General features: G+C 63.6%; 44 protein-coding genes. 24 read left to right on the forward strand and 20 right to left on the reverse strand.

What is annotated here, in order from left to right; translation table 11 throughout:
* From HMPREF3157_RS10250 to HMPREF3157_RS04925, 7 genes are all read left to right on the forward strand, one after another.
* Positions 1-308 (forward strand): RHS repeat-associated core domain-containing protein (locus HMPREF3157_RS10250; protein ID WP_141740631.1); only part of this gene is annotated, 308 nt, incomplete at its 5' end.
* 413 nt (positions 309-721) lie between these two features.
* Positions 722-1,159 carry a hypothetical protein gene (locus tag HMPREF3157_RS04895; RefSeq protein ID WP_070435690.1) on the forward strand — a complete coding sequence of 146 codons (438 nt, stop codon included), beginning with the start codon at positions 722-724 and terminating at the stop codon, positions 1,157-1,159.
* Between the two features lie 717 nt (positions 1,160-1,876).
* Positions 1,877-2,473, forward strand: a complete 597-nt coding sequence (locus tag HMPREF3157_RS04905; protein ID WP_070435692.1) for a hypothetical protein — start codon at positions 1,877-1,879, stop codon at positions 2,471-2,473.
* A 2,144-nt stretch (positions 2,474-4,617) separates the two neighbouring features.
* Entirely contained in the window at positions 4,618-5,055 is a 438-nt protein-coding gene (locus tag HMPREF3157_RS04910) for a hypothetical protein (protein ID WP_070435693.1), read from the forward strand.
* Between the two features lie 565 nt (positions 5,056-5,620).
* The gene (locus tag HMPREF3157_RS04915) at positions 5,621-9,493 is read left to right on the forward strand and encodes a phosphodiester glycosidase family protein (protein ID WP_070435694.1); all 3,873 of its coding nucleotides are present in this window, start codon (positions 5,621-5,623) and stop codon (positions 9,491-9,493) included.
* 151 nt (positions 9,494-9,644) lie between these two features.
* Positions 9,645-11,447 (forward strand): ABC transporter ATP-binding protein, encoded by a 1,803-nt coding sequence (locus HMPREF3157_RS04920; RefSeq protein WP_070435695.1) that lies wholly within the window; start codon positions 9,645-9,647, stop codon positions 11,445-11,447.
* 51 nt (positions 11,448-11,498) lie between these two features.
* Positions 11,499-12,863: a carboxylesterase family protein gene (locus HMPREF3157_RS04925; RefSeq protein WP_083288061.1), complete on the forward strand. Its 1,365-nt coding sequence runs from the start codon at positions 11,499-11,501 to the stop codon at positions 12,861-12,863.
* A gap of 100 nt (positions 12,864-12,963) precedes the next feature.
* Here the strand turns inward: HMPREF3157_RS04925 and HMPREF3157_RS04930 are convergent, their stop codons facing one another.
* From HMPREF3157_RS04930 to hutG, 8 genes are all read right to left on the reverse strand, one after another.
* A complete protein-coding gene (locus HMPREF3157_RS04930; RefSeq protein WP_070435696.1) occupies positions 12,964-13,863 on the reverse strand; it encodes an anchored repeat-type ABC transporter permease subunit in 900 nt (299 codons plus the stop codon).
* Positions 13,863-14,675: an anchored repeat-type ABC transporter ATP-binding subunit gene (locus tag HMPREF3157_RS04935; RefSeq protein WP_083288062.1), complete on the reverse strand. Its 813-nt coding sequence runs from the start codon at positions 14,673-14,675 to the stop codon at positions 13,863-13,865. Before HMPREF3157_RS04935 ends, HMPREF3157_RS04930 begins: the two co-directional genes overlap by 1 nt.
* Positions 14,672-15,808 (reverse strand): choice-of-anchor M domain-containing protein, encoded by a 1,137-nt coding sequence (locus HMPREF3157_RS04940; RefSeq protein ID WP_070435697.1) that lies wholly within the window; start codon positions 15,806-15,808, stop codon positions 14,672-14,674. Before HMPREF3157_RS04940 ends, HMPREF3157_RS04935 begins: the two co-directional genes overlap by 4 nt.
* Before the next feature lie 28 nt (positions 15,809-15,836).
* Entirely contained in the window at positions 15,837-17,447 is a 1,611-nt protein-coding gene (locus HMPREF3157_RS04945) for an anchored repeat ABC transporter, substrate-binding protein (protein WP_210386272.1), read from the reverse strand.
* Positions 17,444-19,459: a choice-of-anchor M domain-containing protein gene (locus HMPREF3157_RS04950; RefSeq protein WP_070435698.1), complete on the reverse strand. Its 2,016-nt coding sequence runs from the start codon at positions 19,457-19,459 to the stop codon at positions 17,444-17,446. Before HMPREF3157_RS04950 ends, HMPREF3157_RS04945 begins: the two co-directional genes overlap by 4 nt.
* A 92-nt stretch (positions 19,460-19,551) precedes the next feature.
* Positions 19,552-20,169, reverse strand: a complete 618-nt coding sequence (locus HMPREF3157_RS04955) for a cysteine hydrolase family protein (RefSeq protein ID WP_083288064.1) — start codon at positions 20,167-20,169, stop codon at positions 19,552-19,554.
* A complete protein-coding gene (locus HMPREF3157_RS04960) occupies positions 20,166-21,632 on the reverse strand; it encodes a purine-cytosine permease family protein (protein WP_070435699.1) in 1,467 nt (488 codons plus the stop codon). The genes HMPREF3157_RS04955 and HMPREF3157_RS04960 overlap by 4 nt, the downstream gene beginning before the upstream one ends.
* A gap of 48 nt (positions 21,633-21,680) precedes the next feature.
* A complete protein-coding gene (gene hutG, locus HMPREF3157_RS04965) occupies positions 21,681-22,685 on the reverse strand; it encodes a formimidoylglutamase (RefSeq protein WP_070435700.1) in 1,005 nt (334 codons plus the stop codon).
* Between the two features lie 62 nt (positions 22,686-22,747).
* On the opposite strand from hutG, the gene HMPREF3157_RS04970 reads away from it, so the two are divergent.
* Entirely contained in the window at positions 22,748-23,506 is a 759-nt protein-coding gene (locus HMPREF3157_RS04970; protein ID WP_061211406.1) for an IclR family transcriptional regulator, read from the forward strand.
* 38 nt (positions 23,507-23,544) lie between these two features.
* Here the strand turns inward: HMPREF3157_RS04970 and HMPREF3157_RS04975 are convergent, their stop codons facing one another.
* Together HMPREF3157_RS04975 and HMPREF3157_RS04980 are read right to left on the reverse strand one after the other, a co-directional pair.
* Positions 23,545-25,302: a pyruvate dehydrogenase gene (locus HMPREF3157_RS04975; RefSeq protein WP_070435701.1), complete on the reverse strand. Its 1,758-nt coding sequence runs from the start codon at positions 25,300-25,302 to the stop codon at positions 23,545-23,547.
* A 611-nt stretch (positions 25,303-25,913) separates the two neighbouring features.
* Positions 25,914-26,759: an MBL fold metallo-hydrolase gene (locus HMPREF3157_RS04980; protein ID WP_070435702.1), complete on the reverse strand. Its 846-nt coding sequence runs from the start codon at positions 26,757-26,759 to the stop codon at positions 25,914-25,916.
* Positions 26,760-26,983: 224 nt separating this feature from the next.
* On the opposite strand from HMPREF3157_RS04980, the gene HMPREF3157_RS04985 reads away from it, so the two are divergent.
* Genes HMPREF3157_RS04985 through HMPREF3157_RS04995 form a run of 3 tightly spaced genes read left to right on the forward strand, consistent with a single transcriptional unit; the run spans position 26,984 to position 30,125 of the window.
* On the forward strand, positions 26,984-28,309 hold the full coding sequence (locus HMPREF3157_RS04985) for an ABC transporter substrate-binding protein (RefSeq protein WP_034371197.1): 1,326 nt from the start codon (positions 26,984-26,986) through the stop codon (positions 28,307-28,309).
* Positions 28,306-29,190: a carbohydrate ABC transporter permease gene (locus tag HMPREF3157_RS04990; RefSeq protein WP_016663458.1), complete on the forward strand. Its 885-nt coding sequence runs from the start codon at positions 28,306-28,308 to the stop codon at positions 29,188-29,190. The genes HMPREF3157_RS04985 and HMPREF3157_RS04990 overlap by 4 nt, the downstream gene beginning before the upstream one ends.
* The gene (locus tag HMPREF3157_RS04995; protein ID WP_034371194.1) at positions 29,187-30,125 is read left to right on the forward strand and encodes a carbohydrate ABC transporter permease; all 939 of its coding nucleotides are present in this window, start codon (positions 29,187-29,189) and stop codon (positions 30,123-30,125) included. Before HMPREF3157_RS04990 ends, HMPREF3157_RS04995 begins: the two co-directional genes overlap by 4 nt.
* Before the next feature lie 132 nt (positions 30,126-30,257).
* Here HMPREF3157_RS04995 and HMPREF3157_RS05000 read toward each other — a convergent pair whose 3' ends face one another.
* The gene (locus tag HMPREF3157_RS05000) at positions 30,258-31,574 is read right to left on the reverse strand and encodes an ABC transporter substrate-binding protein (protein ID WP_070435703.1); all 1,317 of its coding nucleotides are present in this window, start codon (positions 31,572-31,574) and stop codon (positions 30,258-30,260) included.
* A 232-nt stretch (positions 31,575-31,806) separates the two neighbouring features.
* Here HMPREF3157_RS05000 and HMPREF3157_RS05005 point away from each other — a divergent pair, with 232 nt between their 5' ends.
* From HMPREF3157_RS05005 to HMPREF3157_RS05020, 4 genes are all read left to right on the forward strand, one after another.
* Positions 31,807-32,166, forward strand: a complete 360-nt coding sequence (locus HMPREF3157_RS05005; protein WP_201771309.1) for a FeoA family protein — start codon at positions 31,807-31,809, stop codon at positions 32,164-32,166.
* Complete coding sequence (locus HMPREF3157_RS05010; RefSeq protein WP_070435704.1) at positions 32,163-34,106, forward strand: ferrous iron transporter B; 1,944 nt, start codon at positions 32,163-32,165, stop codon at positions 34,104-34,106. Before HMPREF3157_RS05005 ends, HMPREF3157_RS05010 begins: the two co-directional genes overlap by 4 nt.
* Before the next feature lie 143 nt (positions 34,107-34,249).
* A complete protein-coding gene (locus HMPREF3157_RS05015) occupies positions 34,250-34,777 on the forward strand; it encodes a NifU family protein (protein ID WP_168161692.1) in 528 nt (175 codons plus the stop codon).
* Positions 34,778-34,947: 170 nt separating this feature from the next.
* On the forward strand, positions 34,948-37,386 hold the full coding sequence (locus HMPREF3157_RS05020) for a PhoX family protein (protein ID WP_070435706.1): 2,439 nt from the start codon (positions 34,948-34,950) through the stop codon (positions 37,384-37,386).
* Positions 37,387-37,570: 184 nt separating this feature from the next.
* Here the strand turns inward: HMPREF3157_RS05020 and HMPREF3157_RS05025 are convergent, their stop codons facing one another.
* The 4 genes from HMPREF3157_RS05025 to HMPREF3157_RS05040 all read right to left on the reverse strand — a co-directional run bounded on the left by HMPREF3157_RS05025 (position 37,571) and on the right by HMPREF3157_RS05040 (position 41,304).
* The gene (locus HMPREF3157_RS05025) at positions 37,571-38,188 is read right to left on the reverse strand and encodes a response regulator transcription factor (protein ID WP_016663451.1); all 618 of its coding nucleotides are present in this window, start codon (positions 38,186-38,188) and stop codon (positions 37,571-37,573) included.
* Positions 38,185-39,405 carry a sensor histidine kinase gene (locus tag HMPREF3157_RS05030; RefSeq protein ID WP_070435707.1) on the reverse strand — a complete coding sequence of 407 codons (1,221 nt, stop codon included), beginning with the start codon at positions 39,403-39,405 and terminating at the stop codon, positions 38,185-38,187. Before HMPREF3157_RS05030 ends, HMPREF3157_RS05025 begins: the two co-directional genes overlap by 4 nt.
* 88 nt (positions 39,406-39,493) lie before the next feature.
* Positions 39,494-40,312 (reverse strand): ABC transporter permease, encoded by an 819-nt coding sequence (locus tag HMPREF3157_RS05035; RefSeq protein WP_070435708.1) that lies wholly within the window; start codon positions 40,310-40,312, stop codon positions 39,494-39,496.
* 44 nt (positions 40,313-40,356) lie between these two features.
* On the reverse strand, positions 40,357-41,304 hold the full coding sequence (locus HMPREF3157_RS05040; RefSeq protein WP_070435709.1) for an ABC transporter ATP-binding protein: 948 nt from the start codon (positions 41,302-41,304) through the stop codon (positions 40,357-40,359).
* 202 nt (positions 41,305-41,506) lie between these two features.
* Between HMPREF3157_RS05040 and HMPREF3157_RS05045 the strand changes: the two genes are divergently transcribed.
* The 6 genes from HMPREF3157_RS05045 to HMPREF3157_RS05070 all read left to right on the forward strand — a co-directional run bounded on the left by HMPREF3157_RS05045 (position 41,507) and on the right by HMPREF3157_RS05070 (position 46,940).
* The gene (locus HMPREF3157_RS05045; protein WP_070435710.1) at positions 41,507-42,349 is read left to right on the forward strand and encodes an SAM hydrolase/SAM-dependent halogenase family protein; all 843 of its coding nucleotides are present in this window, start codon (positions 41,507-41,509) and stop codon (positions 42,347-42,349) included.
* An 11-nt stretch (positions 42,350-42,360) separates the two neighbouring features.
* Complete coding sequence (locus HMPREF3157_RS05050; protein ID WP_070435711.1) at positions 42,361-42,957, forward strand: ECF-type riboflavin transporter substrate-binding protein; 597 nt, start codon at positions 42,361-42,363, stop codon at positions 42,955-42,957.
* Positions 42,958-42,966: 9 nt separating this feature from the next.
* Positions 42,967-44,802 (forward strand): ABC transporter ATP-binding protein, encoded by a 1,836-nt coding sequence (locus tag HMPREF3157_RS05055; RefSeq protein WP_070435712.1) that lies wholly within the window; start codon positions 42,967-42,969, stop codon positions 44,800-44,802.
* Positions 44,792-45,625 (forward strand): energy-coupling factor transporter transmembrane component T family protein, encoded by an 834-nt coding sequence (locus tag HMPREF3157_RS05060; protein ID WP_070435713.1) that lies wholly within the window; start codon positions 44,792-44,794, stop codon positions 45,623-45,625. The genes HMPREF3157_RS05055 and HMPREF3157_RS05060 overlap by 11 nt, the downstream gene beginning before the upstream one ends.
* A 137-nt stretch (positions 45,626-45,762) precedes the next feature.
* Positions 45,763-46,194 (forward strand): Arc family DNA-binding protein, encoded by a 432-nt coding sequence (locus HMPREF3157_RS05065; protein WP_070435714.1) that lies wholly within the window; start codon positions 45,763-45,765, stop codon positions 46,192-46,194.
* Positions 46,195-46,208: 14 nt separating this feature from the next.
* Complete coding sequence (locus HMPREF3157_RS05070) at positions 46,209-46,940, forward strand: hypothetical protein (protein WP_070435715.1); 732 nt, start codon at positions 46,209-46,211, stop codon at positions 46,938-46,940.
* Between the two features lie 63 nt (positions 46,941-47,003).
* Here HMPREF3157_RS05070 and pdxH read toward each other — a convergent pair whose 3' ends face one another.
* On the reverse strand, positions 47,004-47,687 hold the full coding sequence (pdxH, locus tag HMPREF3157_RS05075) for a pyridoxamine 5'-phosphate oxidase (protein WP_016663441.1): 684 nt from the start codon (positions 47,685-47,687) through the stop codon (positions 47,004-47,006).
* 94 nt (positions 47,688-47,781) lie between these two features.
* The gene (locus HMPREF3157_RS05080; RefSeq protein WP_070435716.1) at positions 47,782-49,182 is read right to left on the reverse strand and encodes a glycoside hydrolase family 15 protein; all 1,401 of its coding nucleotides are present in this window, start codon (positions 49,180-49,182) and stop codon (positions 47,782-47,784) included.
* 624 nt (positions 49,183-49,806) lie between these two features.
* On the opposite strand from HMPREF3157_RS05080, the gene HMPREF3157_RS05085 reads away from it, so the two are divergent.
* Positions 49,807-51,255: a multidrug effflux MFS transporter gene (locus tag HMPREF3157_RS05085; protein WP_083288066.1), complete on the forward strand. Its 1,449-nt coding sequence runs from the start codon at positions 49,807-49,809 to the stop codon at positions 51,253-51,255.
* 113 nt (positions 51,256-51,368) lie between these two features.
* Here HMPREF3157_RS05085 and HMPREF3157_RS05090 read toward each other — a convergent pair whose 3' ends face one another.
* Positions 51,369-52,361, reverse strand: a complete 993-nt coding sequence (locus tag HMPREF3157_RS05090) for an asparaginase (protein WP_070435717.1) — start codon at positions 52,359-52,361, stop codon at positions 51,369-51,371.
* A gap of 154 nt (positions 52,362-52,515) precedes the next feature.
* On the opposite strand from HMPREF3157_RS05090, the gene HMPREF3157_RS05095 reads away from it, so the two are divergent.
* Both HMPREF3157_RS05095 and glpK read left to right on the forward strand, forming a co-directional pair.
* Positions 52,516-54,243, forward strand: a complete 1,728-nt coding sequence (locus tag HMPREF3157_RS05095) for a glycerol-3-phosphate dehydrogenase/oxidase (RefSeq protein WP_070435718.1) — start codon at positions 52,516-52,518, stop codon at positions 54,241-54,243.
* Between the two features lie 69 nt (positions 54,244-54,312).
* On the forward strand, positions 54,313-55,863 hold the full coding sequence (glpK, locus tag HMPREF3157_RS05100; protein ID WP_070435719.1) for a glycerol kinase GlpK: 1,551 nt from the start codon (positions 54,313-54,315) through the stop codon (positions 55,861-55,863).
* Here the strand turns inward: glpK and HMPREF3157_RS05105 are convergent.
* The gene (locus HMPREF3157_RS05105) at positions 55,860-56,999 is read right to left on the reverse strand and encodes a methyltransferase domain-containing protein (protein WP_246816524.1); all 1,140 of its coding nucleotides are present in this window, start codon (positions 56,997-56,999) and stop codon (positions 55,860-55,862) included. The two genes, glpK and HMPREF3157_RS05105, sit on opposite strands and share 4 nt — an antisense overlap.
* Positions 57,000-57,089: 90 nt before the next feature.
* Positions 57,090-57,584 carry a hypothetical protein gene (locus HMPREF3157_RS05110; RefSeq protein WP_070435721.1) on the reverse strand — a complete coding sequence of 165 codons (495 nt, stop codon included), beginning with the start codon at positions 57,582-57,584 and terminating at the stop codon, positions 57,090-57,092.
* Positions 57,585-57,671 lie beyond the last annotated feature (87 nt).

Here is a 57,671-nt window from a genome sequence, read left to right on the forward strand (position 1 = left end):
ATACTCCTGCGGAGACGATCGCTGGTTGGGCTGGGTACAAGGAATACGGCGAGGCCATTGACCCCACGCAAGCAGGCACGGTTGGGGGCCCGATTGGGTATGGGTGGCTAGGGGCGAAAGAACGCTCAACAACCGACGCCACCGCCGGTCTCACCCCAATGGGCGTACGCTTGTATAACCAAGCGACAGGAAACTTCACCTCGCCAGACCCCGTCCCCGGCGGAAACTCCACGGCATACAACTATCCCACAGACCCCATCAACCAGCACGACCTCGACGGCAAAAAAGTCTGGTGGAAGCGCAATTGAAGGAAAGTAGTAGGGGGTGGCGCAACCGTACTCGCGATCGGGGGTATGTTTGCATGCGGAGTTAGTGTTGTATGTGGCGCTATCGTCGGAGGAGTGGCTGCCGGAGCTGGATATCTGTCGAAGCACTATGGACAAAAGTCATTTTCAAAATGGGGATTGGCTAGTTCCGTAGTAGGAGGCGGGGCTTTTGGCTTTTTCCCTTTCACAAAGTTTGTGCGGAATGGGAATAATCTGTTGCGAGTTGGTCGCACCTCCAAGGGTGCGCCGTGGCGTATATCGGGTGGACCGTCGTTAAAGCACTACAAGCGTCTTTCAACCTCCGCAAAGAAGAAATTGCGCAACCGTGGCTCTTTCCACTTTGAGCGCAAATGGGGCGGTTGGCGAAACCATCGTACAGGCAAGGAAGTGGAGAAGTGGAATTTTCGAAAGAAGGGCTAAGTGGATTGTCGGACCTGGTGCGCTCAATTATTGAGCCTGCTACGAAGCGCTTAAGTTCGTCGCTCGGAGTTAATGCGTCAGTAAACGGCGAGTTCGTTGTCTGGAACGTGGACAACGAATATGGACCGCAATTCTCGGTGAGGTACAACGAAAACCTTTTCCGGCTCTCGTTTCTTGAGTTTGGTCTTGTTTATCCGGTGCCGTCGCCTTGGAGCGAGGAGATGTTTATTGAGGCAGTGGAAGATATTCTCGCGATTGCAGAAATGTGCACCAAAGGCGAGTACCTCGTTGGTCGGCGCAAGCGCTGGTTCTTTCCATCGTACAACTTTCTTATTCTGGATTTCTTGGATGGCAGATATGTGGAGATTCCGGAAGTAGATGCATTATTTCCCACCTCTATTGTGCGCCTCTAGTCTTTCTGTTAATATCAAAAGTTGTTACACGGGTGTTGTAGCCTTTCATGCAGGTAGGGCGGCGAGTCTGCCTTAAAGCGAACTGCATTTTGCAGATTAGCGGAAGCGTTGAAAAAGGTGGACATTTCGTAGTGGCGTGTGCGGTAAGAAATGTTCTTTTTGGTAGACATTTAGTGCGAGTGCGTTGGTTGGGAGTCGCTAAGTTAGAAGCGGAGGGGGCAAATCGTTAGTAGGAAAGGTGCGGTCGAGAATTACCGCGCGCCACTGTCTGAGCCGCTCATGTCGGCCTAGGACCGGCCGCGCACGAGGGACTTGTAGTTTCGGTACTGCAGCGAGAGCCCGCTTGGGAAGAGTAGGAAGCAGATACCGCAGAGAGTATGCGCACCGGGGGCATTTAAGACTGCGGGTATTGTTAGACTCCAGTCGTTCTCGCTGTGGAGAATGACCCGCTAAATTGGGTGAATGTGTTGAATTCTTGACGCTCGTCACGGTTTGTATCTCGCTCGCACTATTTGTTGCTGAGACTGTTGTCGACATGTTCAATGCCCCCAAGGAGCTTGGGTTGTTCGCCAAATTCGTACATTGTAAAGCGCATTGGGTCGACCGAGATAGCGACAAGATTTCTCTTGACAGAAAGCTTTTATATGGGACAGTTTTCTTTGGAGTTGTTGGGTGGGTGCTGTTGAAAGTTTCGGAGCTCCTGTAGCGAGCGGGGTCATGGATCTATCGTTGTTTGCGTCTGCGATAGCGACGACGGCGGGACTTACGCCGGATGTGGATGTGACGGAGGTGCTTGATGCGAACCCGCTTGATTTCGATCACCGTTACACCTACGACAAGGCAGGCAATCTCGCGAAGGTTGAGAACTTGACTGGTCCGCCGGTGGGCGAGGCAACGGTTTCGCCGTATGTGGTGCGTGAGTACACGTTCACTGCGAAGGGCGCTCGTGCTGGGCTGAGTGAAACAATCCACGGGGACGACACTCTGACCGGGACTGCCACGACGGGGAAGACGCTAACACTTACCTATGACTCTGCTGATCGTCCGACGGACGGGTATGTGTATGACGTGTTTGGGCGCCAGACCACGGTCCCGGCAGCAGACGCCCCGGACCCAGGCAAGGGGAACATTAGCCTCGCGTATTTCGATATTGACCTGCCGCAAGAGATCACCCAAGGTGACACCACCACGACGTTCGCGCTCGACGTGTCTGCCCGTCGGCTTACTCAAACCACCACTACTCCTACCGGAACCATGACCACGACGCAGCATTACGCCGACGGTAGTGACAATCCGGCATGGGTGGAGCTCTAGCGGCCAAATGGTCAATCTAATGTGGGGCCCGAGATATTTCGAGAATCGATGGACGGGCTTCGGCTAAAGACACGTTTCATGGACCTACCGTCCTCTAATCACGAACTACAATAGTGGTGTAGTCGCACTTGTAGAACTGCCAACAGAGAGCGGACAACTGGCGTCAGCGATTGAAGACTGGAGGAGCTACGCAGAGTACGGAGAGAACCAGCGAACCATAAATCAAGTATCTGAGCTTCGGCCACCCTCCTCCCTGGGTTGGGTTGGTGGAAAGTGGTGTGAAAACTCAGATGAGTATGCCTCGCTGTACCTAAGGGGGCCGCAGCCTGCAACAGGCGAGCGGTCAGCAAAAAGTATGCATATGGGAAGGAAATCACCACCACTTTCTGGACGCATCCGCCATACAAAACGGTGCCTCTAAGCAAATATGCGCGATAGATTGAAGATACGATCAATTGGGCTCGTGGGTTCGTTTATCACGTGACTACAATCAAGGTGCAGCGCCGTTTGCGGTGGAAAAAGACGATCTACGCAAGCTGCAACAAAGCTGGGCGCAGAGAATGACATTACTACGCTTATGAATATGAACAATTTCGCGTAACATATGATAGGTATATTGATCCGGTTGCGATCAAGTGCGTATACAACCAGGAAGGGGCGCCAGCCTTGACGGGACGGATAGATCATGGGTGAGAGGGGTTTGTGGCAGATGCTTTACAGGGCTTTCCTTGCCACACGGTCTTGGCATTGGAACCTCGCAGCTCTGTTAGTACTCTCTGGCTGGCACCTTGTCGCGTTGCTACCCCTACCTCGTTTCATAGATCAACAATCCGTATGGATTGTGCCGCCAATAGTTATTGGCTGCCTTATAGTGAGCGGGGTGCGAGGAAGCGATCGCTTTCAAACTGAGTCACAGCCTCCGCGGGACCCCAAAGCTCGATAATTGCGACGGTCTAGCTGTTTTACTAAATCGAAGGGTTATATACTGCTTAAGTTAGCACCGGTCCGACTGTCGCTAAGCCTTCTTAATCAAACATCGGACACATTTGCAACTGCAAGGATATCGTTCAGGACGACTGTCGTCGTGCTGCCGTTGTAGTCAGTACTCGCGAACCACTGGGAGCGCGTGTAGTTTCTAGCGTTTCCGTCGTGCCAGCGAGTGTTGGCTAAGAAGTCCGGCGCGCATTCCCACAAACGCGTTGCGGTTGCATTTTTCTACGTGCCCGGTCTTGACCGCCGACGCCGCCAAGTATCATCTCTCGCGCTGTCGCGGATATCTGTGAAATCCTTGCCTTCGATTTTTGCTGGGCGCGTGATTGGGTGGTCGGTCATATCGGTGCGGGAGCTAGCTGCGTAGGTCGCTTAGCGCTCCGGTGAGGTTGGTCTGCTCTCGTACTCCACGGACTGCCGACGTTGCTTTTTGATGGTGATGCCGAGCTTTCGTCACGGATACTCCTGCGGAGACGATCGCTGGTTGGGTTGGGTACAAGGAGTACGGCGAGCCCGCGGATTCCGTCCAGGCGAGTACCGTTGCGGGTCCGGTTGGGTGTGGGTGGCTTGGTGCGAAAGGACGCGCGATGCGTGATGCGACCGTGGGTCTCACCCTCATGGGCGTGCGCCTCTACAACCAGGCGACAGGAAACTTCGCCGCCACAGACCCAGTACCAGGCGGCAACGCCACGGCATACAACTACCCGACCGACCCTATTTCAATATTCGACCTCACAGGCCGCTGCGGCTCTACAAGCACGGTAATGTGCCGCGAGGAAGCACCGGGAGGTACTCGAAGTACGATAGCAATGGGTGGGCGCGCATCTGCAGCCGGGTCGGGACAGCGTAGTTCAGGTATGTCGACTAAGAGAGGCGCAGCAGGTTCACGCAAGCCCAACAGTCCCAGCGCAAAAGGCAGATCTGTGGACAAGCACAACCATAGATCGGGGCGGAATCTAACGCGACGGCACAAGAGGCGGCGCGCATTCAAGAAGGCGGCAAACCACCAAGAACGAAGCTATAGACGCGCCGGGGAAGTGTGTAGATATGTGCTATGGAACCGGAAAATAAACGACGCAGTTTATGGTGGAAACAGGAAAGATAGGGAAATATGAACCTGTTACCGGATATATTAGCCGTTGAAGGAGGTGGCTGTGTCGCGAAAATTGCCAAATGGTGCCCGAACTGAAGCGGGACTCGCCAAGTATTCGACGATGGATTTCTTGGAAATTTGTGAGGATAATCTCGGCACGCTCTTAAAGGGCTTGGATGGTCATCTGTATTACCTGAAGGCCGATGACTTGAGCCGGAAATGCATCCTCAAAAATATGCGCGAAGGTGCTGCTCTATACGTCAATCCCGAGGGTTACTGGTCATCCTCTGAAGCGGAAGCGCACAGAGGGCGGATCGGAAAATGGTTTACGGGGCGCGAAGGTAGCGAAATTGCGCGGCGTTATGCCGACGATAAGGCTAAATACCCTCTAGTGTACTCTGCGCTATTTTGGAGCCACGTCGATTCGAAACGAGTCCTGTATCTCGAGGGGTATTCGCTGGAGCCGCTCCTCAGATTGGATCTAGAAGAGCGTAAGTGAGCTCCCTTCAGTGTGATTAGCGGCATCATCGAAATGGTCGCAGTGCTGCTTATCTAAATGTTGGGGTCTCTAAGACGAGACCTCATGATTCCTTGGTTTCGATTCTGACGGGCCCAGTGCGAGTGTTTGACCAGCCCGTGGTGACGATTCATTGTGCCGCGGCTTGCTCGCCATCCTTGCCTTCGATGCTCGCTGGGCGCGTGCTTAGTTGGTCGCCCCTGCCGGGTGTGGGTTAGCCGTGGAGGTCGCCTAACGCCACGGCGAGGTTGTTCCGCTCGCCTACGGTCTGCCGACGTTGCTTTCGTGATGGCGATGCTGATCCCCTGGGAGCGGAGCTGAGCACGAGCGCGCCCGCGCCGCATACGCGTCTCAACGCTCTCCCGACCGCGAAGCACAGGGCTCGTCGCCGCGGCCCTCGTTCTGCGCTCGCGCAGCCGCGGTGAACGATCCGTAAACTCCTGTGTTGCCGCTAGCGCAGCCTGAAATTCACCGACGGGCAAGGCCCCGTTAGGACTGGATTTCTAGCCTGAGGTCGACACTGTTTGTCGAGTTCAGGATAGAAATCATGCCCCGTATCCCCGCCTCGGGCGAGGTTGCCCCCGCCGGCGCTTCGCGCCCGCGCCGCACGCGCGGCGGCCTTCGCGCCCTCGCCGTTGCCGCGGCCCTTGCCATCGCCGTTCCCGGTAGCGTTGCCCTCCCCGCCGATTCCCCCTCCGTTCTCGCGCCGGCCACGGCCCAGGCCGCGCCAAGCGAAGACGACGTTGCAAAGGGCGGCGTGTTTGCGGATTCGCAAACGCGCCGCGTCGCACCCGGCCTCGACCTCACGACCTTCTCGCGGCTCGAGAGCGCGGGCTGGAACGAGGGCAGTGTTCTGACGGCCGATCTCACCGAGCAGACCCTCTCGATGGACATCGTCAACTCCGGAACGGTCGCGAGCCGCGCCCCGCTCGGTGAGCTCATGACATCCGGTGATCGCGGCAGCCAGGCTGTCGCCGCGATCAACTCGGCATTCTTCGACATCAATTTCAGCGATGCGCCGGTCTACAGCTCGGTCTCGAACGGGAAGCCCGTCGTTGCTTCGGATAGCAAGCGCCCGGCGTTCACGATCGCGGGCGGCAGGGCCGTGGTGCAGGCCCTCACGACGTCCGGCAAGGCCACGCTTGCCGACGGTTCGTCGTTTGAGCTTGCTACCCTCAACGACCCGAGCATCCCTGAGGGCAAGATCGGCGTGTACAACGCGCGCTGGGGCTCCTCCACGCTCGATCGTCCCATCGGCGGCCCCGACAAGGTGAGCACTCACGCTGCGTTCGCGCTCATCCAGGATGGCGAGGTCGTGAAGGTGAGCGGGAGCGTCGAGAAGGGCGTGGGCCCGCAGGAGATCCCCGAGGGTGCCCAGCTCCTCCTCGGCCGCGAGGCAGGTGCCGACAAGGTCGCGGCCCTCAAGGTCGGCGACAAGGTTGACGTTGCTATCGGCCCCGATCAGAAGGTCGACCTGGGTGTGCAGGGCAGCGACCAAATCCTCAAAAATGGCGAGGTCATGGCGATGAATGACGACTCCCTCGTCAAGACCGCGCATCCGCGAACCGCGATCGGCGTCAGCAAGGACGGCTCGAAGGTGTTTGCGGTCGTGCTCGATGGCCGCAGCGCCGACTCACGCGGTATGACCCTCCCCGAACTCGGCCAGCTCTTCAAGGATCTCGGCGCCTACAATGCCGTGAACCTCGACGGCGGTGGCTCCTCCGCGATGATCGCACGTGAGGCCGGCTCGGACGGCCCGACCGTGTGGAACACGCCTTCGGATGGCGAGGTGCGCAGCGTCGCCGATGCGCTCGTGTTCTACTCGAGCGCGCCGAAGGACGTTATCTCTGACGCCAAGCTCTCGACCTCCCTCGAGAACGAGAAGAGCGTGTTCCCCGGCCTTCACCGCACGCTCAACGGCACGGCCCTCGGGAAAAATCTTGCGCCGCTCGCGGCCGACGGCACCTACGCCGCCGAGGGCAACGCCACGGTCGACACGGTCGATTCGACTACCGCCGTCGTCGAGGGCGTCAAGCCGGGCGCCGCAACCGTCACGTACACGACCGGGGCCCACCAGGATTCACTCAACGTGCGAGTCCTCGGCGACATGCTCTCGATCCGCCCGAGCGCCCGTACCCTGAGCCTGCCCGATCCCGAGTCGGTTCGCAGCGTCACGCTCACGGGTGTAGATTCCGACGGTCGCCGCGCTCGCATCGAAACCCAGGACGTCAAGGTCGAGGCGAGCAAGGGCTTCACCGTGACCGATGACGGACTCGGCACGTGGACAGTCGCCGGAACCGGCGATGCCGAAGCCGGCACCGTGACGTTCAGCGTGGGAGATGTCGAGACGACGATCCCCGTGAGCTACGGAACCAAGGAAGAGCAGGTCTTCGACTTTTCCGATCTCGGCGCCTTCAAGGACGGCAATGCGCGTGCGACCGGCTTCCTTGAACCCGCGAAGGGTGAAGACGGTAAGAGTCCTGCCGTTCGCCTGCAGTACGACTTCACCCAGTCGACCGCGACCCGCGGCTACTACCTGATCGCGAACGAGCCCGTGAAGGTCGAGGGCAACGCGCTCGCGTTCACCGCGGATATGAAGGGCGATGCGACGGGCGTGTGGCCGCGCCTCCAGGTCGTTGACGCCAAGGGCACCCGCACGAACATCAATGGCGAGAACGTCACCGTCAATGGCTGGTCGCAGGTGGTCTTTAAAGTTCCCGAGGGCGTCGCCCAGCCGTTGACCGTCGAGGCGATTCGCCTCATGGAGACCCGCTCGGACGCCCAGTACAAGGGAGACGTCACGATTTCCGGGCTGCGCGCGCTCACCACAAGCCCGGCCTCGACGGAGGCGAACAGCGAGGCTGCAATTCACGACCCGGCACTGCTCGCGATGGGCACGGTCAATGATCGCCCGCAGCGCATCGCGGTCATGAGCGATGCCCAGTTCGTTGCCCGCGACCCCAACTCGCCCCTCGTTCAGGGCGCGCGCCGCACGCTTCGCGAGATCAAGGCCGAAAAGCCCGACCTGCTCGTGATCAACGGCGACTTCGTTGACGAAGCAAGCCCCGAGGATTTCGCGCTCGCGAAGACGATCCTCGACGAAGAGTGGGGAACAGAGATTCCCTACCTCTACGTTCCCGGCAACCACGAAGTCATGGGCGGAAAAATCGAGAACTTCGAGAAAGCTTTCGGCTCCGTGACGAACGAGCGCACGCTCGGCCGCACGAAGATCCTCACGCTCAACACCGCTGGCGGTAGCCTCCGCTCCGGCGGCATCGATCAGATTGCGCAGCTCGAAAAGGCCCTCGACGAGGTCGAGAACTCTGACGCCCTCACCGGCATCGTCGTGTTCTTCCACCACCCGCCGAGCGACCCGCTCCCCGCGAAAACGAGCCGGCTCTCTGACCAGCGCGAGGCCCGCGAACTCGAGCGCGTGCTCGGTGAGTTCCGCGAGCGCTCGGGTAAGTCGGCAGCCGTCGTCAACGGGCACGTGGGAGTGTTCAACGGTTCGGCCGTCGAAGGCGTCACCTACCTGATCAACGGCAACTCGGGCAAGAACCCGGACGGCACGCCGGAGACGGGCGGTTTCACCGGGTGGACGATGCTTGGCATCAACCCGGGCGCAGGCAAGGTCGGTAGGAATCCGACGACGGCGGATCGCGTCGCGTGGCTCGCGGCCGAAACCAAGCCGTGGGTCGATGACCTCACGCTCACGCTCCCCAAGGTCCTCGCCGAGGGTGAGAGTGCCGACTTCAGCGCCGTGTTCACGCAGGATGGCCGCACGGTTCCCGTCGCGTGGCCCGTCACCGCTCAGTACTCGGGTAGGGGAGTTCTCGTGGACGACGGTTCCGAGGCGGCCGAGGTTGCCGACGACAGCGCCGTGATCCGCGTGAACCCCCTGACCGGTGAGGTCACCGCCATCCGCCCCGGCGAAGCCGAACTCGTCGTGACGGTCAACGGGCGTAGCCACTCTCAGTGCATCACGGTCGAGGGTGCGAGTGCCCCGGCGAAGCCGGCCCCTGAGGAGGAACCGTCGGACTCCGGCGTGGCCCCGGCCGAGCCCGCCCCCAGCGAGGCAGATCCGGCGGGAGGAGCCGAGGACTCCGATGAAGCGGCGGGTACCGATGAGGACCCGGCGGCAGGAGCCGAGGGCCCCGATGAAGTGGCGGGTACCGATGAGGACGGTGCCGCTGAAGGGCCAGCCGGCCAGGCGGAGCCACCCGCGAAGGAGGATCCCCGGATGGGAAGCGCCGATTCCGGTACGGCATCACGCACCGCGCGAGCTACCGCTCCAGCGGCGAGCGGCCATGCGCCCCTCCCACGCACGGGCGTCGAGCTCGGCGGAGCGATCGCAAGCCTCATGTTCCTCGGCCTTGGCAGCGTGCTTCTTGCACGCTCGCGTAAGGCGGGCATGAAGTAACCAAAGAGCTCCCGATCGAGAGTTCAGGGGCGCCGGCGTCGCAGTTATCGCGAGCCGGCGCCCCACTCCATTATTGAAAGTGGGAGCAGTTCCTCACACTGCGGAAACGACGTGCGCTCGGCAACCGTCGGACCTCGCCTACCCTGGAAGGGTGAAGGCACTCTCGAGAATTTTCCGGTTTACGAGCGAGCTGTGGCCGCTCTATCTTGTGATCGTCGTGTCGGCGCTCCTGACGACCGCGATGACCCTCATCATTCCGTTCCTCATCGGCTCGGCAACCGACACCGCGACCGCCGCCGTGGCGGGGACGCTCACTCGCGACGAAGCCCTGCACGACATCATCATGACGGCCGTGTGGATTTTCGTCGCGTTCATGGCGAGTGCTCTCATTCAGAACATCGGCGGGTACTTCGGTGACGTCATGGGCAACCGCCTCCGTGCGATGCTCTCCGTTCGCTACTACGACAAGCTGCTCAACCTCCCGCAGCGCTGGTACGACGAAGAACTCACGGGAACGATTGTTTCGCGCCTGAACCGCTCGATCGCGGAAATTGGAACGTTCGCGAAGATCGCCTCAAACGCCTTCATCTCGATGATCATCACCGCGATCGCCGTGCTCGCGATCAGCGCGTGGTACTGGTGGCCGCTCGCCCTCATCCTGTTCATCATGTTCCCGCTGTACCTGTGGCTGACCTCCCTCACGAGCGTCAAGTGGCAGCGACTCGAAGGCGAGAAGAACGAGCAGATCGACATTGCCTCGGGCCGCTTTGCGGAGGTCGTGGGCCAGATCCGCGTCGTCAAGAGCTTCGTGCGAGAAAAGAGCGAACTTGCCTCGTTCACGAAGCGCTTCAACAGCACCGACGCGATCACAAAGGAGCAGTCGGTCCACTGGCACAAGATGGATGTCTACCGTCTCGCGGCCCTTAATCTCGCGTTCGCGGTGCTGTACCTCATCATCTTCATCCGCACGGTTCAGGGCGATTTCTCGGTCGGTGACATGGTCATCCTCATCCAGCTCATGAACCTCGTGCGCAACCCGATCGAGAACATGAGCTGGGTCGTGGACACGTCGCAGCGCGCGGTTGCCGGGTCGAAAGACTATTTCGCGGTCATGGACACGAAGGTCGAGGTATGGCCGACGCTTGCCGACGGACGATCGTTCCCGGAGGCGGTGGAGGGTGCCCCGCGCATCGTTTTCGACCACGTGAACTTCGCCTACGAAGAAAACCACGACGTCCTGCACGACATGAGCTTCCACGTGGACTCGGGGGAGAAGGTCGCGCTCGTCGGCGAGTCCGGCGGCGGTAAATCCACGATCGTGAACCTGATCCTCGGCCTGTACCGCACGCGCACCGGAGAGGTGCGCCTTCGCGGCCACAACGTCAACGAGCTTCCGATCGACGTGGTGCGCTCACGCGTGGGCGTGGTGTTCCAGGACGCGGCGCTGTTCAGCGGCACGATCCGCGAAAACATCGCCTACGGTCGACCTGACGCAACAGACGAAGAGGTGCGCGAAGCCGCTCGGCGCGCGAACGCGAACCAGTTCATCGAGCGGTTCAACGACGGCTACGACACCCTGATTGGGGAGCGCGGCCTCAAACTTTCGGGCGGGCAGCGCCAGCGCATCGCGGTTGCGCGCGCGATGCTCAAGGACGCCCCGATCCTCGTGCTCGACGAGGCGACCTCCGCGCTCGATACGAAAGCCGAGCGGCAGGTCCAGGCGGGCCTCGATGCGCTCATGGAGAACCGCACGTCGATCATCATCGCGCACCGCCTCTCGACGATCGCGGGTGTTGACCGGATCATCACGCTGCGCGATGGTCGCATCGACGAGATCGGCACGCCCGCCGAGCTCGCGGCTTCGGGTGGCATCTACGCCGAGCTGCTCGCCCTGCAGAACGCGGGAGGTTCGGAAGCGAAGAAGCTGCTCGAGAGGTTCGGGATCACCGGCTGAGTTCCCCAGGTTAGTCTCGAGGAAGCCGAGGGGCGTTCGTACGATGGTGTCGTGACTTCCGAGCGTTTTTCACGAGAGCAGAGCATTGTGGTTGACGCGCCGGCCGGGCGCATCACCGGGTGGCGCGACGGCGAGGTGATCCGCGCGACGGGGATTCCGTACGCGCGTGCGGGTCGCTTTGAGAAGCCGGTGCCCATGCTGGACCTGGGGGAATTCGAGGCGCGCGAGTGGAGCTCGTCGGCGCCGCAGAACACCGTGGAGGAGCCGCCGCTTTTCGGCCCGGAGCTTCGCGACCTGCCGGCGAGCGAGGACTGCCACAACCTCTCGATTACCGTCCCCGGTGATATTCGCGAGCGTGAGAAGCTTCCCGTGATCGTGTGGATCCACGGAGGTTCGTATGTCGTGGGTGCGGGCGATTCGTCGTTCACCGATCCCGCACGGTGGGTGGCGGAGCGCCGTGTGGTCGTCGTGACCGTTTCATATCGCCTCGGGGTGCTTGGCTTCCTCGGCTCCTCACTCGGCCCCGCGAACCTCGGCCTGCTCGACCAGGCGGAGGCATTTCGGTGGGTACGCCGCAACATTTCGTCGTTTGGCGGGGACGCTGCGCGAGTGACGGCACTCGGGGAGTCGGCGGGGGCCGACGCCATCCTGCACCACGCCGCCGCCATGGGGCACGCGATCTTCGAAGGCCGCGACGAGGAGCTGCTGTTCGACCGCGCGATTGCACTCAGTCCACCGCTCGGGATCCGCGAGGGGCGCAGCCGCATGAACGCGCTCAGCGCGAGGATTCTTGAGAAGCGCGTGAAGCGCGAGTCGCCCATCGAGGATCTGCTCGAGGCCCAAAAAGCGATTGAAACGGCAGCGGCGCCCTTCGGCTACGCGGGGTCGATGCCGTTCGGCGTCCAATACGGCCACGACCCACTTCCGCCGGAGGAGGACGTGCTCGCGGCGTGGCACGCGATCGCGCCCAAGGTGCCCCTCCTCATCAGTTCGGTGGGAACCGAAAGCAGCTTCTTCGCGCATTCGATGCCCTTCGCGCGATTCTTGCGGGGGCTTCCGCGCGTGGGGGAGAGGGCGTACTGGATGTTCGTGGATTCGTCGAGCAGAGCGGTGTTTACGAAAGGCATCGACTTTCTTGCGCACGAGTGGGCGGCTGCAGGCGGCATGTCGCACCGCGCCGTGGTTCCGTGGAGCGTGCCCGGCAACCCGTTTGGCTCCCCGCACGTCATGGACATCGCGCTGCTGTTTTCTCGCGAGGACTCGTGGCGTAGTGCGCTCCCGTTCGAGGGGGCGACGTGGGACGAGGTCGATCGCGCCGGTGCCGAACTTCGCCGGTATTTTGCGGAGTTTGCGAGCGGTGCGAGCGACCACCCCCTCACGAAGGAGCCGCGTGTGATCCGAGGCTTCGCAGCATAGGCGGGGCCTGCGGCTCCCCTCCTCACCAACCTAGGAACCTAAACCCTACGTTTGTGGCGTAATGGCTTCGAGTTGCGCCGCAAACGTTGGGGTTAGTTTCCTAGACGGTCGCCTCGAGCTCCGTTCCCTCGGCGCCGTTATCGAGTTCGCCCCGGCGCTTGTTGCGCAGCACCCCGTGGCGGGGGCTCAGCGCCCACGACAGCACGAAGATCGCCGTCGCGACGAGCACGATCGTGCCACCCGTCGGGAGATCGAGCGCCCACGAGAAGTACACGCCGAGCAGGGCGCTGCCCATGCCGATGCCCGCAGCGCACGCCATCATCGGCACGATCCGATCGGTGAGCATCCGCGCCGAAGCTGCCGGCGTGACGAGTAGGGCGAGGACGAGGATGTTGCCGATCGTGTGGATGCTCATGACAACCGCGAGAGTCACGAGCACCGAGAGGGCGATATCGAGGAGCATCACGGGCAGGCCGAGTGCCGCAGCGTAGCCGCGGTCCATCCCGACGACAACGAGGTCTCGATGCAGGATGACGAGGAGGGCGAGCACGATCGCCGTGAACACCGCTGAGGTGATGAGCGCCGAATCCTCGATGCCCGTGATGGCCCCGAACAAGAAGCTCGAAAGTGAACCGCCGTAGCCGGGGGCGCGGCTCATGACCACGATGCCGAGTGCAAACGCCGCGACGAAGAACACGCCGATCACGGCGTCGCTTCGCAACCGGTGATGGTTACCGAAAACGGCGATGAGGATCGCCGTGATGACGCCCGCGACGATTCCGCCCACGAGGAACGAGCCCTGAAGCACGAATGCCACCGCAATTCCGGGGAACACCGCGTGCGCGACAGCGTCGCCAATGAACGTCATGCCGCGCAGCACCACGTGCGTGCCCACAACGGCGCACACGAGCGCCGCGAGCATCGACACGACGAGAGCTTTCGGCAGGAACGTCAGCTGCGGGTTCGTGAGGTCGGTGAGGAAGTCGAGAGGAGTCAGCATCAATGGTCTTTCGATTCGGCGTCGACCGCGGAGGCGACGTGCGTAAGAAGAGGTGAGTGCTCGGAAACGCGGAAGGTCTCCCGCCACGGCTCGGGGTCGCGCAGTTCGCGTGGCGGGGCATCCGCGATCACTCGGCGATTGAGCAGCACCACGCGATCGGCGACGTGCAGCGCATGCGTGAGGTCGTGCGTCGACATGACCACGGCGCAGCCCTCGCGCGCGAGCGACACGAACAGGTCACTCAGGAGTTCCTGCGAGGGCATATCGAGCCCCGTGAACGGCTCGTCGAGCAAAAGAACAGAGGGCTCGAGCACAAGTGCGCGAGCGATCATGACGCGTTGGCGCTGACCGCCCGACATCTCACCGATCGGGCGATCCTTCATGGCGTCCATGCGGACCTTTGAAAGGGCGTGCGCGACGGCCTTGTAGTGCTCCTTGCCGGGGGAGCGCCAGCGGCTGAGCTTGCGAATAAGCCCGAGCATGACCACGTCGTGCGCGGTCGCGGGGAAATCCCACTCCATTTCGCTGCGCTGCGGAACGTACGCACGTTCCCCACGCGCCTCGACGGATCCCGAAGCGAGGGGGAGCACCCCGAGAAGGCTCTTCACGAGGGTGGTTTTACCGGCGCCATTCGGCCCGAGCAGCACCGTGACGCTTCCAGCCTCGATATCGAGGCTGATGTCATCAAGGACCGTGCGCCCACCGAGATTCACGCGTAGCTGCGAGCACGAGAGCGGAAGCGCGGCGTCGGTGTGGCCCGCCGCGGTCGCGCCAGCCGCCTCACGCGGGTGTGCGCTGAGAGCGGAGGTCACTTCCTGCCACCTTCGCCCGGCTGGTTCGCGGCCGAGGATCCGGTGCCTGCGGCTTCGCTTTCGGCTTCGGCTCGCGCGCGCTCATTCTTCTTCTTGTTGAGCGCGTAGGCTCCGCCGCCCGCGGCAGCAACCACGGCGGCGCCGCCGCCCACGATCCACGGAAGAGAGTTCGAGCTCGTCTTTTCGCTCGCGCCGTCATCGGCAGCGCCCTTCGAGGGCTTAGCCTTCGCGTCATCCTTCGCGGCGCCGGGAGCCGAGGAGGCGTCGGACCCGCCATCGCTCGCACTTCCCGCGGCCGGTGCACCGTCGTTGCCCCACGCGGGCGTCGCCTGCATCGCTTCATCCGGCGCGGTCGCATCGCCGACCGCGAAACGCAGGGTGCCGCCAGCGGAGTACTTCGTGCCGTCCTCGCCCTCGGCCACCGCTTCCACGGCGAGGAGATACACGCCGGGCTTCGTGAACACCCAGTTCGCGTGCGTGTGCGTGTTGATGTCCACGAACACGTCGGCGGGGGTCTGCTCGAGCGTGTCGCCATCGGCGAGCTGCTCCGGCGGCGCGAAGTTGCCCGGCTGGAGGAACAGGCTGAAGTGGCCGGGACCGGACACGTGCGTGAAGCGCAGCGTGACGCCGCGCGGGCATGCTTTGACGACTGCGGGATCCTGCGTATTCCACCCGAGCCACACGACGCCCGACACTTCGGTCTGGGGCACGACGTACACCTCAGAGCCAGATTCGGCCTTGATGAACGAGTACGCTTCATCGTCCGGAACGGGAAGAATTCCCTGGTCATGGACCTGGAAAACGATGTCCTCGAGCATGCGCCACGTGGGGGTTTCCCCCGTGTCGTCACGCGCGGCGAAGATCCACTCACCGTCGATGAGGCGCGGGCCGAGATCGACGTGATGCGCATCGATCACGACCTTCTCGCCCTCGACGATCTTCTCGTCATCGCTCACCTTCTGCTTGAGAGCCGGGTCGTCGGCACCGTCGGTCGCACCGTCGGTCGGATCGAGCGGGAGGGGCCGTGCGGGGGCCGCGAGGGCAGCGGGGGCGCAGGCCAGGGCGCCGAGTGCGCCGGCGCCGAGAGCCGCAAAGTGGCGCCGCGTGAGGGCGCGAGAAGAACGGGAAGTCATGAGCTCATCTTTCGTTGGTAGGAGGGTTTTATTCCGACGCTTGCCGGTCGCCATCGCCCAGGGGTTTTCCACCGAGCCCCCTCGCGAGGGAGTCGGCGTTGGCCCTCATCATCGCGGCGTAGGTATTGACCTCGCGCGTGAAGGAGTCGCCCCAGATGGGCTGGACGGGAATCTTTTCCATGCGGGCGGCATCAACGAGGCTCGTCGATACCGGTCCCGCTGTGGCTTCAAGGAAGACCGCTTTCGGGGCGAGGTCGCGCAGAGTCGCGGCGAGGCGGCGGCGATCCGCGATGGAAGGCTCTTGCCCCGGGGAAGGGGAGACGACGGCGGCGATACGAAGCCCGTAGCGGTTCGCGAGGTAGCCGTAGGCGTCGTGGGTCGTCACGAGTTCGCGGCCGGCCTTCGGGATTGAATCGATCGAACGCTGGAGGTAGGAGTCGACGTCGTCGAGTTCGCGCAAGTATGTGGCCGCCCGCGAGCGGTATCCGCCCGCGTGGTCCGGGTCGAGGCCGCACAGGTGGTCGCGGATGACCTCGACGTAGGCCTGGGCGTTCGTGACGTCTTGCCACAGGTGCGGGTCGATCTCGCCGTGCACGTGCTTGCCGAGGACGGCCTGCGGCAGTTGGTAGACGTCTGTTCCGCCGCGGGCGATGAATCGGAAGGCGGGATCGGCGGGGACCGGAAGTAACGCTTTCGGGGGCACGTGGATCACCATGTCGTCGAGCGCGATGTCGCGCGTACCGCCGTTGGCTTCGGGGTCGTCGATGCGCATCACGAGCGCGCCAGAGGGAACGTCGACCGTGATGTCGGCGTGGCCCGCGGAAATCACTTGTCGCTTCGCAAGGGAGGCGTGGGCGCCTTTTTTCGCCGCTTCCTCGGGGGAGATGCCGACGCAGATCCAGACGTCGCCCTCGGCGGAGGATTCGGCTCCAAGCGCACCACCGCTCCACGTTCCCCTAAAGCGCGCGCGATACACGCCTGCCTTAGTAAAGGCCCAGCTCATATGCGTGTGGGCATCCATGGGAAGGTCGATGGCATCGGTGCGGGCTGAGACGCCGTCGGACGAATCAAAGACGCGCTGGGGCTCCCCGAATGTTCCGGTCACGTACCCGTGCAGGGCGCCGGGTCCGTCGCTCTCGGCGAGGGCGAGACGCACTTGCGTGAGGCGCCCGGCGCCACGTTCGCGGCCCGCGACGCGAAGGCCGAGCCACACCGTGTCAAGAGAGCGGTTCTCGACGAGCGGGATGATTGTGGCGCCGCGCGTCGAGGCTTCCTCGGCGAGCGCGAGGTGCGTCGAGCCTGCGGGAAGGTTCGCGTCGATCGTGCGGATCAGCGCCTGTTCCTCGAGCATGAGGTAGTTCGACAGCGCGAGATCGGCGTAGGCGATGTCGCGGACGTTGCGGGGGAGAGGCTCGAACGAGTGCGGGTCGCCACCCTCGGGGATGAGGGACGTGACGAGTGCATCGGGACCCGCGACGTTCTTTGCGAGATCGGCGAGAATGCCGGTCGTTGCCACGACGCGCGGGCGAGGATCTTCGCTCGAGCGCGCGGTGCGGCCAGGCAGAATGATCGCGCCGAGAGAGCAGGCGGCGGCGCCCAGGAGCACGGAGCGCCGCCGCAGTTTAGGGGTGGAGGTCACTGGAAGCGGCGCCTCGCCACTGCCGTGCCAGCGCCCACGATGATGAGCGCTGCGGCGGTGCCGGCGAGGCCGGTCACCTCAGCGCCCGTGCGCGGAAGATCCGAAGCGGAGCCACCCGCGGGAGCGTCGCCCGTCACGGACTTGGCGTAGTCGGCGGAGCCGCCCGCCTCCACGATCTGGTCGGCGCTGAGGTCACAGTCGGCGCCGTCCTCGGTCTTGCCCTTGAGGTCGACGATCTTGTAGCCCTTGCCGTCCTTGAAGATCTGGCCGATCTTCGCGCTCTTGCGGTCCTTTGCGGCGCTCACGCTCGAGCCCGAGCCGGCGGTCGAGGAGTACCACTTCTGGCCAACGATCTGGCCGAAGTTGCCCGAGGTGAACACGCCCACGTTGCCCGGGCCGCTCGCGGACACGAGGGTCTGAGTGATTTCGCCGGTCGTGTTCTGGATGATCGAGGGGTGCATCGAGTTCGCGCCGACCCACGGAACGCTCGGGGCCTGAGTCGAGCCGATCATCCACACGTCCGAGCCTGCGGGGGCGATGAACTCGATGCCCGCGGGTGCCTTTGCCTTTGCGGCGTTGCCGAGGCCGAACGAGATGGAGGAGGGGTCAACCCACTGCGCGGGTGACTTGCGGTCGTCCTTGATCGACGAGATGAGCTTGCCGTTCTCGAAGCGTGAACCAAAGTCGAAGTGGCCGCTCGTTGCGCCGGAGCTGCTACCCACGTTGAACGTGAGGGTCGAGGTGTCGGAGTAGCTCTTGCCGTCCTTGCCCTTAACGCTCTGGCGGATCTTCAGCTTGTAAGTACCGGGCTTAGAGAAGACCCAGTTGGGGTGCACGTGCGTGTTCGCGGGAATCGTGTACGAGCCGCCAACCTTGGCCTTAGAGGTGCTCGTCGCCGCCTTGACCTCGTCCTGCGTGGCGTCGCGCACGACTTCGGTCGCGGTGCACACGGGCGCCTTCGGCTCTTCCTTGGCGGGGGCTTCCGGCATCGCCGGTGCAGCGGGAGCAGCGTGCTTTGCCGGTGTCTTGGCCTCCTTAGCCGGGGCCGCAGCCTTAGCCTTAGCCTTAGCCTTAGCCTTAGCCTTCGCCTTCGGTGCGGGTGCGGCGGGCTTTTCCGGGGCCTTGGCCTTCGGCGTGGAAGTGCGAGGCTTCGGCTTGTCCGCGGGTGCGGGATTTGCGGGCGCGGCAGGCGCGCTGGAGTCCTTCGGCGTAGGCGCTGCCGCGGTGGGTGCGGTGTCCGACGGCTTCTCGGGTGTCGTCGAGTCCTTCGGTGCCGGTGCCGGTGCCGGTGCGGGGGCGGGAGCCGGTGCCGGCTTTTCAGCCTTGGCGTCGGCCTTGCCCTTGAACTCATCGCCCACGGTGAAGGTGTAGGTCGCCTTGTTCGAGGAGACCTTCTTGCCGCCCTTGCGGCCCTCGGCGTGGAGGGTCAGCGTGTACACGCCGGGCTTCGTGAAGACCCAGTGCGCGTGCGTGTGAGCAGCGAACTTCTGATCGCGGATAGCGCCCGCCTTGAGCTGGGTGCCGCCTCCGGCGAGCAGGGGCTCAATGCCGCTCAGGCTCCCCTGACCGAACAGGTGGATGGCGCCGGGGCCCTCGACCTTGTCGAACTTGAGCTTAATCGACTCATCAAAGCCCGTGCCCTTGACCCCCAAGGTGTCCCAGCCGGGCCAGAGGAGGTTCTGGTCTTGGGTGATCGGCAGCCAGTAGGCCTTCGGGGCGCCGGGAACACCCTTCGGGAGATCCTTGAGGGCCGCCGACTTCACGTGAAGCTCGACGTCTTCGGCAGCGTGTGTCTTGTGCGAGCCCGTGACGTCTTCCTTGAGGTCGAGCTTGAGCGCGTCGCCCTCAGCGGTGACGTTGAAGGCATCGACGTGGCCGGATTCGATCACGAGGCGCCCGGCGGCGTGCGCCGAGCCGAGAGGAATGAGGATAACGGCGAGCGAAGCGAACGCCGCGAGGAGCGCGCGCAACGCGGCGCGAGTGCGCGCCGGCGCCGTGGCTGTCTGGACCAAGGGAGCACCTTTCTATGTCGCCCGGCGAAAACCGCGAGCAACGGTTGTTAATGAGAGTCGCTATCATTAACAACATAGGGAACCGCCTCCCGTCAACCCAGGGACAGCACCTCGTTCGTTGTAGCGATACGCACCTGCGGCGCAAAAAGCCCCATGATTGAGAGCGCCCGCTCGTGATTTCCCTGGTCAGAGCCCGCACACGCATCGCCTACGAGGGTGATCCACGCACCCGAATCGGCCGCGGGCAAAACTGTCGAGATCACGCAGCAATCGGTCGACACTCCCGCCACGACGAGATGCGGACTCCCGCCCGTAATCGCGGTGAGCTGGGCGCCCCACTTGCCAAACGTCGGCTCATCAACCACGTGCGAGGCGTCGAGCGCGGCCGCCTCGGGGGTGAGGTCGTACAGTGGATCGCTCGCGGGCACATCCGCAAACGGCCACGCCTCGAAATACTCGCCCCACGAGGTCGAGCGGTCCGCCGTCGGAATCCAGCGCGTGAGAATCACCCGCCCCTCGAACGCCTCCGCAAGGCGCGCGATATTCGCCCAGGCCGCCTCCCACATGGGGGAGGCCCAGTCCGACGATTGCTCGGCAAAAATCACCTGCGGATCAATGACGAGGAGCCACGCATCCGAGAAATCGTCGCCGGGAACGCCGCGAGAATGCGAAGCCGATGTGACGCCGGAAGGCGTCGGCGCCGTACTCATGCCCACTCCTGGCGGCGGATCGTGCCACGGCGCAGCACGAACGTGAGAGCGAAGCCGAGGACGAGTGCGAGAAGAACGCCGAGGTTCGCGGACGCCCACTTGCCATCGCGCCCACCGAGCGGACCAAGCAGGTAGCCCTGCCAGTTGTTCCATGCCGCCGCTTCCGCGAAGCCGTTGACCACGAGCCCCCAGCCGAGCACGGAGCACACGATGAGCGTCGCGATCGAGATCCAGTCGATCGAGCCGTAGCGGCCGCGTGCATCGAACAATGCCTGCTCGTCGTAGTCCACGCGGCGCGTGAGGATATCGGCGATAAGAATGCCCGCCCATGCCGCGAGCGGAACACCGAGCGTGATGAGGAAGCTTTGGAACGGGCCGAGGAAGTCGTGCGCGAAGAACACGACGTAAATGGTGCCCGCCGTGAGGATCACGCCGTCGATCGCTGCCGCGGCGGGGCGCGGGATGTTAATGCCGAGGCTCAGCAGCGTGAGGCCAGACGAGTAGATGCCGAGCACGGCCCCCGACACGAGCGCGAGGACAGCGGTGAGCCAGAACGGGATGAGGACCCAGATCGGGAGGATCGAGGCGAGCGTGCCGATCGGATCGTTAGCGATGCCATCGCTCAGTGAGGGATCCGAGGCGACGAGCAGCACGCCAAAGAACACGAGGAGCACCGGGGCGATCGCACCGCCGAGCGTGTTCCACCAAATGATCGAGGCATCGGAGGTCTCGCGCTTTTGGTACCGCGACCAGTCGGCGGCGATATTGATCCAGCCGAGGCCAAAGCCCGTCATGACCATGACGAGCGCGCCAATGACCTGCTGCGGCGTGCCGTTCGGGACGGCGAGGACCGTGTCGACATCGATGTGAGAGAACGTGAGGAGCACGTACAGGATCGTGATGGCGCCAGTTATCCACGTCAGAACCGACTGCAGCTTCATGATGGTGTGATAGCCGAGCACGCTCGCGACGACGATGAGCGCAGCAACCGCAACCGTCGCGGCAACGAGCACGGGCGTGCCACTGGGAAGGCCAAGGCGTGAGAACACGGTTGCCGTCGCAAGAACCGCCATGATCGACAGGAACGTCTCCCACCCGATCGAGGTGAGCCACGAGACGATTCCGGGAACCTTCTGGCCATGCACGCCGAACGCCGCACGAGAGAGCACCATCGTTGGGGCGCTCCCGCGCTTGCCGGCGATCGCGATCAGGCCGCACAGGAAGAACGAGATCGGGATGCCGATGAGGGTCACGAGCGTGGCCTGCCAGAAGCTCACGCCGAAACCGAGGATGTAGCTGCCGTAGCCCATGCCGAACACCGAGATGTTTGCGGCGAACCACGGCCAGAAAAGGTCGCTCGGCTTCGCCGTGCGCTCGGATTCAGCGACGATCTCAATGCCTTGGCGTTCCATGAGCCCCGGGCTCGTGGAAGGCGTGGGGGAGGAGGATGCGTGAGTGCTCATGAACAGCTCCAGTCGCGCGAAGGGAAGGGGGGTTAGATCACATCCTAGTCAGCGAGCGAGGATGTGCGCGGCCTCGCTCACGAGTCGAGCCGCGGACTTCGCGGTGCGTCCATCCACGTCAAAGCGCGGATTCAGCTCGACAATGTCCATGAGCGAGAGTTTCCCGGTGCGCGCAGCGGCCCGCACCGCCGCCACGATGATCGGCAAATCCACGCCAAGCGCCGCCGGGGCTGACACCCCGGGCGCCGTGTGGGCGGGCAGCACGTCGAGGTCGATCGTCAGGTAGAGAACGTCGATACGCGCGGCGAACTCCTCGACGAACCGCGCGACGCCCTCGGCACCCATCTCAAGGCACTCCAGGTCCGTGCGGTACTCAACCCCAAGCGCATCGGCAGTCTCAAAGAGAGCGCGCGTATTGCCCGGCTCCGCGATCCCGAGCACGGCGTAATTGAGGGCGCGCCCCTCGGCCGCCTCCGCCTCAGCCATCTGCAAGAACGGAGTCCCGCTCGTCGGGGTCGGGGCGCTGCGCAGATCGAAATGAGCGTCGAGATTGAGAACACCCCACGACGGGAGACGGCAAGCGTCGGACCCCTCGCTGCCAAGGTGCTCACGAAGCCCGAGGTAGCTCGCCCATGCGGTCTCGTGGCCGCCACCGAGCACGAGCGTGAGGCGGTTGCCCTCGGTGCCGAGCGCGGTGGCCGTCAGGCTCCCCATCGCCGCCTGCGCCTCCTCGAGAGCCTCGCCGATCGTTGCAACATCGCCCCAGTCGGCAAGAGCCACCTCACCCGAGGCGAGCGAGCCGTGAAGAGCCATGCTTGCAAGAGCCGAACGCAGTGCCGCCGGCGCCTCGGCGGCTCCTACGCGACCGTGGTTTCGGCGCACCCCCTCGTGCGAGGCGAAACCCGCGAGAGCCACGTGCGGGCCCTCGGGCGGGCGATCCTCGCTCACGAGCGACACGCGCTGATGCCAGCGCGCATGTGCGACCCCCTCGCCGTCGACTCGGCCTTGCCACGGACTTCTTTCGGTACTGCTCACGGTGTTCACACCCACCATTATGGGCGGATGGACTGTATCCAAATAGATTCGCTCCAGGCGCGCCCGATAGTGTGTGCCCTATGCCGTCGAAAGTACCCGCAGCCGCCTCAACGTTGAGGATCCTCACCTACCTCGCGCAGCGCTCGAGGCCCATCGCCGCCTCGCGCATCGCGAGCGAACTCGATATTCCGCGCTCGAGCACGTACGACATCCTCGCCGAACTCCTCGATCAGGGCTTCGTTCTCCACTACTCGGACCTGCACGCCTACGGCCTTGGCCCCTCCGCCTATGAACTCAGCTTCGGCTACACCCGGCAGGCTCCGCTCGCTCGCCTCGGCAAGCGCGTGACCGAACGTCTCACGGATCGAGTTGGCGAGATCTCGCATGTGGCCGTGCTTCAGGGCCGCCACGTGCTCTACGTCGTCGAAGCACGCCTCAGCAAACCCGCCTCCTACCCCACCGACGTCGGCGTGCGCGTGCCCGCCCACCTCACCGCAAGCGGGCGCGCAATTCTTAGTGCCCTGCCCGCCAATCAGCTCGCCGCCGTCTTTACCGGCGAAACGGTTCTCGAACCCCACCTCGGCGCCGAGGTGGGCCCCGCGTTCCCCGTGGCGCGCGCGCTCGCCGACGCACGCGACACGCGCACGCGCGGCTACGCCGTCGAAAACGGTGAGGTTCTCGAGGGGCACCGCTCGGTGGCGCTCCCCGTTTTTGACGGCGCCCGCTGGCCCGTTGCAGCGGTGGCCGTCACCTGGCAGGGAAGTGACTCCTCGCGCGACCTCGACATGCTCGAGGCCGTGCGCGTCGCCGCAGACCAACTGCAAAAGGCGATCTCCTAAAGGAGACCGCCTTTCGCCTTACGCGTTCGCGAGAGTTCTTAGAAGAACGCTCCGGGTCGCGGAATATTACGCACGTTCGACTTCGCAAGATTCACCATCTTGCCGACGCCGCCCTCGAGCACGATCTTTCCGCCCGCGGTCGCAAAACCGCTCATCTGCTCGAGCGTGATCTTCGGAGGCATCGCAAGCGCGTCGGGGTCCGTCACAATGTCGATGAGCATCGGGCCAGGTGCCGCGAGGGCCTTCTTGAGATCCTTGCGCAGGGTCTTGGGGTTCTCAATGCGGATCGAGGGAATGCCGGCGCCTTCGGCGATCTTCGCGAAGTTCACCGAATCGTGGTCGGTCTCGAAATCGGGAAGGCCCGCCACGAGCATCTCGAGCTTCACCATGCCGAGACTCGAGTTGTTGAACACGACAATCTTCGTGTTCAACTGGTGCAGGCGCACCGTGAGAAGTTCGCCCATGAGCATCCCGAGGCCGCCGTCGCCGCTCATCGAAATGACCTGGCGGTTGGGCTGTGCGGCCGAGGCGCCGATCGCCTGGGGGAGGGCATTAGCCATCGTGCCGTGACGGAACGAGCCGAAGATGCGGCGCTTGCCGTTCGGCTCGATGTAGCGTGCGGCCCACACGTTGCACATGCCCGTATCGACCGTGAACACAGCATCGTCGTCCGCGAACTCATCGAGGAGGCTCGCAACGTACTCCGGGTGGATCGGCTTGAGGCGCGACGCCCGCTTCGTGTACGAGTTGACGACGTGCGTGAGCTCCTTCTCCTGCTTGCGCAGCATCGAGTTGAGGAACGAGCGGTTCTTCTTCTGCTTGAGCTGGGGCAGCAGCGCGCGGATCGTGAGGGCCACATCGCCGTGCACGCCCAGATCGAGGGGCACGCGGCGGCCGAGACGGGAGCCATCGGCGTCGATCTGCACAACCTTCGGCTTGCCTTCGCGGGGAAGGAACTCCGAGTACGGGAAGTCCGTGCCGAGCAGGATCAAAAGATCGCACTCGTGGGTTGCCTCGTAGGCGGCGCCGTAGCCGAGTAGGCCGCTCATGCCCACGTCGAACGGGTTGTTGTACTGGATGAATTCTTTGCCGCCGAAAGCGTGTCCGATGGGCGCCTTGAGGGTGTCGGCGAGCTCGAGGACTTCCGCGCGCGCCCCCTCGATACCGGCCCCGGCAAAGAGGGTGATCTTCTTAGCCGAGTTCGCGAGGCGGGCGAGGTCCTCGACGACCGAGGCCTGCGGCTGTATCGCGCCGAAGGTCGTGGTGAGGGTACGGGTCGCTTCAATCGTGACCTCCTGGCTGGTGATGTCGCCGGGAATCACGAGGACCGAAACATCCTTCTTCGCGAGCGCGGTTTGCGCGGCGTTATGAAGCATCTGCGCGCCGTGGTTGCCCGAATTGACCATTTCGCAGAAGGCCGAGCACTCGTTGAAAAGAAGCTCGGGGTGGGTCTCCTGGAAAAAGCCGGTTCCAATCTTTTCGCTCGGGATATGCGAGGCAATCGCGAGAACCGGGACGGAGTCGCGGTGGGCGTCGTAAAGGCCCTGAACGAGGTGCGTGTTGCCGGGGCCGCACGAGCCGGCGCACACGCTGAGCTTGCCCGTGACGCGGGCCTCGGCGCCTGCCGCGAAAGCCGCGGCCTCCTCGTTGCGCACGTGGATCCATTCGATGCCCTTGGTCGTGCGCACGGCATCCACGATGGGGTTGAGGGAGTCGCCAACAACGCCGTAAATGCGCTCGACGCCCATAGCAACGAGTTGATCGACGGTGTGCTGGGCGAGTGTCTTTTTCGCCATGGAGTTTCATCCCTTTCGCGGATGTTCGTCTGGCCCGCGGCGAAAACGCCGAAAAGACCAGCGTTGAGTCTGTGACGCTTTAAGCGTAGGCGGGACTTTGGTCCATTGCAGCTTGAGGTTTCAGAGGTCACGTTATTCGCGTGAGCCGGGCCACGTATTGATGAAGTTAGCACATTCTTGGGGTGGGTGGCGTCGGCCTCGCGCAGGACGTGCGGGTGAACGGGCAGGCAATGCATAAGGGGCGTGAGCGGTGCGAAGGAGTGTGCGGGTCGTGTGACTCGCGTAATATTTCGCGACCCTCTCAAGGCGCTGACCAGGCAGTTTGTTGCGCTTCCGAGGGGAATTGCAGGAAATACAGCCAATCGTGAGCCTATTTCCCGGTTTTTTCAAGGCAGACGTAGTTGCCTTAATGCATCGCGCACGGATCCCGCAAAGTGGGATCTCGTCGTGCGGGGATAAGGGTAAAGGGATTGACCCCCGGTTGTGCCTCGTGAAGGCAGGCCGGGGGTTTCCCTATTGTGCCTCGCGTAATCGACGTGTAGATACCTGCGCTATTTCCCTGCTTTCCGCATGCCTGCGAATTTTCTCCACGCGGAAGAAGGGTCCGACGGTTACCCGCGCCCTACTGCCTCCCGAAGGCGCGCGTGCCACGCCTCCATGCGCGGCATCGATCGGCGTTCATCACGGGGATCACCGCCCTCGAGAATCGACGCGAGATAGGCCCGATCGCGCTCGAGCCTGTCGAGCGCATCGGTGCCAAGGGGGCCGTGGCCAGGAATGACGAGTCGCGCCTCACGTGCGTAGGGCTCGAGCAGCGAGAGTGCATCGAGGTAGGCGTGGAAAGGGTCGAAGCTGCGCTTTTGGAGCACGCGTGCGCGATAGTCGTAGCCGTCGAGATCGGGCTGAGGGAGCTCGATGCTCGAGAGCATGTCGCCCGCGATCAGGATGCGCTGGTCGGGTAGCCATAGCGCTGTGTGGCCCGGGACGTGGGCGTCGTGAGTGAGCAATTCGGGCTCGAAACCGTCCGGTGCCGCACCCTTTGGGAGCCATGTGCGGTGGGCATCGGCCGGAGCCTGTGGGGTGGGGTAGAGCCGGCCGAGCAGCCCGGCGATGTCGGGCCGGGAATCGAGACCTGGATCGTCCGCAGCGGCGCGCTCGAGGAGGTGTTCGCGATCGGCTTCGACAAGGCGCACGGTTGCTTCAGAGGCGAGTCGTGGGACATCGCCAAACGCCGGATGCCATAGGACGTGATCGTGGTGGGCGTGGGTGGCGAAGCCCGAAAGGGCGCTCAGGCCGCGTTCGTCCAGTTGGTCGGCGATGCCGTCGAGCTCATCGACCTCCCATCCCGGATCGATGAGCATCGCCTCGCTGATCGAGGCGAGCACAACGCTATTGAGTGACTCGTTGCGCGAGGTGTGCACGAGGACTCCGGGCGCGACATCCACCAATTCAGCCATGACCCCATTCTTTCAGCTGCTCGGTTTTCGGGGTGGAAGCAGCCCGTCAAGCGCGTCAAAACTAGCGACGCCGCGGCCCCTTTCTTCGGCCTTTTCGGTTGGATGGCGTGGCGTTTACCCAGGTCTCGAAGGGTGAGCGTATGATGAAATGTGAAGCAGGCCGCATGGGTGCTGGCCGACCCGACGTCGAGGGCCGCACCGTTGCGGATCGACAAGGAGGTCCCATGAAACCCATCACCCGGCGTACTGCGCTCGCCGGAACAGGCGCCGCACTCGCGGGTGCCCTCGCGAGCTGCGCCCCACCAAACCCCGGCTCGGTTAACGCCGAAGCCACAATCCCACCGTCGAAGGATCGCGTAAAGCTCACCTACTGGGCATGGGTCAAAGACCTTCAAAAAGTCGCTGACATATTCAACAAGAGCCAGGACCGCATCCACGTGGAAGCCTCATGGATTCCCGGCGGCGGAAGTGGCGGCTACGCCAAAATTCTCTCCGCTGTAGCCGCAGGGGGTGGCCCCGACATTGCGCAGGTTGAGCTCCGCTCCGTCCCCGAGTTCGCGCTCGCGGGCGCCCTCGTGGACCTCTCTCGCTACGGGATCGTCAAAGACAAATTTGATCCGGGCGCTTTCGCGCAAGCGCAAGTGGGCGAGTCCGTGTGGGCCGTTCCGCAAGACACGGGCCCCGTCGCAAACTTCTACAATCGCGAAGTGCTCGAAGAGGAGCTTGGCCTTACGCCGCCGTCCACATGGGACGAGTTCCGCGAGGTCGCGGGCGCCGTCAAGGATGCGGGTAAGACGATCTTTACCCTCGATCCGAGCGACGGTTCCTACTTCGTCATGTGGGCCATGCAGGCGGGTGCCACGTGGTTCAAGCCCGAGGGCGATGGATGGGTCATCAACATGACCGACGAGAAATCGCTCAAGGTCGCCGAGTTCTGGGATGGCATCCTCGCCGACAACCTCGTTGGAACCGGATACGGCGCGTTTTCGACGCCGTGGATGGCGGCCACGGGTGACGACAAGGTGCTGAGCACGATCTCCGGATCGTGGAGCGACGCCCTTATCGAAGCGGTGCCTGGCGCCAAAGGTAAGTGGGCCGTCGCGCCCATGCCAACGTGGGGTGATGGCTACGCCTCGGGAGCCCACGGCGGCTCGTCAGCGGCAATCCTCTCCACGAGTAAGCACCCGGCCGAGGCGCTCGAATTCTGCACGTGGATGTGCACGAGCCCCGAGGGAATCGACGCGATGATCGAGAACTGCGGTATCGGCTGGTCGCCGTCGGCGGACTACATCGGTGAGTCACGCACGCAACCATCAGAGTTCTTCTCGGGCCAAAACTACAACGAAGAGGTCATGGTGCCCATGGCCGAGGGGCAGAACCTCGAATGGACGTGGGCGCCGCTTATGCAGCGCTTCATGGACGTCGTGGGCACCGGAATGACGAAAGCGATCAACGGTGAGCAGCCCCTCGTGGACCTCCTTGCGGTCACGCAGAAAGACATCACCGAGATTATGCAAGGCATGGGCCTCAACGCGGAGGAGGCGCGATGAAATCAAAGTGGGCACCCTGGGTACTTATGGCACCGTTTTTGGTGCTGTTTATCGGCACGATGGTGGTGCCGATCATCATGGCGGTTGGCTACAGCTTCACGACCGTGGAGCGCCACGGCCTCCTCGGCGAGGGAGGTATCGAGACTTCGTTCGCTGGCTTCGATAACTACATCGCCGCGCTCGCGAACCAGAACTTTGTGGCCTCGATCGGGCGCATGATCCTCTTTGGCGTCGTGCAGGTGAGCGTCATGATCGTCGCCGCAACGATCCTCGCGCTCCTTCTCGAAAGTGCCGCGGCGAAATGGCCGGGATTCTTTAGAAGCGCCTACTTTTTGCCCTACGGCATTCCGGGCGTGATCGCCACTATCCTCTGGTCGTTCCTGTACATCCCCGGGCTGAGCCCCATTGTTGATGCGCTTCAGCTCGTGGGAATTGAGGCCGATTTCCTGAGCCCGGACATGGTGCTGTGGTCCATCGCGAACATCGTGACCTGGACGTATACGGGCTACAACATGCTCATCATCATCGCCCAGCTCAAGGCCATTCCCGGTGAGCTGTACGAGGCCGCTCGCATCGACGGGGCCGGCCCCTTGAAGATCGTGACCTCCATTCAGTTGCCACTCATTCGGCCGGCGCTTTTGCTGACGATCATCTTCTCGATCATCGGCACGCTCCAACTGTTCGCGGAGCCTCGCCTACTGATGACGATGAGCTCGGGTATCACGAACGAGTACACGCCGAATATGAGCGCCTACGCGTACGCGTTCCAATACAACGAGGTTGGGATGGCGGCCGCGCAGGCCGTGATCATCGCGGTCTCGGCCTTTGTTCTTTCGGCCATTGCTCTCGGGGTCTCCTCGTGGGCGGAGAGGAAGCGATGAGCGCCACGCAAACGACGCACGTCAGCGAACGTTCGAGGAAGAAGCAGGCTGTGCGCCTTGAGCGGGATCAGCGTTCTGGTGCCCGCTCGGCTGGCCGCAAGCCGGCGACGACGATCATTGTGACGGCGCTTTTGGCGATCGTCGCGATGTACTTCCTCGTGCCGGTCTATTGGGTGATCGTGAACGCGACGAAGTCGACCGAGGACCTGTTTGGTACGAGCGGCTTCTGGTTTGGCAAAGAATTCCTGCTGTTCGACAACCTCAAGGCTGTGTTCACGGCCAATGGCGGGATCTTCTCGCGCTGGGCGCTCAACTCACTTCTGTATTCGGGAGTGGGCTCGGTGCTCGCGACCTACCTCGCGGTCGCCGCGGGGTATGCGCTCGCGAAATACCGCTTCCCCGGCCGCAGGGCCGTGTACGCGTTCGTGCTCGGTGGCGTGCTCGTGCCGGGCACCGCGACCGCGCTCCCGCTGTTTTTCCTGTTCTCGAGCGTGGGGCTCACAAACACGTATTGGGCCGTGCTTATTCCTTCGCTCGTGAGCCCGTTCGGTCTGTTCCTCGCGTCAATCTACGCGAGTGCGGCCGTTCCGGATTCGATGCTCGAGGCGGGGCGTCTCGACGGCGTGAGCGAGATTGGGCTGTTCCACAGGCTTGCCCTTCCTCAGCTCACGCCGGCGGTGGTGACGATCCTGCTGTTCCAATTCGTGGCGATTTGGAACAACTACTTCCTGCCCCTCGTGATGCTTGCCGACGAGAAGCTCTACCCAATCACTCTGGGCCTCGATAACTGGCGCGCACAAACGGACCGTTTGCCGGAGTTCTTCCAGCTCACGACCGGTGGCGCGCTGCTGTCGGTGATCCCACTCGCGATCCTCATCCTTGTACTGCAGCGCTTCTGGCGCGGTGGCCTCACGGAGGGCTCGGTGAAGGGGTAGGTGCGCGCCTAAGCCCGGTGTGGGCGTGGGCTCCCGACGGTCGCATGCCGCATGCGGTACCTCCTTATATGCACATGGCCCGCCTCCTCGGTTGGGGAGGCGGGCCACTGCGCGTGCGCCGCGCTCGAAGGTCTAGCTATTTTCCTTCTTGAGCACCTCGTTCATGGCTTTCGCGAGTGCCTTGCAGCCTTCTTCCGCGGAGATCTCCCCGTCGAAAACCTTCGAGAGGTGTTCCCCCTCGAGCTCTTCCCATTCGGGGCAGGTCTTCGAGACGGGGAAGGGCACGGCGTAGTTTTCTGCCTGGTCAACGAAAACGTCGAGGTCGTAGCCGGGCTGGGCATCGACGTATGGGTCCTGGGTGCCTTCGAGCGCGGGGAGCGCGATGCCGGATTCAGCGCTGATCTTTGCTGCTTCTTCACCCGCGAGGAAGGTCACGAGGGCCTGGGAGGCAGCGAGATTCTCGGTGTTCGCAGAGATCACGTGGCCGAGGCCATGCACGGCCGTCTTGCGGTCGTCGCCGCCGGGGAGGTACGCGACGGCACAGTCGTCCTTCACGGAGGAGCCGATAAGCGCGCCAACGCGCCAGTTGCCCGACCACTGCATGGCCACCTGACCGCCTTCAAACATGCCGTAGCACGAGTTTTCGGCAAGGAACTCTCGGCTGGGGCATGCGCCAATGTCGATGAGGTCGCGCCAGAATTTCACGCCCTCGATCGTCTTGGGGTCGTCGTAGCCGGATTTCTTTTTGTCGTCGGAGATCACCCATCCGCCGTTGATGGCGATCGAGTGGTAGTAGGACGCCGTGCGGGAGAACACCTCGGCGCAGCCCCACACGCCGTCGGGAAGCTTGTCGGTGAGCTCGAGTGCTTTTTCCTTGTAGGTGTCGAGTGTCCAGGTTTCGTCCGGGTAGGCAACGCCGGCCTGGTCGAAGAGCTTCTTGTTGTACCAGATACCTACGCAGTCGACGTCTTTGCACGTCGCGAAGAGTTCGCCGTCGACCGTGTACATGTCGACGAGTGCGCTCGGGTATTTGTTCGGATCGATGAGCCCGTCGTCGACGAGGGCTTTGAGGGAGGCGAGCTGGCCGTTTTCTGCGTAGGAGCGGAAGTTCGGGCCATTCATCCAGAACACGTCGGGTAGGGCCTTGGAGGAGGCTTGGGCACGGAGCTTTGTGAAGTAGTCCTTGAACGGCACCATGTTCAGCTGAACCTTGACGTTCGGGTACTTCTCATTGAAGGCTTTCATCACGTCTTTGAGCATCGCCTCTTGGTTGATGTCCCAGTAGGCGTAGGTGATCGTGCCTTTGATCTTTTTCGGGTCGTCGCCAATTTCGTTCGTGGCGTCCTTGACGGCGGCTTTGTTCCCTCCGCCGCATCCTGCGGCGGCGGCGGCGAAGGCGGCCCCGCCAGCGGCGAGGAGGGAGCGGCGGGCGATCGGGGATGTGGCCATGATGGTCTCCTTTGTGGGTAAGGGGTTTCGGAGAGTGGCAGAAGTGAACGGTTTTCTAAAACCTCTTTAAGAAAACCAATGGCGGGGAATTTACGGCAAGGCAGGAGGTGAAATGTTGCAGCTCGTTCACTGAGTATTCAGATCTGCGGCACTGCCCGGGGGTGCTTCGGTCCGACGGTGGCGTGCCCCACGTCCCTTCCTAGTTAGATTAGGCAATGCTAACCTTGCAAATATGTCAGTTGCCTATCCCGAGATGACGTCGCTCGCCAACGAGCTAACCTCGCGTGCGCTCGTGTGCACCCTCGACTGTCCCTTCGCTTCGACGATCGCCTTGAGCGATGTGCCGAAGGGAGTCACGGCGATCATCGCGGCGTATCGCGACTCGCACTCTGTTCTGTGCCGCCGCCTCTTTGACCTGGGCTTCCACCCGGGTCTCGAGGTCGAGCTCGTGCGCAAGGCGCCCATGCGTGACCCGCTCGTGTTCCGCGTTGCCGATTGCGAAATCGTCCTTCGAAAGCGCGACGCGGCACGCATCCTCGTGCACGTCGGGGATGAGCACGACACGAACACTGTCGAGAAGAAGGCAGCATGACCTGCCACGATGCGGCGCCGGAAGCGCCGCCAGAGAGCGGTGTGCGCCGTTTTGCGCTCGTGGGTAACCCGAATGCCGGTAAATCCACGGTGTTCAACGCCCTCACGGGCATGCGGGCGAAGGTCGCGAACTACCCGGGCGTCACGGTCAGCAGGTTCGTGGGTAGCGTCGAAGTGCAGGACGCTTCCGGCGCGCGAATTGATGCCCAGGTGGAGGACTTGCCGGGCACCTACTCGCTCGACCCCATCAGCCCCGATGAACAGGTTGTTCTCGAATCGCTCAGCGATGAAAGCCGCGCGGATGCGCTCATCGCGGTGCTTGACGCGACGAGTATGCGCCGCTCGCTCGGGCTCATCGCACAGCTTCAGCGCACGGGTCTGCCGATCCTTGTGGCGCTCACCCATGCCGACGAATTCCTCTCGCGCGGCGGCAGCGTGGACGTCGCGGCACTGTCGAAGGCGCTTGGCCACCGCGTTCTCGTCGTGACGGCCGGAAACCACCGAGAGCTCGACGCGCTGAAAGCCGAGCTTGCGTCGGAAGAGGACTGGCCAAGTCCTGCCGTTGCCGCTCCCACCAACCCGAAGGGCTCCGCTGCGTGGATCGTTTCGGTGCTCGAGGCCGCGCACTATCGCGCGCCCGGCACCCACGCCCGCACCCGCAAGCTCGATGCGGTGTTGCTGCATCCCGTGTGGGGCAGCCTCGTGTTCTTTGCGGCGATGTTTGCGCTGTTCCAGCTCATTTTTACGGTCGCTGCTCCCATTCAGGGCTGGATCGAAGAGGGCTTCGCGTTCCTCGGAGATGTCGCGCGCGAACACATTGGTATCGACTGGCTCGCGGGTCTCGTGGCCGATGGCGTGATCGGTGGCGTGGGCGGAGTGCTCACGTTCGTTCCTCAGATTTTCCTGCTGTTCTTCGCGCTCGCTATCCTCGAGGCGTCCGGCTACATGTCGCGAGCGGCGTTCCTCATGGATCGGGTCATGGCAGGCGCCGGCCTCGAGGGCCGGGCGTTCGTCGCGATGCTCTCGAGCCTCGCGTGTGCGATTCCCGGGATTATGGCGACGCGGTCGCTGCCGTCGGCCCGCGACCGGCTCGCGACGATGCTTACGATCCCTCTCATGACGTGCTCGGCACGCCTTCCCGTGTACACGATGTTGATTGCGATGCTGGTCCCGGCCGATGCCCGCCTCGGCGGAGTGATCGGCGCGCAGGGCGCGGCGCTCTTTGGGTTGTACGTGCTCGGGGCATGCTCTGCGATGGGCTCGGCGTGGGTGTTCTCGAAGATTTTTGGGCGCGGTCGGGCAAACCTCCCCTTCTACATGGAGATGCCTACCTACCGCATCCCAACGGTGCGCGAGCTCGTGACGAACACGTGGATTCCCGTGAAGGGCTTTCTCACGAAGGTGGGACGCATCATCCTCCTGCTCACACTCGTGTTGTGGGCGCTGCTCAACCTCCCGGCCGTGGGCGATGCGGAGCTCGCGGCCGCGGGCATCGACCAGTCCGATTCGGCGGCCGTGGCGACCTACCAGCTTGAGCATTCCTACGGTGCGGGCCTCGGCAAGGCCGTCCAGCCCGTGTTCGAGCCCCTTGGTTTCGATTGGCGCGTGAGCGTCGGTGTCGTGGCCTCGCTCGGCGCGCGCGAAGTGTTCGTTTCGACGCTCGGGCAGATCGCGAGTGCGTCCGATCCAGAAAACCCCGGCGATGCTCTCTCCTCTCTCACGTGGGGTCCCGGACCGCACGAAGGCCAGCTCCTCTTCACGCCAGGCACGATAGCCGCGCTCCTCGTGTTCTTCGTGTTCGCGCTGCAGTGCACTAGTACCATCGCGGCGTTGCGTCGCGAATCCGGTTCGTGGACATGGCCCGCCCTCGCCTTCTGCTACATGTTCGCGCTCGCGTGGGTGGGAGCGTTTATCGCGAAGCTCGCGGTGGGAGCGCTGTAGTGGGCGTGGGTTCCGACGGTTCCCCGGCAAGCGTCGGACCTCACGCTTTGCCCGACCACTCCCAGCGTGCCGTGCCAAGTCTTGGCCATGCCACCCCCGCTCCGACGAGCGTGACCGGGGCGGAGCGAGCGCTGAGGTGGAGCGTGCAGGGGGCGTCGTTGCCGCTTGGCTGGGAGCCGATTGCCGAGGCACTGCCGCAGCTTGAACGAATCGTGGCGGAGCCTCACGGACTCTGGGTGTGGCTGCGCGCGGGATATTCCTGGCGCAACGATGCCGAGGCTGTTCGCGAGGGTCTTGCGCTCATGATTGCCGAGGCGGCGCCCCACCTCGCGGAGTTTGAGTCTCAAATCGGGGTGGACAGGCGCGTCGAGGCCGTGCGTCTTGCCGCGACCGATGTGATTGACGGTGACCTCGCGCCCTACATCGCCTCGCACGGCGGAAAAGTGCACATCGTTGGTGTCGAGTGGGGCGATGCCGGGCCGGTGGTGAGTGTCGAGTTTGCGGGGGCGTGCAAGGGCTGCGAACTGTCCGAAGTGACGCTCCACCTGCGCATTGAGAAGGCGCTCGCGAAGCGCATCCCCGCGCTTGCTGAGGTGCGCGATGCGACCCCGCGCACGGCGCCGCGACTCTTCCAGGGACTTTTTCGCCGCCCGCCTGTGTCTTCTTCGTGAGGGTGTAGGTAGGTGCTTCATCCGCCCCTCGTTGCGGGCGGAACGCGCATGTCTTGACTGTTCTTTGAAAAAAAATTCACGTGGGCGTCACTTTTATTGCGGATGTTGGTCCCTCGCGTAGAGCACTGTAACTGCGTCCGATCACCAACCACATTGAAGGGATGCCTCCAATGGTGCTCCACCTCCCGCTCCTCATGAAGGATCACGTTCGCGGCAAGCGTTCCGCAGTGACCTGCGCACTCAAGTGCGACAACCAGTGCGCGAAGCCCGCATGCAATACGAGCAACAACTCCTACATCGGTGACATCGTCTCCGCCGCGATCAGCCGCCGCTCGCTCCTCGGCGGTGCTGCCGCAAGCGCCCTCGTGATCGCCGCCGGCGGTACGCAGGGCATGGGTCAGGCCGCCTTCGCTGCCGACCCGAGCGCCCCGAACCCCACGATCGGCTCGGCGCCCGAAGCGCCGAACGGCTCGAAGCTCCGCTTCACCCCCATCGCCCCCGTCAACAAGGATGTCGACGAATTCAACGTGCCCGAGGGCTACCGCTGGGAGCCCGTCATCAAGTGGGGCGACCCCCTCTTCGACGACTCGCCTGAGTTCGACTGGAACAACCAGACTCCCGAAGCCCAGGCGAAGCAGTTCGGGTACAACAACGACTACACGGAGATCCAGGAGATCCCCGGCTCGGATGGCCTGCGCGCCGTCATGTTCGTGAACCACGAGTACACGAACGCGAACATCATGTTCCCGGAGGACATGATGAAGGAAGACCAGGTCGCCATCACGATGGCTGCGCAGGGGCTCACCGTCGTGGAGCTCGAGCGCAAGGACCGCAAGTCGCCCTACACCTACGTGAAGGGTGGAAAGCTCAACCGCCGCTTCCTCCTCGACACGGAGTATGAACTCACCGGCCCCGCCGCGGGCTCCGAATTCGTGATAACGAAGGACGACCCCAAGGGCCGCACGATCCTCGGCACCTTCGCGAACTGCTCGGGTGGCCTCACCCCGTGGGGCACGCTCCTTTCGGGCGAAGAAAACTTCCACGGCTACTTCGTTGCCGATGAGAACATTCAGTCGAACGCCCGCCTCGGGCTCGGCTCGGGCGAGACCGTGTACGGCTTCGATATGATTGAGGACCGTTTCAACGCGACCAACCACGGCTACGAGAATGAGGTCAACCGCTTCGGTTACGTCATCGAGATCGACCCGTGGGATCCCACCTCGACCCCGAAGAAGCACTCGGCACTCGGCCGTTTCAAGCACGAGGGCGCGAACGTCATCATCGCCGAGGACGGCCGCGCAGTGGTGTACTCGGGTGACGATGAGCGCTTCGAGTACATGTACAAGTTCGTCTCGAAGGAGAAGTACGTCGAGGGCGATCGCAAGCACAACATGACTCTCCTGAGCGAGGGTGACCTTTACGTCGCGCGCTTCTACGGCAACTCGCCCAAGGAAGAAATCGACGGCAGCGGTGCCGTTCCTTCGGACGGTCAGTTCGACGGCACCGGCGAATGGGTCCCGCTGATCCTGGGCGGCGAGTCGCAGGTTGAGGGCATGACTGTCGAAGAGATCGCGGTCAACACCCGCACTGCTGCCGACAAGGTGGAGCCCACCAAGATGGACCGTCCCGAGGACGTCGAGCCCTCGCACCACTCGCGCAAGGTGTACGCGGCCCTCACGAACAACTCGAAGCGCGAGATCTTCCAGGTGGATGAAGTGAACCCGCGCCAGAAGAATCGCGACGGTCAGGTTCTCGAGCTCGACGAGCAGGGTGACCAGACGAGCACCGAGTTCGCGTGGAACCTTCTCCTCGTGGCCGGCGACCCGAACGGTGGCGACCAGACCTTCTACGGCAATGTCGACCCGAAGTCGGTCTCGCCGATCTCCTGCCCGGACAACCTCGCGTTCGACTCTGTGGGCAACCTCTGGATTTCGACCGACGGTGCCCCGAGCGGGATCGGCTACAACGATGGCCTGTTCCGCGTGACCCTCGAGGGAGACATGCGCGGCAACGTCGAGCAGTTCCTCTCTGTGCCTCGCGAGGCAGAGACGTGTGGCCCGATCGTTCGCGACGAGGACTACTCGGCATTCGTGTCGGTTCAGCACCCGGGTGAAGATGGCAAGTTCAGCGAGCAGCACTCCTTCTTCCCTGAGTACAACCAGACCGGCCCGCGCCCGACGGTCGTGCAGGTTCTGCCGATTTGGGATGAGGCTGAGGAGCCGAAGCCCGAGCCTAAGCCGGAAGAGCCCAAGCCCAAGCCCGAGCCGAAGCCGGAACAGCCGAAGCCGGAAGAGCCGAAGCCCGAGGAGCCCAAGCCCGAGGAGCCGTCGGCACAGCCTGCGCCCGGCAAGGACCCGAGCGACGCGGCTGTTCCGGTTGCGCCCGCTCCCAAGAAGCCGGAGAAGAAGCAGCCGAAGAAGCCGGTCAAGAAGGTTAAGAAGGATGCAGAAAACAACCGTGGTCCGCTTCCGCGCACCGGTTTCGAGGCCGCTCCGGTCGCCGCAGGCGCCGCGGCTTTGCTCGCCGCTGGCGGCATGATGGCTGCAAAGTCCGCCAAGGACGCTAAGCCTGCAACCGAGGCTGAAGGTGACGGCCAGGCCGACGCCTGAGCATGATCCGCTGAGCCCTAGGGCTTAAACGGGAGGGGTCTCGCGCTGCGGCGCGGGGCCCCTCCCTGGTTTTGCCTTAATTCCTGGGGGAGAAAAGCGACGCTACGACACCTGAAGGGGCTCTCTAGTCTGTTTGCTCCCCTCTCAAAGCCGTGGAACCGGCACTCCCTGCCCGGCAACGTGCTCATGACGAGAGCCAGCCGCGGTCGCGCGCCACGGTGAAGGCTTCGAAGCGGTTGGCCGCACCAACTTTTGCCATCGCGTTCGAGAGGTAGTTTCGGCAGGTTCCGGCCGCGAGGTGCGCTTCGGAGGCGATGTCGTCGATGGAAAGGCCCCGCCCCGCTAGTTCAAGTAGTTCCCGCTCGCGGACCGTGAGGGGGCTGTCGCCCTGGTTGATCGCGAGGGCCGCTGTTTCGGGGTCGAGGTAGCGCCGTCCGGCGTGGACGGTGCGGATGGCCGCGGCGAACTCTTTCGCGTCCGACGTTTTCGGGAGGAATCCCGCGATACCGCGTTCGAGCGCGCGCTTGAGGGCTGCGGGCCGTGCGTGGCTCGTCACGATAAGCACCTGCACACCGGGGTGTTTCTCGCGCACGCGATGCGCAGTTTCGATGCCGTCGATCCCGCCAAGCTGCAGGTCGCACACGAGAACGTCGGCGCCGCCGGTGTCTCGGGCCCACCACTCGAGTATCTCCTCGCCCGAGCCGCACACGGTGGCGATCTCGAAATCCTCTTCGAGCCCGAGCAGGGTCGCGAGGGAAGAGGCAACGAGGGTTTCATCGTCGGCGATGGCGATGCGGATCATGCGCTCTCCTCGGGTGTGTGGGTGGGGGCGGGTCTGACACTCGCCGGCCCCTCGTCGAAGCATAGCCGCACGGTGAAGTGCGGGGCGTCATGCTCGACGGTGATGCTTCCGCCCGCTACGGCCACGCGGCGGCGGAGCGACTCGAGACCCGAGAGTGGGCCGGGGCTTTCGAGCGCGCCGTCGTTCGTCATCGCCACGCTGTCCTCGGCAAGAGTGAGGCACGCACTCGTGGCGTGGGAGTGGCGGAGGGCGTTGGTGGTGGCTTCGCGGACGAACCAGGCGGCGTCTTCTCGACGGTTGTCGGGAACGTCGAGGGAGTCGCCGTCGACGCGGACGTTGATGTGTGAGGCGCCAAGGAGCGCACGGGCTTCGGCGATTTCGGTGGCGAGATTGATGCGCCGGTAGCCGTGGGCGACGGCGCGCATGTCGGCGGTGCTGTCCTTCACGAGTTCCTGGAGTTCGCGAAGTTCCTTCATGGCGTTTCTATCGCCACGTTCGACGAGGGCGGTCGCCACCTGTGTTTTGAGGCTGATCGCCGCGAGCCTCTGACCCATCGTGTCGTGAAGTTCTTGGGCGAAGCGGAGTCGTTCCGCGCTGACGTGGAGTTCGGCATCGAGCTGACGGGCGCGGTCAGCGTCGCGCAAAACGTCGAGGCCCCAGAAGGCGGAGAGGGTGGCGGTGAGGAAGATGAGGGGAATGCAGATTGACGTGAGGGCGGTGCTGGCGTCAATCCTGAGCTGCGTTGCGCACGTGAGAAGGGCAGCGACGGTGACGGCGATCCACTTGTGCCGCATCCACGGCGCGTGGGCGAGTGCAAAGAGCGCGGTGCACAGAATCGCGTAGACGCTTGCCCACGCCCCGATCGAAACGGGCGCGAGGACGGACACGAGGATGCACACGATCCAGCTCACGAGCACCAGAATGAAACTGACCCTCGCTCCACGCGCGCGTCCCCGTCTTTCAGGAAATAGTTCGAATGCGGGTTCGCGTAGGAGAGTGATGCTCACGAGGAGCGTGAGGGCGGCCGTGCCGACTGCCCACAGCAGAGGTGTGAGGCCCGCATGCTTCGAGGTTGTTGCCGTGATACTGGGGATGGCAAAGAGGAACCAAGTGAAAACTGCCGCAAGCGCGACGGACCACTTCGTGTAGAGCGCGTATTTCTCCATGCTGCGAACGCGCGCCGGTTCTGCGGTGTGATCGCCCGTGGCGGTGCTCATGCGGTGTCCTCTGTTCGTTGGCGGAAAAGGGGAAGCTGGCGGGGCCGAGAGAAGCCCCACCAGTGTCCCACGGGTCGTAGTCGGCGGTTTACCGGTTAGATTCCCACTTCATGACCCTCGGCACGAGCACGAGGAGCGCTACGGCCCACAGCGCGAGCATGAGCATGGGGGCGGTTGCCGCCGCGAGCGCCGCGCCGGATTCGAGCGGCTCGAACCCACCGGTGACCGTCGTTCCCGACCATGCCAGGTGTGCGAGGTCCCCCATGAGCGCGAAGGGTGTGCGGTCGATGATGCGCGTGACCTGTTCGGGCATGAGCGCGCGGAAGGTGCTTTGGGAGGCAATCGCGAGGATCATGACGGGCAGCGAGGTGATCTGGGCGGCTTCGGCGTTGATCGTGAAGGCACTTGTGAGGAATCCGAGTGCCGCACTCACGGCGATCCCGCCGAGGACAGCGACGATGAGAGGAACGACGTTGACTGGTGCGGGAGCACCGAGAACGATGAGGAGGATTGGGGCGAGCACCATCAACACGACGGCGAGGAGGGAGCTCGGGGCAGCAATCGCCACGAGAATATCCGAGTCCTTCGCCTCTCCGGTGCGCAGACGCTTGAGGACCTTCTCGTCACGCCGAGTGGTCGACATCGAGAGAACCGAGTAGTACACGACGAGAAGCATCGTCATAAGCACGGACGTTTCGAGAGCGAGCGAGGCGGCGAAGGCCTCGCCGCCGCCCGTGGAGCTGAGCACGAACATGGCGACCGTGAGGCCAAGGGGGAAGAGAAGCGCCATGAACAGGAGAGTGGGATTGCGCAAAAACTGCGTGAGCTCGGCGCGCGCGAGGGCAATCGTGCGGGAAAGGCGGCTCGAGCGGGGTGTGGAATGTGCTGTGGCTGTTGCCGTGGTCATGGGGTGTCCTTTCGGTGGAAGCTTTGGTGTCTGCTGCGCGCCCGTCAGTTCTGTTCGCCTGCCACGCGCATGAAGACGGTCTCGAGGGATGCGGGGGTCGCGGAGAAGTCGCGCAGGGCGAGGCGCTCACTTCGCGCCCACTGCAAGATGGCGAGCGAGTGCTCCTGAAGGTGATCGGTTCGCACTTCGTACGTGGAGCCGGAGCGAGTGACCTGGGCGCCGGCAAGGGCGGGAGGCTGAGGGGCGGTGGAGGCGCCGGCGGCGTCGGACCCGTCCCCGATGCCGAAGCGGATCACCGATGCTTCCGTGGAGACGATGTCTCGCAGGCTGCCTTCGAGGACGATTGCTCCTCGGTGCATGATCCCGATTCGATCGCAGAGGCGCTCGGCTTCCTCAAGGTAGTGGGTCGTGAGGATCATCGTGACCCCTTGCGTTTTGAGGTTCTCGAGGAGTCTCCATACGCGGCGGCGCGATTCGGGGTCGAGCCCGGTCGTGGGCTCGTCGAGGAAGAGGATCGAGGGCTGCCCAACGAGGGCGCAGGCGAGGTCGAGGCGGCGCTGTTCACCGCCGGAGAGCGAGCCGACCTTGACCTTCGCGCGGTGCGTGAGGTCGACAGCGTCGAGGGCCCGCTCTGGGGGCATCGGCCGCGAGCACGTTCCTGCCCACATGCGAATCGTTTCAGCGACGGTCAGTTGGGTGGGCAGGCCGCCGGATTGGAGCATGGTTCCCGTGTGGGGGCGAACGTTCGCGCGGTCCTTCGTGGGGTCCATGCCGAGGACCGATACGCTCCCGCTTGTGGCGGGTGCGAGGCCTTCGAGGATTTCGAGAGTTGACGTTTTGCCTGCGCCGTTCGTGCCGAGGAGGCCGTAGACCTCGCCTTCGGTGACGTGAAAGGAAATGCCGTCCACCGCGGTGAAGGCTTTCTTTTTCTTTGCGCCCGCGTATGTGCGGGTCAGGTTCGAGACGGTGATGGGGGTGTGTGCCGTGTTCATGTCTCCACTCTTCGCGATCGCTCGCGAACCCAGTAGTGGAAAACGTCAGGAGCTTCGCTGGGTTTTGTCACGCGTGCGAATGACAGATGTCAACAGGCACCCTGCGGCGGTGTTCACATTTCGCCACGGAGCTTCATGCCTCTTGCCTCGCTCGCTATCCTTGTGGGGGTATCAGTGCAGGTGAACAGAGGGAGGGTGCGCGGTGAAACCGCTCGTTCTGCAATCGGATTTCGGGTACGTCGATGGCGCCGTGAGCGCAATGTACGGCGTCGCCACGGGCGTGCACCCCGAATTGCGCATCCACGATGTCACGCACAACATTCCTCCCTATGACATTTGGGAGGGTTCCTACCGCCTCGCGCAGGTCGTGTCGTATTGGCCCGAAGGCACGGTGTTCGTTTCGGTCGTGGATCCGGGTGTTGGCTCGGATCGCTTGAGCGTGGTGGCGCGTACGTCGACCGGCCACTACGTCGTGACCCCGAACAACGGCACCCTCACTCACATCGAGAAGCTTTTCGGGATCGAGGAGCTGCGCGAGATCGACGAGCATTTCAATCGGCGCGAAGGTTCGGCGCATTCCTACACGTTCCACGGGCGCGACATTTACGCGTTTACCGGTGCGCGGCTCGCGAGCGGAACGATCACGTACGAGCAGGTCGGTCCGAGCCGCGAGGTGAGTGAGGTCGTGACTCTCCCGGTGCTTGCGCCGAAGATCGAGGGCAACGCACTCACGGGCACGATCGACGCGCACGATAACCGTTACGGCTCGCTGTGGACGTCCATCCCGCGCACCTTTTTTGAAGAGGCCGGTATTTGCCACGGCGATTACGTGCGCCTCACGATCACCCATAACGGGCAAACCGTTCACGCGACGAGCCTCGTGTATGCGCCGAGCTTCGCGCACGTCGAGGTTGGCGAATCGCTCATCTACGTGAATTCCCTTGATCGCGTGGCTGTCGCGATCAATCGTGGCTCGTACGCGAATGCCTTCCACCTCGGGCGCGGCAACAGCTGGCACGTCGCGTTCGAGAAGGTCGAAAAGTAAAGGATCCCCTCATGTCTACCCCTGAAACCCCTACGTCGAGTGCACCGCTTCCCGTGACCCGTAAGGTCTCTCCCGTGACGCAGGTCGTCGCCATCGGTATCGGTGCCGCCCTCTTTTTTGTCCTGAGCCGCTTCGTCGCGATTCCCGTCCCCGTGCCGAATCAATCGATCACGTTCCAGTACGCTCTCCTTGCGGTTCTCGCGGTCCTGTATGGCCCGTACGTTGCGGGCATCGCCGGTTTCGTGGGGCATATTCTCGCGGACGCAACCGGCTACGGCATTTGGCTTTCGTGGGAGATTCCGACGGCTGTATTCGGCCTCATCGTGGGCTTCTTCATGCTTCGTAACCGCGTAAACGAGGGGGAGTTCCCGCGCCGGGATCTCGTGCGCTTCAACCTCGCGGTCATCGTGGGTCACTTCGTTGCATGGGGCGTTCTCGCGTGGATTCTCGACGTGACGCTCATGGGCGAACCGTTCGATAAGGTCATCGTGCAGGGCCTCGTGGCCTTCGTGACGAATGCGATTCTCACCTGCGTGTTTGGCTCGATCATCCTCGCGCTGTACGCGAAGACGCGCACCCGCTCGGGCTCGCTCGAGGTGGGCGCTTAAGCGTTCCGCATGGCTCTTCCCTCCCATTCGCCCGAGGCGAACCGTGCCGCTCACGCCATCGTGTTCGATGACGTGAGCGTGCATTACCGCACCCAAAAACTTCCCTCGGTCGAGAACGTGAGCTTCACGATCGGCTGGGGGGAGAAGGTCGCGATCGTGGGGCCGAGTGGCTCGGGAAAGTCGACCCTGCTGCACGTAATGAACGGCCTCGTGCCGCATCGCTTCGAGGCACGCGTGAGTGGCAGCGTGAGGGTCGGTGGCGTGGATCCGGTGCGTGCGCCGCTCGTGCGCACCGCCGGTGAGGCCGGCACGGTTCTCCAGGATTCAAACGCGCAGTTCGTCGCCCTCACGGTCGCGGAGGACATCGCCTTTTCGCTCGAGAACCAGGAGGTTGCCTCGGGCAACATGCCGAGCATCGTCGAGCGGGTCGCAAAACGCGTGGGCCTCACCGAGCTTCTCGAACACTCGCCGCACGAACTGAGTGGCGGGCAAAAGCAGCGCGTCGCCGTCGCGGGCGTGCTCGTGGACGACGTGCCGATTCTCCTGTTCGACGAGCCGCTCGCGAACCTTGACCCGGCGACGGGTCGCGCGATGATCGAACTGGCTGACGACCTCAATCGGGAGAGCGGTGCGAGTGTCGTCATCATCGAGCATCGGCTCGAAGAAGTACTGCACAGGGGGGTCGATCGGATCCTCATGATGGCCGGCGGCCGCCTCGTTGCCGATACAACTCCGGATGAGCTCGTGACCTCCGGTCTCCTCACCGAGCACGGCATTCGCCGCCCGCTGCACCTCACGGCCCTCAACTATGCGGGGATCGAACCGTCAGCGTCCGCGCACCCCGCTCGGCTCGAGACCCTTCGCTTGAGCGAGAGCGAATGCGCACGGGTGCGAGAGTGGGGGCGTGAGCAGTGGTCCGCGAGGTTCGGCTCGGTTTCGGCTCAGGAAGTGCCGGGGGAGGGGTCCGACGCCACCGCGGCCATCAGCGTGCGCAATCTTCACGTGGTGCACGGCCACGATCAAGACCACGAGGGCGTGCACGCGCTGCGGGGAATCGACCTCGAGGTGCGGCGCGGGGAGATGCTCGCGATCCTCGGCAACAACGGCGCGGGAAAATCGACGCTCGCGAGCGCGATCACGGGTTTTGCGAAGCCGAACGCGGGCACCGTCGAGGTGCTCGGCGACGATGTTCTGAACCTGAGTATCGCCGAGATCGGCACGCGCGTGGGCTTCGTGCTTCAAGAACCGGGCCACATGATTTCGAAGCCGCTCATTTTCGACGAGGTCGCGCTCGGCCCACGCGCCCACGGCCTCGACGAGGATGAGGTGCGCCGGCGCGTGGAATCTGCCCTCGAGACGTGCGGGCTCGCCCCGTTCAAGTCGTGGCCTGTGAGCGCCCTCAGTCACGGCCAAAAGAAGCGCGTGACGATCGCGGCGGCGCTCGCCCTCGAGCCCGAAATCCTCATTCTCGATGAGCCGACCGCTGGCCAGGATTTTCGGCACTACACGGAGTTCATGGAGTTCATCCGCGGCCTCAACCGTGCGGGCACGACGATCCTGCTCATCACACACGACATGCACCTTGCCCTCGAGTATGTGCCGCGCGCCGTCGTCCTGAGCGAAGGGGAGATCATCGCGGATTCTTCGCCCGCGCGAATCCTCGTCGACGATGACGTGACGAGGCGCGCGAACCTCGTGCGCACAAGCCTCGACGCGCTCGCGGCAACCGTCGGACTTCCCGTTTCCACCGGTGACGGCGGCACCCAAGAGTTTGGCCGCAGCGAGTTTGTCGAGGCTGTGATCGCGGTTGATCGCGACAGGCGGGAGGTGGGTGATGCCCGCTAAGTCCGTTCTCGGGTACGTCGATCGGCCGGGGCTCCTGCACCGAGTCTCGGGGCTTTCAAAGCTTATGCTCGCCGTCGCGAGCGTCGTGGGTGCGCTCGTGGGATTCGATGCGCGTTACCTTGCGGCGATGCTCGCGCTCAACGTCGTGCTGTGGGTTCTCAGTCGCGTGAAGCTGCGCGACCTCGCCGTTGTGCTCGTGATCATCGCCGGTCTCATGCTGCTCAACAACGTGTTCATTTTTCTGTTCGCGCCCGGCTACGGAACCGAACTGTATGGCACACGCACCGTGCTTCTCGATGGACCGTGGCACTGGGACATCACGAGTGAGCAGCTTTTTTATCAGCTCGTTGTGACCCTCAAGTACTTCGCGGTGCTTCCACCCGTGCTTTTGTTCATCGCGACGACGCGCCCGCCAGAGTTTGCGCAGTCGCTGAGCCGCATCGGCGTTCCCTACAAGATCGCCTACTCCGTCTCGATCGCTCTTCGATACATCCCCGATATTCAGCGTGATTTCGTGACGATCTCGAAGGCGCATCAGGCGCGTGGCCTCGAGACCTCGTCGAAAGCGGGGATCGTGACGCGCGCGCGGAACATCGTGGGCGTGATCATCCCTCTTCTTCTCGGCGCCTTCGACCGCATCGAGGAAGTCGCGAGCGCTATGGAGCTGCGCGGTTTTGGGCGCGGCAAGCGGCGCACGTGGTACGGCAAGAAGCCCCTGACGTGGCGAGACTGGCTCATCATGGCCCTCTCCTTCGCCGTGCTCGCGGTGCCGATCGTGCTCGCGATCGTCAATGGCGGAAGGTTCTGGAACCCCTTCGCCTAAGAAACGACGTCAAAAACCTTGCAGTGGCGTCAAAAAGACGCCATACTTGGGTTATGGAGATGTCACAGTAAACCGACGCTCTTGTTGAGGACCTCGAGCATGTCGCTAACGTCGGTGGCGACGATCTCGGCTCCGCTATGAAGCGAGTGGGCCCCCTTGCCCGCCCCCTACTCAAGCTTGCCCTTCTCGATACGGTCACGACGGCGACCGCCGAGATCAGCGAGTCGCTCACGTTCGAGCGCGTGAGCGCGCGCCTCGCCCCCGAAGGCGTCAAATTTGATGTCACTCCAAAGCATCCTGACGCCACTCCCGCGCCTGAATCGGCCGCCGCGGCGGATCAGGGACTCGATGAAGGCGATATTTCGCGGGTATCTCTTCGCCTGCCCGAGGGGCTCAAGGCCCGCGCGGAGAAGCGTGCAGAAGCCTCGGGCCAGAGTCTCAATGCCTGGCTCGTCCAGGTGATCCGCGATGCCGTTGTCGAACCCCGCACTTCGCCATTCACGAAGCACTGGGGCTTCACCCCCGATAACCCGCCGAAAGGCACGAACCCCGTCAAGGGATGGATCTAAGGAAGGGTCCCGCCATGAGCACCACAACCTATCGTTACGACGCCACCGGCGATGTGCGTGCCGAGCTCAAGTTGAACTATGCCGACGTCGCGATCACGACAAACACCACGAACCAGATCACGATCGACCTCGAGGGCGAAGAGGCCGCGGGAACGAGCGTGAAGTATCGCTTCGGGCGCCTCGCAATCAAGAGCCCTGACCGGAAAGCGCTCGACATTCTTCACCGCAAGCGCCCGCGCCTCACGGTGAAGCTTTCACTTCCCACCACGACAGCCCTCGAATGCGAGAGCGTCGCGACCACGATCGAGCTTGAGGAGGTCCCACGCGAGGCACACTTCGATGCGGTCTCGAGCACCGTGAAGGCTTCCTCCGTGACCGCGCCTCTCTCGATCCAGGGGTTCAAGGTCAGGGCCGAGCTTGATGCTGTCTCCTCCCCGGTGGAGGTGAATGGTGCCGCGGCCAAGGTGAGCATCGGTGAGTTCTCAGGTGCGCTCGACGCGAAGGGCGCCTCAATCAATGTCGATATCGCCCGCGTCCACCGCGGTGATGTTCAGGTCGAGGGCCTCAAGGCCGCGTGCACCGTCGGGGTTTTGCCCGGCGTGCACGTCCACACCGATTTTGACGGCCTTGCCTCGTCGTTCAATTCGAGCCTTACTCCGCGCGGGGTTCCGCAGGAGGGAGCGCCCGTGTTCCGCGTCAAGGTGGGCGGAACGCGTACCTCGCTCGAACTCAACGAGGTCGCCTAACACGAGAGGGCCGGGGAGACGCTCAGCGTCTCCCCGGCCCTCACAGTTACCTCGGGTGAATGTTTACGGAGCGAGGCGGTCGACCTGCCAGCGGCCTTCTTCCGAATCCAAGGCCGTGAAGCGGATACGGTCGTGCAGGCGCGAAGCGCCACCCTGCCAGAACTCAATCACGTGCGGGGTGAGTGCCCAGCCGCCCCAGTGCGGCGGGCGGGGAACGTCTTTGCCTTCGAAGCGTTTTTCGGCGCGCTCGTTCGCGAGCTGGATGTCTTCGCGTGAGTCGATGACGTCCGACTGCGAGCTTGCCCAGGCGCCGATCTGCGAACCACGCGGGCGAACCGCGAAGTAGGCGTCGGATTCCTCGGGGCTGATGCGGCGCACCTTGCCCTGGATGCGCACCTGGCGTTGAAGCGGCAGCCACGTGAAGTTCAGGGCGGCCTTGCGGTTCACGTCAAGGTCGTGGCCTTTTTGGGACTCGTAGTTGCCGAAGAACACGAACTTCTTGTTCTTGTGCTCCTTGAGCAGCAGCACGCGCGAATCCGGCCAATCGGTCTCCGGGTTAATTGTGGACACCACCATGGCGTTGGGCTCGAGCACATCGCCCTCACGGTCGCGGCGCTCGATCGCGTCCCTCATCCATTCGTCAAACAGTGCGTGCGGGTCGTTGCCCGCGAGCGTTTTGGTGAGTTGGCCCTTCGTGTAATTCACGCGTTCCGCGCGAAGATCGGGCGCACTTGCCTTCTCGTTCATGACCTCTCCTCGAAACTTGGTGTGGGGTCGTCATCGATCCCGATCTACCACTCTAGCCCCGCCCTCTGGTCGCTTGCGGGGACTAAGGGAAGCATCAATGCTCGAGCGCCTCGAGCGTGCTGAGCGCGAGCGCCGCTGGCCACGAGAGGGGCGCGACGGCGGCGGGGCTACCGTCGGCAAGGACTTTCTCGCTGATCGCCCCGGCGCTCGTGCGGTGGGCGGCGAGCCATTCGAGGAGCTCGAGAGCGCGCTCGCGCTCGCCAAGACGGGCATAGGCCTGGGCGAACATCGCCGTTTGCGGGGTCCAACTGATGCCGTCGCGTTTCCAGCGCGCGCCCGGAGCGACACCGCCGGCGGGGCGCTGCATCGCCTCGAAAGCCTCGTCGATGTGGCCGGCAATCGTCGGGTTGCGCTCGGCAAACTCCTGCGTTTGGTATGGCGGCAGGAGCATGAGCAGCCCCGCGTCGAAGCCGCCGCCGCGCGCGTACCGCTGGAAGGCACCGGGGCCGAAAGTTTCCAGGAGGGCGCGTTCGGTTTCCCGGGCACGTCTCTCGAGTGTTTCCTTTCCGACGCCTGCCTCGCCCTCAAGTAACCCCAGCGCCGAAAGCTGCGCCGCGCTCCCGAGCGCGCTGAGTGTCATGGCTGCCGTTGCGAGGGTGAGGCGCCGCTCGGGTACCTCCCAATAGTCGGCGCTCGGCTTCGGAAGCCCGCTCTCGGTGGTCGTGGCGTCGAGGGCGGCGCGAGCCGCGCGGGTGAGCGCCGTTCTAAGAGTGGGGAGCGAGGTCGCGGGGGAGGCGTCGGAGGTCAAAACCCCAAGCCTGGCGAGCGTTGCCGCCGCCCAGAGGAACCAGCCGATTCCATCGAACTGCGGTGAGCGGGCATCGGGCGCGCTTGTAGTGCCGGGTCGGTAGCGAGCCTCGAACGTGCCGTCAGGGCGCTGGATGCGTGCGAGGTGCTCGAGGAGGCCCAGCGACCAGTCGTCGAAGCCGCGCTCGGCGAGGGCCACGATCACGTGGGCCGTATCGCGCGGCCACGTGTAACGCCAGTTGGGGCTGAGCGCCGCGATGGGGGAGGGAAGCGCCCACGTGAGGGTGAAAATATCGAGGAGCGCGGAGCGATCGAGATTAGTGAGCGCGGGAGTGGGCGCGGGTCGTGAAGCTTTCTCGAGGAACGCTCGCGTGATCGCCGTGAGGGTCTCGGCGCCGTGTGCAGTGCTCAGAGTGCGCGTGCCCGCAATGATCGGGGGTGAATCAGGCTGAACGAACGTGCGATCCACGCCCGGGATGCACCCGGCGTGCAGAACGGACGCTGGGCCGTGCGCCTGGACCTCACTCGCGAGTGAATCCGGCACGGATGAGAAGGCAACGCCGAGGGAAAAGAGGTCCACGTGCGCCTCGTGCGGAAAGAGGCCAGCGATGCTGTCGCGCTCCACATACAGGGCCGAGGCGCCGAGCGCGGCGAGAAGGCCGCCGCCAAGAAGAGCGCGACGCCGCATGGCTTTCCTCCTTCTTCCGCTGCGATGTGTGGCTCGAGCTTAACAAGCTGTTCGCGCAACGCGTGAGTGCGCTCGTGCGCGACCGTGAGGTCCGCTGCATCACTCGCGGGACCTTAGAGCGCTCCCTCTCTCGCCTGCCCGTGAAAACGAGTCGCATTGAGAAGTGCGGCGATATCAATGTTTTCGGCGTTCGGAATCGGCGCGGGCCCCCGATTTTGGTTATACCAGGAGGATTCAGTGAAATCCTCACTTATGCGAGTGACATTCTCACTTATATAAGTGACTGCTTCAGTGATGTGCAGTGAGGACATGACTGACAGTGACTGGCGTGAAGAAGTCGAACGAGCGCGACGCCTAGGAACCGACGATGCGCGCTCTATTCGTGAACTCGAAGACATGACAGGGCGACCAGCGGCCTCGCTCAGGCCGGCGCTACGAACGCTCGTTGACGAGGGTTTAGTTAAGGCGACTGCTCCGCCGCAAAGCAGAAACAGAAAGTATCTGCGCCTCAACGACTGACGGTCACGCTTGTGCGGTGAAGTGTTGCAAGAGTGTCACTGAAGTCATGAGTGATGTTGTGCGAGAGGGGTTGGAAGGCCGCGAGAGTTCCATAAACTTGACCGAGTGACAGACGATTCTCAGAGGAAAACCGACACCAGCGCACTCGAACTTGCGCGGCTTGCCGATGAACGCGCCGCCGAAAGTCTCGCGACCGAGGAACCGCGGCCGCTAACGGAAGAAATTCCGCAGGTCGCTTTCGCAAACCCCACCGACAACGTCTCGCACGTGACCGGCCCGATCGAGCAGGTCGAGGAAGTCGCGACCGAGACGGCCGCGCTCCGCCTCCACCTGGGGCGGAGTGAAAAGGTCACCTTCGGTTTCACGTTTGCGATGGCCATGCTCGCGATGCTCGGCCCGTTCTCGATCGACATGATCTTCCCGGGCTTCCCGGCGATGAGGGGCGACTTCCACACCGACGCGGCCGCGATGCAGCAGGTTACGAGCCTGTACCTCATCTCCTTCGCGTGCATGAGCATGTTCCACGGCCCGCTCTCCGATGCCGTCGGACGCAAGCGCGTCATGGGTATTTCGCTCATCGTGTTCTCGATCGGCTCGCTCGGTGCGGCTCTCGCCGTCAATCTCCCGATGCTGTTCGCCTTTCGCGTGCTCCAGGGGCTCAGTGCGGGCGGAGCGACGATCGTCTCTCGCGTCGTGATCCGCGACCTCTACGGAGGCGGCAAAGCACAAAAGCTCATGAGCCAGGTCATGATGATCTTCGCCCTCGCGCCCGCGGCGGCGCCGATCTTCGGCGGCTGGATCCTCCTGCTCGGGCCGTGGCGCTGGATTTTCGGGGCGATGCTCCTTTACGCGCTCGTCACGCTCGTGATCATGCTCATTGTCATCCCCGAGACGCTCCTTCCCGAGAAGCGCCAGCCGTTCAACGCGAAGGGGATCCTCACGTCGCTCGGGCGCGTGCTGCGCTCGCCGGTCATCTGGCGCCTTTCGCTCGCGCTTGGCCTCGCAAGCCAGGCCGACTTCATCTTCATTTCGGCGGCCCCGATCATCGTTCCCGACGTGATGCACCTTGGCGAACAGGACTACTGGGTGCTGTTTATCCCGATCATTGCGGGCATGATTCTCGGCAATTACCTCGTGGGGCGCCTCGCATTCGTCATGAGCCGTTCGCGCCTCATCACGATCGCGTTCATCACCGTGGTTCTCGGAGGGGTCCTCTCGGTCATCATTCCGATGCTCACCCCCGAACTCACCTCGCAGTTTGGTGTGTGGCACCTTCTGGTCATGATTGGCCCGGGCCTTCTCGGCATGGGTGCGGCGCTCATGATGGCGCCCGTGCAGCTCGAGGTTCTCGACATGTTCCCCGAGGAGCGCGGCGCCGCGACGAGCTTCGCGACGTTCGTGAACCTCATCGTCGCCGCGATCGCTTCCGGTGTCATGGTGCCGATGCTTGGCGCCGACCTGGTGAAGCTCGGTATCGGCGGGCTCGCTCTTTCGGCCGGCGGTGCCGTCTTCTGGTTCGCGCACGTGCTCATTGTCCGCCGCGCGCAGGCCTAGTCCACGAGTCTGGCGGCGTGCGCGCGCAGGAATGAAGACCTATGAGTTTTATGAATTGCTTTGAAATTTATGAAATTTATGAAAAGTAGGGCCGGTGTGACTGCCACAGAGCATCAGTAGGCGAAGCCCGCGAATGCGCCGCTGATCTCCTCGCGGCTCGCGCCGGAAGCGAGCAAAACCTGGAGCAGCAGGCGCGCCTTGTGCGCGCTCAACATGCCCGCCATGCACGCACCCGAATTGATGAGATCCACTTCCGCGCCCGGGTAAGAGTAGTGGTAGGTCGACGTGCCGCCCTCGGGGATCCGCGTCGCGACAACGATCTGGATGCCGCGCTCGCGGGCCTCACGCACGAGCGGCATAACAGCCTCGGGCACGTGCCCCATCCCCACACCGTTGATCACGATCCCCGCGGGCGGCTCAGACTGATGCACGAGCGCCCCGAGAGCCTCGCCGCGATCAAACAGCCCCGTTCCGATGAGAGGCACGGAAGGAAGCTCGGCGGGCACGGTGGGCATCACGCAGTCCGACGCCTCCAGCGCATACATCGCGCGAATCCCATCCTTGCTCACGAGCGCGAGGGGGCCCGAAGGCTCTGAATCGAACGCGTCGATGCTTCGAGAGCTGACCTTCGTCACGCGATCGGCGGCGTGCACGAGGGAATCGAAAACCGCGAGAACGCCGAGACCGCGCGCCTGGTCGCTTGCGGCGGTGACGATCGCGTCGTGAAGGTTCGCGGGTCCATCCGCGCCGGGCGCATTCGCGGGACGCATCGCGCCCGTGACAACAAGGGGCGTATCGAGGTTCCAATAGCGATTGAGCAAGAACGCCGTCTCTTCGAGAGTGTCGGTGCCGTGAGTGAGCACGATGCCGCGAAAGCCAGCGTCGGACCCCTCCCGCGCCACCCGCAGAACCTCCCGCACGTGCGCGAACGTGACCGAGGGCGAACCCACGTTCACGATTTCCCGAAACTCCAGCTCGATGCCGGGAATGGGGAACATGCTCGCGTCTGGCTGTGCAGCGGGTGAGGCGTGTCCACCCGGCTGGTTTTGGCTCATGGCGATCGTGCCGCCGAGGCCGAGAACGAGAATGCGAACTGTCGCGGTCATGGGTGCTCCTATGCGTACCGGTGCGCGTGCAACCAGTGTAGAGCCGGGCCAATCGGTCACTCACCGCCTTCAATGATGTAGCGGTGCTAGCCTCGCTGAGCTTGATAGACGTGGTTCAACGGCGAACCGAGCACACCTGACGAAGGAAGTTGTTATGTCCTCATCCGCCCGTTCCGCACTCAATCCCACCTCGCGTGCCGCGCACCTCGAGCAGCTGGCCGCGACGAGTCCCAGCAACCCCCTCGACATTCTCATCGTCGGCGGCGGTGTCAACGGCGCGGGAGCAGCGTTCGATGCCGCGACGCGCGGCCTCAGCGTCGGGATCGTTGAGATGAACGACTGGGCAAGCGGCACGAGCTCGCGCTCGTCCAAGCTCATGCACGGCGGCCTCCGCTACCTGCAGATGCTCGACTTCGCGCTCGTCGCCGAAGCCCTTCGCGAGCGCGACCTGCTCATCTCAAAGACCGCGCCGCACCTCGTGAAGCCCATCAGCTTCATGTTCCCCATGAAGAACGTTTTCGAGCGCGGGTTCATTGGCTCGGGCATCGCCCTCTACGACGCGATGCAGATCGGCCACCGCGAGGTCCCGATCCACAAGCACGTCTTTTCCAAGGGCCTCGCGAAGGATTTCGCGGGACTCGACCCCGAAAAGAACTCCGGCGCGATCGAGTTCTACGATTCCCGCATGGATGACGCGCGCTTCGTGGCGATGCTCGTGCGCTCCGCCGTGAACCTCGGCGCCGCCGCCGCGAACTACACGAAGGTCACGCGCTACCTCAAGGACGGTGGCCGCGTCGTGGGCGCTGCCATCACGGACCTCGAGACCGGCAACGAATACGAGGTGTACGCGCGCGAGGTCATTCTTGCCGGTGGCGTGTGGACCGGTGAAGAACAGGATCGCGCCGGTGCCGATTCAGGCCTTCAGGTGCTGGCCTCGAAAGGCATCCACATCACGGTGCCGCGCGAGGCGATTGAGGCGAAAGACAATACGGGCATCATCACGCAAACCGAGAAATCGGTGCTGTTCATCATCCCGTGGGACGAATACTGGCTGATCGGCACGACCGACACCCCTTGGAAAGAAGACGTCTCGGTGCCCACTGCGACGAACAGCGACATCGACTACGTACTCGAAAAGGCCAACGATGTGCTTCGCCGCCCGCTCACGCGCGAGGACGTCATCGGCGTCTATGCCGGCCTGCGGCCCCTTCTTCAGCCCGTGAAAAAGTCCGACGGCGCCTCGACGAAGGTGTCGCGCGAACACACGGTGATGGAGGTCGAACCGGGCCTGAGCGCGATCGCCGGCGGTAAGTACACGACCTACCGCGTCATGGCCGAGGACGTCGTCGACTTCGCCCTACGCCGCACTCCCGAGGCGCCCAAAACGAAGACCCGCGATATCCCCGTCATCGGCGGTGCCGGCTACGAGGAGATGCGGGTGCGTGCAACCGCTCTCGCGGGGAAGTACGGAATCGACGAGGTGCGCCTCGAACGCTTGCTCTTCCGCTATGGCTCGTTGCTCGAGGACATTTTCGCCCTCATGGACGAGAACCCCGAGCTCGCGGAACCGCTCACGGACGCCCCTCGCTACCTTCGCGCCGAAATCGTCTACGCCGCGCGCAGCGAGGGCGTGCTTCACCTCGCCGATGCCCTCATGCGCCGCACGCGCCTCGACTACGAGACGCGCGATCGTGGCGTGAGCGCTGCTCGCGAGGTCGCGGGGATCCTCGCGGAAGAACTCGGTTGGGACGAGGCGCGGCGCGAGGCCGAGATCGAGGCCTACTCGACGTTCATTGCCGCGCGCCTTGAGGCGGAGCACACGACGAGCGACGCCGATGCCGCCGCACTCCTCGAGAACGTGCGCGAAATTCCCGCACGCTAACCAACGCGCGCGAAAGCGCACCCACGATTACGCGCGGGCAGCGATGCCCGCGGCCCGAAAGGACTTCTCATGCCAGATACGACAGATCAGAAGTACATCCTCGCGATCGATCAGGGGACGACAAGTTCACGCGCGATGGTGTTCGACCATGAAGGCCACGCGGTGTCGCAGGCCCAGCTCGAGCACAAGCAAATCTTCCCTCGATCAGGGTGGGTCGAGCATGATCCGATGGAAATCTGGAGCAACACCCGTGAGGTCATCGCGCTCGCACTGAACAGGGCTGAAGTGAACCGGGATGACCTGGCAGCCGTCGGCATCACGAACCAGCGCGAGACCGCTGTCGTGTGGGATAAAAACACCGGCAAGCCCGTGTATAACGCGATCGTGTGGCAAGACACGCGCACGGCGCGAATCGTGCACGAGCTCGCGGGCGAGGAGGGCGTGAACCGGTTCAAAGAGGTCACCGGCCTGCCGCTCACGACGTATTTCGCGGGCCCGAAGGTCACGTGGATTCTCGACCACGTCGAGGGCGCGGGCGAGAAGGCCGAGGCGGGCGATCTGCTCTTCGGCACGATCGACACGTGGCTTTTGTGGCACATGACGGGCGGAACGAAGGGTGGCGTGCACGTCACCGACGTCACGAATGCCTCGCGAACCCTCCTCATGAACGTGCACACGCTCGACTGGGACGAAGACATTGCGCGCGAGATGGGAATCCCCATGTCGATGCTCCCCGAGATCCGCTCGTCGTCCGAGGTATACGGGAAGGGCCGCAAGCGCGGCCTGCTCACGAACGTGCCGATCGCGGGCATCCTCGGCGACCAGCAGGCGGCCACGTTCGGCCAGGCATGCTTTGAGAAGGGCACCGCGAAGAATACGTACGGCACGGGTAACTTCCTCCTCGTGAACACCGGGAACGAGGCGCTTTCCTCGGATAACGGCCTGCTCACGACCGTGCTCTACAAGCTCGGCGATGCCGATCCCGTCTATGCACTCGAAGGCTCGGTTGCCGTTACGGGCTCGCTCGTGCAGTGGATCCGCGACAGCATCGGCCTGATCTCGAGCGCGAAAGAGGTCGAAGAACTCGCGACAAAGGTCGACGATTCGGGCGGCTGCTTCATCGTGCCCGCCTTTTCGGGTCTGTTCGCCCCTTACTGGAAGGACGATGCTCGCGGCGCGATCGTGGGCCTCACCCGCTACGTCAACAAGCATCACATCGCGCGTGCCGTTCTCGAGGCCACGGCCTACCAGAGCGCCGAGCTGATCGACGCGATGAATGAGGATGCCAAGGTGCCGCTCAAGGAGCTGCGCGTTGACGGCGGCATGACCGTGAATGAGACCCTCATGCAGTTCCAGGCCGACATCCTCGGTGTGGACGTGATTCGCCCGAAGATCATCGAGACAACGGCGCTCGGCGCCGCGTATGCGGCGGGCCTTGCCGTGGGCTTCTGGGATTCGACCGACGACCTCGAGAAATACTGGGAAGAGGACGTCCGCTGGACCCCGTCGATGGACGACAAGACGCGCGAGCGCAGCATGCGCCTGTGGCGCAAGGCAGTCGAGCGCACCTTCGACTGGGTCGATGAGGACGTCGAGGAAGCCTTCGATAACGAGGGCTAACTCTCCCCCGCAGTGACGCGTGTCAGCAGTACGAGGGCCTCGTTGTGCGCGCTGTGCGGAAACATGTCTATGAGCCGTACGCGTGCGATGCGGTAGTTCGGCATGCGCGCGAGGTCCGCGGCGAGCGTTTCCGGGTTGCAGCTCGAATACGCGATTGTACGAACCCCCGAGTCGTTGAGGACGGTGGCGAGTGCATCGCCGATGCCGCGCCTCGGTGGGTTGACGACGACCGCTTCGGGCAGGTTTGGCTGGTGCCTCGCCCACTCGGTTGCGTCAGCGGTGTCGAAGTGCGCGCGAACGCTTGGTTCGGGTGTGGTGAGGGGTCCGACGGCGCCCGCGAAACCGTGCCGCTTCGCCGAGCCACGTGCGCTTTCGATCGCCTCATTCGTGATTTCGATTCCCGTGACGTCCATGTGCGCGCCGCGGGCGCGGGCCTCGTGGGCGATGCTGAGGGCGAAGCCACCCACGCCGCAGTAGAGGTCCCACGCCGTGTGAGCGCCCGCGTCAAGAATCCACCGCGCGACCTGGGCGTAGAGTTCACTCGCGACGGCGGTGTTGGTTTGCGTGAACGAACGGGGGAGCACGTCGACGTCGATCCCGCCGATGGGCAGTCGTAGACGGTCAACCCCTGCGAGGTGGATCTCTTCGGCGCCTTCGATCAGAGCCTCGTGCTCGGGGTGGATGTTAGCACTCACGACGCTCACGCGAGGGTCAAGGAGCGCGAGGTGTTCGCGGATCCTCTCGAGCGCCGAGGTGCTGCGCAGGACGAGGCGCACCATGGCTTCGGTCTGGGTGGCGGTGACGAGCACGTACTTGATCTCGCCGCGGCGTTTGTCGAGGTTGTAGGGCGGGACCTGGGCGCGGCGAATGAGCGCGCGGGCGCTTTCAAGCACGTCGGTGACGAGCGCGGGGTAGAGGGGACAGTCGGCGAGATCGACGCCCTCATGCGTGCCCGGGAACGAGAAAACCGGAGCGTTAGCCGCGCCACGCACCATCATCTTCGCCTTCGTGCGAAACCCCCACGGTGCGCTCACGAGCGGCTCTTCCCACACGGTGGCGGGGGTCATCGCGTGGGCGAGAAGAGAGTGAAGACGGTCCCGTGCCTCACGTACCTGGGCATCGTGCGGGGTGCGCATGAGGCTGCACGATTCGCATTGCCCGGCAGAAAAGTACTCGCAGATCCCGCTTTCGGGGTCGATTCGCGGGTGCGCGAAAGCGGACATCGGTTAGCCGATGACGTCGAGCTGGGCGTTATCTTTGCAAATGCTCGTGACGGAGTAGAGCGCGCCACCGAGTTCGAACTGGTCCCCGACCTGGAGGGGGCCGAACTGCTGCTTGCCGCCACCCTGGTTGACCGTGAACGTCGCTTCCGAGGAGCCGCCGTTTTCCTTCCAGCCGTTGTACGTGAACGAGCCGTTGAAGCCTTCGAGCGCCGGATCGGGGGCGCCGTGCAGCGGGATCTTCACCATGCCCTCGTCGCTGCAGGAATCGCCGAGTTCCGAATGATCGAGGCCTCCGGCGGTGATCTCGGGTACGGGTGGCGCATCCCCGTCGCCCTCGGACTCATTGATCACGACGCTCGGGCCGCCACCGTCGCTCGCTGCCGCTACGCGCGTCGCAGACGGGGAGGATTGCGGCTCATTGGGGGAGCCGCAGCCAGCAAGAGCGAGGGTGAGGCAGCCGCATGCTGCCAGTGCCCGCAGCGAGGTGGAAACACGCACGAATGTCCTCCTAGGGTGAAATGAGACGACCACCAGATTAACCGCATCGGCTCCGTGCGAGGTGGGCGTCTCACCGCGGTACGGTGG

It is taken from the genome of Dermabacter sp. HMSC06F07, assembly GCF_001807345.1.
Lineage (GTDB): Bacteria > Actinomycetota > Actinomycetes > Actinomycetales > Dermabacteraceae > Dermabacter > Dermabacter hominis.

What these genes read in the sequence shown, in the direction of transcription:
- HMPREF3157_RS05040 (WP_070435709.1), bottom strand. Translation starts at nt 41,304, where the DNA reads ATGAACACGGCACACACCCCCATCACCGTCTCGAACCTGACCCGCACA.
- HMPREF3157_RS05005 (WP_201771309.1), top strand. Translation starts at nt 31,807, where the DNA reads ATGTCAGTTGCCTATCCCGAGATGACGTCGCTCGCCAACGAGCTAACC.
- glpK (WP_070435719.1), top strand. Translation starts at nt 54,313, where the DNA reads ATGCCAGATACGACAGATCAGAAGTACATCCTCGCGATCGATCAGGGG.
- HMPREF3157_RS05070 (WP_070435715.1), top strand. Translation starts at nt 46,209, where the DNA reads ATGAGCACCACAACCTATCGTTACGACGCCACCGGCGATGTGCGTGCC.
- hutG (WP_070435700.1), bottom strand. Translation starts at nt 22,685, where the DNA reads ATGGTGGGTGTGAACACCGTGAGCAGTACCGAAAGAAGTCCGTGGCAA.
- HMPREF3157_RS04930 (WP_070435696.1), bottom strand. Translation starts at nt 13,863, where the DNA reads ATGCTGACTCCTCTCGACTTCCTCACCGACCTCACGAACCCGCAGCTG.
- HMPREF3157_RS05050 (WP_070435711.1), top strand. Translation starts at nt 42,361, where the DNA reads ATGTCTACCCCTGAAACCCCTACGTCGAGTGCACCGCTTCCCGTGACC.
- HMPREF3157_RS05030 (WP_070435707.1), bottom strand. Translation starts at nt 39,405, where the DNA reads ATGAGCACCGCCACGGGCGATCACACCGCAGAACCGGCGCGCGTTCGC.
- HMPREF3157_RS05035 (WP_070435708.1), bottom strand. Translation starts at nt 40,312, where the DNA reads ATGACCACGGCAACAGCCACAGCACATTCCACACCCCGCTCGAGCCGC.
- HMPREF3157_RS04955 (WP_083288064.1), bottom strand. Translation starts at nt 20,169, where the DNA reads ATGAGTACGGCGCCGACGCCTTCCGGCGTCACATCGGCTTCGCATTCT.
- HMPREF3157_RS04940 (WP_070435697.1), bottom strand. Translation starts at nt 15,808, where the DNA reads ATGACTTCCCGTTCTTCTCGCGCCCTCACGCGGCGCCACTTTGCGGCT.
- HMPREF3157_RS04915 (WP_070435694.1), top strand. Translation starts at nt 5,621, where the DNA reads ATGCCCCGTATCCCCGCCTCGGGCGAGGTTGCCCCCGCCGGCGCTTCG.
- HMPREF3157_RS04905 (WP_070435692.1), top strand. Translation starts at nt 1,877, where the DNA reads ATGGATCTATCGTTGTTTGCGTCTGCGATAGCGACGACGGCGGGACTT.
- HMPREF3157_RS04995 (WP_034371194.1), top strand. Translation starts at nt 29,187, where the DNA reads ATGAGCGCCACGCAAACGACGCACGTCAGCGAACGTTCGAGGAAGAAG.
- HMPREF3157_RS05020 (WP_070435706.1), top strand. Translation starts at nt 34,948, where the DNA reads ATGGTGCTCCACCTCCCGCTCCTCATGAAGGATCACGTTCGCGGCAAG.
- HMPREF3157_RS05060 (WP_070435713.1), top strand. Translation starts at nt 44,792, where the DNA reads ATGCCCGCTAAGTCCGTTCTCGGGTACGTCGATCGGCCGGGGCTCCTG.
- HMPREF3157_RS04970 (WP_061211406.1), top strand. Translation starts at nt 22,748, where the DNA reads ATGCCGTCGAAAGTACCCGCAGCCGCCTCAACGTTGAGGATCCTCACC.
- pdxH (WP_016663441.1), bottom strand. Translation starts at nt 47,687, where the DNA reads ATGAACGAGAAGGCAAGTGCGCCCGATCTTCGCGCGGAACGCGTGAAT.
- HMPREF3157_RS05105 (WP_246816524.1), bottom strand. Translation starts at nt 56,999, where the DNA reads ATGCGCACCCCGCACGATGCCCAGGTACGTGAGGCACGGGACCGTCTT.
- HMPREF3157_RS04980 (WP_070435702.1), bottom strand. Translation starts at nt 26,759, where the DNA reads ATGGCTGAATTGGTGGATGTCGCGCCCGGAGTCCTCGTGCACACCTCG.
- HMPREF3157_RS05010 (WP_070435704.1), top strand. Translation starts at nt 32,163, where the DNA reads ATGACCTGCCACGATGCGGCGCCGGAAGCGCCGCCAGAGAGCGGTGTG.
- HMPREF3157_RS04975 (WP_070435701.1), bottom strand. Translation starts at nt 25,302, where the DNA reads ATGGCGAAAAAGACACTCGCCCAGCACACCGTCGATCAACTCGTTGCT.
- HMPREF3157_RS04990 (WP_016663458.1), top strand. Translation starts at nt 28,306, where the DNA reads ATGAAATCAAAGTGGGCACCCTGGGTACTTATGGCACCGTTTTTGGTG.
- HMPREF3157_RS04985 (WP_034371197.1), top strand. Translation starts at nt 26,984, where the DNA reads ATGAAACCCATCACCCGGCGTACTGCGCTCGCCGGAACAGGCGCCGCA.
- HMPREF3157_RS05065 (WP_070435714.1), top strand. Translation starts at nt 45,763, where the DNA reads ATGAAGCGAGTGGGCCCCCTTGCCCGCCCCCTACTCAAGCTTGCCCTT.
- HMPREF3157_RS04960 (WP_070435699.1), bottom strand. Translation starts at nt 21,632, where the DNA reads ATGAGCACTCACGCATCCTCCTCCCCCACGCCTTCCACGAGCCCGGGG.
- HMPREF3157_RS05055 (WP_070435712.1), top strand. Translation starts at nt 42,967, where the DNA reads ATGGCTCTTCCCTCCCATTCGCCCGAGGCGAACCGTGCCGCTCACGCC.
- HMPREF3157_RS05025 (WP_016663451.1), bottom strand. Translation starts at nt 38,188, where the DNA reads ATGATCCGCATCGCCATCGCCGACGATGAAACCCTCGTTGCCTCTTCC.
- HMPREF3157_RS05095 (WP_070435718.1), top strand. Translation starts at nt 52,516, where the DNA reads ATGTCCTCATCCGCCCGTTCCGCACTCAATCCCACCTCGCGTGCCGCG.
- HMPREF3157_RS05090 (WP_070435717.1), bottom strand. Translation starts at nt 52,361, where the DNA reads ATGACCGCGACAGTTCGCATTCTCGTTCTCGGCCTCGGCGGCACGATC.
- HMPREF3157_RS05000 (WP_070435703.1), bottom strand. Translation starts at nt 31,574, where the DNA reads ATGGCCACATCCCCGATCGCCCGCCGCTCCCTCCTCGCCGCTGGCGGG.
- HMPREF3157_RS05080 (WP_070435716.1), bottom strand. Translation starts at nt 49,182, where the DNA reads ATGCGGCGTCGCGCTCTTCTTGGCGGCGGCCTTCTCGCCGCGCTCGGC.